The 55808-nt window shown below is 73.1% G+C and carries 53 protein-coding genes (2 of these 53 cut by a window edge); 32 read left to right on the top strand and 21 right to left on the bottom strand.

The genetic code is table 11. From position 1 onward, the window contains the following. From ABZS77_RS23150 to ABZS77_RS23140, 3 genes are all read right to left on the bottom strand, one after another. Nucleotides 1-633 carry the 5' portion of an ABC transporter permease gene (locus ABZS77_RS23150; protein ID WP_354826287.1) on the bottom strand. Its footprint begins 192 nt before the window's first position, so only the first 633 of its 825 coding nucleotides appear in the window; its start codon is at nt 631-633; its stop codon lies beyond the left edge, outside the window. Continuing rightward, nucleotides 630-1565: an ATP-binding cassette domain-containing protein gene (locus tag ABZS77_RS23145; protein ID WP_354826284.1), complete on the bottom strand. Its 936-nt coding sequence runs from the start codon at nt 1563-1565 to the stop codon at nt 630-632. Before ABZS77_RS23145 ends, ABZS77_RS23150 begins: the two co-directional genes overlap by 4 nt. 141 nt (nt 1566-1706) lie before the next feature. Further along, nucleotides 1707-2354 (bottom strand): hypothetical protein, encoded by a 648-nt coding sequence (locus ABZS77_RS23140; RefSeq protein WP_354826282.1) that lies wholly within the window; start codon nt 2352-2354, stop codon nt 1707-1709. Nucleotides 2355-2504: 150 nt separating this feature from the next. On the opposite strand from ABZS77_RS23140, the gene ABZS77_RS23135 reads away from it, so the two are divergent. From ABZS77_RS23135 to ABZS77_RS23095, 9 genes are all read left to right on the top strand, one after another. Continuing rightward, entirely contained in the window at nt 2505-3266 is a 762-nt protein-coding gene (locus ABZS77_RS23135) for a GNAT family N-acyltransferase (protein WP_354826279.1), read from the top strand. Continuing rightward, complete coding sequence (locus ABZS77_RS23130; RefSeq protein WP_354826276.1) at nt 3263-4201, top strand: lysophospholipid acyltransferase family protein; 939 nt, start codon at nt 3263-3265, stop codon at nt 4199-4201. Before ABZS77_RS23135 ends, ABZS77_RS23130 begins: the two co-directional genes overlap by 4 nt. A 374-nt stretch (nt 4202-4575) precedes the next feature. After that, nucleotides 4576-5400: a DUF4097 family beta strand repeat-containing protein gene (locus tag ABZS77_RS23125; protein ID WP_354826273.1), complete on the top strand. Its 825-nt coding sequence runs from the start codon at nt 4576-4578 to the stop codon at nt 5398-5400. Beyond that, nucleotides 5397-6008, top strand: a complete 612-nt coding sequence (locus tag ABZS77_RS23120) for a PadR family transcriptional regulator (protein WP_354826270.1) — start codon at nt 5397-5399, stop codon at nt 6006-6008. Before ABZS77_RS23125 ends, ABZS77_RS23120 begins: the two co-directional genes overlap by 4 nt. An 80-nt stretch (nt 6009-6088) precedes the next feature. Next, nucleotides 6089-6790, top strand: coding sequence for a response regulator transcription factor (locus tag ABZS77_RS23115; RefSeq protein WP_030336721.1), 702 nt, complete (start codon nt 6089-6091; stop codon nt 6788-6790). Next, nucleotides 6787-8349, top strand: coding sequence for a HAMP domain-containing sensor histidine kinase (locus ABZS77_RS23110; RefSeq protein WP_354826268.1), 1563 nt, complete (start codon nt 6787-6789; stop codon nt 8347-8349). The genes ABZS77_RS23115 and ABZS77_RS23110 overlap by 4 nt, the downstream gene beginning before the upstream one ends. A 62-nt stretch (nt 8350-8411) precedes the next feature. Further along, nucleotides 8412-9965 carry a trypsin-like peptidase domain-containing protein gene (locus tag ABZS77_RS23105; protein ID WP_354826265.1) on the top strand — a complete coding sequence of 518 codons (1554 nt, stop codon included), beginning with the start codon at nt 8412-8414 and terminating at the stop codon, nt 9963-9965. Between the two features lie 170 nt (nt 9966-10135). After that, complete coding sequence (locus ABZS77_RS23100) at nt 10136-10795, top strand: BON domain-containing protein (protein ID WP_354826263.1); 660 nt, start codon at nt 10136-10138, stop codon at nt 10793-10795. A gap of 158 nt (nt 10796-10953) precedes the next feature. Further along, the gene (locus ABZS77_RS23095) at nt 10954-12009 is read left to right on the top strand and encodes a glycosyltransferase family 4 protein (RefSeq protein ID WP_354826350.1); all 1056 of its coding nucleotides are present in this window, start codon (nt 10954-10956) and stop codon (nt 12007-12009) included. Nucleotides 12010-12015: 6 nt separating this feature from the next. Here the strand turns inward: ABZS77_RS23095 and ABZS77_RS23090 are convergent, their stop codons facing one another. Beyond that, nucleotides 12016-13452: a serine/threonine-protein kinase gene (locus ABZS77_RS23090; RefSeq protein WP_354826261.1), complete on the bottom strand. Its 1437-nt coding sequence runs from the start codon at nt 13450-13452 to the stop codon at nt 12016-12018. Nucleotides 13453-13596: 144 nt separating this feature from the next. Between ABZS77_RS23090 and ABZS77_RS23085 the strand changes: the two genes are divergently transcribed. The 7 genes from ABZS77_RS23085 (at nt 13597) to ABZS77_RS23055 (ending at nt 22295) form a co-directional block, all read left to right on the top strand. Further along, nucleotides 13597-14430 (top strand): patatin-like phospholipase family protein, encoded by an 834-nt coding sequence (locus ABZS77_RS23085; protein WP_354826258.1) that lies wholly within the window; start codon nt 13597-13599, stop codon nt 14428-14430. Then, a complete protein-coding gene (locus ABZS77_RS23080) occupies nt 14430-15434 on the top strand; it encodes a 1-acyl-sn-glycerol-3-phosphate acyltransferase (RefSeq protein WP_354826256.1) in 1005 nt (334 codons plus the stop codon). The genes ABZS77_RS23085 and ABZS77_RS23080 overlap by 1 nt, the downstream gene beginning before the upstream one ends. A 142-nt stretch (nt 15435-15576) precedes the next feature. Continuing rightward, entirely contained in the window at nt 15577-15897 is a 321-nt protein-coding gene (gene cutA / locus ABZS77_RS23075; protein WP_139587248.1) for a divalent-cation tolerance protein CutA, read from the top strand. 48 nt (nt 15898-15945) lie between these two features. Continuing rightward, nucleotides 15946-19614 carry a hypothetical protein gene (locus ABZS77_RS23070; RefSeq protein ID WP_354826254.1) on the top strand — a complete coding sequence of 1223 codons (3669 nt, stop codon included), beginning with the start codon at nt 15946-15948 and terminating at the stop codon, nt 19612-19614. Between the two features lie 125 nt (nt 19615-19739). Next, on the top strand, nt 19740-20789 hold the full coding sequence (locus ABZS77_RS23065) for an acyl-CoA desaturase (protein WP_354826251.1): 1050 nt from the start codon (nt 19740-19742) through the stop codon (nt 20787-20789). Nucleotides 20790-20850: 61 nt separating this feature from the next. Then, nucleotides 20851-21144 carry a 4a-hydroxytetrahydrobiopterin dehydratase gene (locus tag ABZS77_RS23060; protein ID WP_354826248.1) on the top strand — a complete coding sequence of 98 codons (294 nt, stop codon included), beginning with the start codon at nt 20851-20853 and terminating at the stop codon, nt 21142-21144. Then, nucleotides 21141-22295: an FHA domain-containing protein gene (locus ABZS77_RS23055; RefSeq protein WP_354826245.1), complete on the top strand. Its 1155-nt coding sequence runs from the start codon at nt 21141-21143 to the stop codon at nt 22293-22295. The genes ABZS77_RS23060 and ABZS77_RS23055 overlap by 4 nt, the downstream gene beginning before the upstream one ends. Before the next feature lie 51 nt (nt 22296-22346). On the opposite strand, the gene rocD is transcribed toward ABZS77_RS23055, so the two are convergent. The 4 genes from rocD to ABZS77_RS23035 all read right to left on the bottom strand — a co-directional run bounded on the left by rocD (nt 22347) and on the right by ABZS77_RS23035 (nt 25895). Continuing rightward, complete coding sequence (gene rocD, locus ABZS77_RS23050; protein WP_354826346.1) at nt 22347-23561, bottom strand: ornithine--oxo-acid transaminase; 1215 nt, start codon at nt 23559-23561, stop codon at nt 22347-22349. Further along, entirely contained in the window at nt 23561-24376 is an 816-nt protein-coding gene (ddaH, locus tag ABZS77_RS23045; protein WP_354826343.1) for a dimethylargininase, read from the bottom strand. The genes rocD and ddaH overlap by 1 nt, the downstream gene beginning before the upstream one ends. A 318-nt stretch (nt 24377-24694) precedes the next feature. Beyond that, nucleotides 24695-25525: a thrombospondin gene (locus ABZS77_RS23040; protein WP_354826242.1), complete on the bottom strand. Its 831-nt coding sequence runs from the start codon at nt 25523-25525 to the stop codon at nt 24695-24697. Between the two features lie 139 nt (nt 25526-25664). Then, complete coding sequence (locus ABZS77_RS23035) at nt 25665-25895, bottom strand: hypothetical protein (RefSeq protein ID WP_354826240.1); 231 nt, start codon at nt 25893-25895, stop codon at nt 25665-25667. 79 nt (nt 25896-25974) lie between these two features. Here ABZS77_RS23035 and ABZS77_RS23030 point away from each other — a divergent pair, with 79 nt between their 5' ends. Continuing rightward, complete coding sequence (locus ABZS77_RS23030) at nt 25975-26175, top strand: DUF397 domain-containing protein (protein ID WP_354826237.1); 201 nt, start codon at nt 25975-25977, stop codon at nt 26173-26175. A gap of 71 nt (nt 26176-26246) precedes the next feature. Next, on the top strand, nt 26247-27056 hold the full coding sequence (locus ABZS77_RS23025) for a DNA-formamidopyrimidine glycosylase family protein (RefSeq protein WP_354826234.1): 810 nt from the start codon (nt 26247-26249) through the stop codon (nt 27054-27056). Between the two features lie 4 nt (nt 27057-27060). Here ABZS77_RS23025 and ABZS77_RS23020 read toward each other — a convergent pair whose 3' ends face one another. After that, nucleotides 27061-29082 (bottom strand): aminoglycoside phosphotransferase family protein, encoded by a 2022-nt coding sequence (locus ABZS77_RS23020; RefSeq protein ID WP_354826231.1) that lies wholly within the window; start codon nt 29080-29082, stop codon nt 27061-27063. Nucleotides 29083-29234: 152 nt separating this feature from the next. On the opposite strand from ABZS77_RS23020, the gene ABZS77_RS23015 reads away from it, so the two are divergent. The 3 genes from ABZS77_RS23015 (at nt 29235) to ABZS77_RS23005 (ending at nt 32257) form a co-directional block, all read left to right on the top strand. Beyond that, on the top strand, nt 29235-29837 hold the full coding sequence (locus ABZS77_RS23015) for a helix-turn-helix domain-containing protein (protein ID WP_354826228.1): 603 nt from the start codon (nt 29235-29237) through the stop codon (nt 29835-29837). Nucleotides 29838-30041: 204 nt separating this feature from the next. Next, entirely contained in the window at nt 30042-31307 is a 1266-nt protein-coding gene (locus ABZS77_RS23010) for an AGE family epimerase/isomerase (protein WP_354826225.1), read from the top strand. Further along, a complete protein-coding gene (locus ABZS77_RS23005; RefSeq protein WP_354826222.1) occupies nt 31304-32257 on the top strand; it encodes a carbohydrate kinase in 954 nt (317 codons plus the stop codon). The genes ABZS77_RS23010 and ABZS77_RS23005 overlap by 4 nt, the downstream gene beginning before the upstream one ends. A 159-nt stretch (nt 32258-32416) precedes the next feature. On the opposite strand, the gene ABZS77_RS23000 is transcribed toward ABZS77_RS23005, so the two are convergent. The 3 genes from ABZS77_RS23000 to ABZS77_RS22990 all read right to left on the bottom strand — a co-directional run bounded on the left by ABZS77_RS23000 (nt 32417) and on the right by ABZS77_RS22990 (nt 36000). After that, nucleotides 32417-33388, bottom strand: coding sequence for a LacI family DNA-binding transcriptional regulator (locus tag ABZS77_RS23000; protein WP_354826339.1), 972 nt, complete (start codon nt 33386-33388; stop codon nt 32417-32419). Nucleotides 33389-33460: 72 nt separating this feature from the next. Continuing rightward, complete coding sequence (locus tag ABZS77_RS22995) at nt 33461-34840, bottom strand: FAD-dependent oxidoreductase (protein WP_354826219.1); 1380 nt, start codon at nt 34838-34840, stop codon at nt 33461-33463. 23 nt (nt 34841-34863) lie between these two features. Further along, entirely contained in the window at nt 34864-36000 is a 1137-nt protein-coding gene (locus tag ABZS77_RS22990; RefSeq protein ID WP_354826216.1) for a glutamate--cysteine ligase, read from the bottom strand. A gap of 203 nt (nt 36001-36203) precedes the next feature. Between ABZS77_RS22990 and ABZS77_RS22985 the strand changes: the two genes are divergently transcribed. From ABZS77_RS22985 to ABZS77_RS22965, 5 genes are all read left to right on the top strand, one after another. Continuing rightward, on the top strand, nt 36204-36497 hold the full coding sequence (locus ABZS77_RS22985; protein WP_354826213.1) for a DUF6412 domain-containing protein: 294 nt from the start codon (nt 36204-36206) through the stop codon (nt 36495-36497). 98 nt (nt 36498-36595) lie between these two features. Continuing rightward, nucleotides 36596-37351: a membrane protein insertase YidC gene (locus ABZS77_RS22980; RefSeq protein WP_354826210.1), complete on the top strand. Its 756-nt coding sequence runs from the start codon at nt 36596-36598 to the stop codon at nt 37349-37351. 74 nt (nt 37352-37425) lie between these two features. After that, on the top strand, nt 37426-38832 hold the full coding sequence (locus tag ABZS77_RS22975) for a carbohydrate-binding protein (protein ID WP_354826208.1): 1407 nt from the start codon (nt 37426-37428) through the stop codon (nt 38830-38832). A gap of 148 nt (nt 38833-38980) precedes the next feature. Further along, nucleotides 38981-40402, top strand: coding sequence for a cellulose binding domain-containing protein (locus tag ABZS77_RS22970; protein ID WP_354826206.1), 1422 nt, complete (start codon nt 38981-38983; stop codon nt 40400-40402). Nucleotides 40403-40508: 106 nt separating this feature from the next. Next, nucleotides 40509-42071 carry a cellulose binding domain-containing protein gene (locus ABZS77_RS22965; protein ID WP_354826203.1) on the top strand — a complete coding sequence of 521 codons (1563 nt, stop codon included), beginning with the start codon at nt 40509-40511 and terminating at the stop codon, nt 42069-42071. An 11-nt stretch (nt 42072-42082) separates the two neighbouring features. Here the strand turns inward: ABZS77_RS22965 and ABZS77_RS22960 are convergent, their stop codons facing one another. Both ABZS77_RS22960 and ABZS77_RS22955 read right to left on the bottom strand, forming a co-directional pair. Further along, on the bottom strand, nt 42083-42754 hold the full coding sequence (locus ABZS77_RS22960; RefSeq protein WP_354826200.1) for a DedA family protein: 672 nt from the start codon (nt 42752-42754) through the stop codon (nt 42083-42085). A 71-nt stretch (nt 42755-42825) separates the two neighbouring features. Continuing rightward, a complete protein-coding gene (locus tag ABZS77_RS22955; RefSeq protein ID WP_354826197.1) occupies nt 42826-43440 on the bottom strand; it encodes a DUF1349 domain-containing protein in 615 nt (204 codons plus the stop codon). A gap of 63 nt (nt 43441-43503) precedes the next feature. Here ABZS77_RS22955 and ABZS77_RS22950 point away from each other — a divergent pair, with 63 nt between their 5' ends. Together ABZS77_RS22950 and fabG are read left to right on the top strand one after the other, a co-directional pair. Next, on the top strand, nt 43504-45156 hold the full coding sequence (locus ABZS77_RS22950) for an alpha-amylase family protein (protein WP_354826195.1): 1653 nt from the start codon (nt 43504-43506) through the stop codon (nt 45154-45156). A 43-nt stretch (nt 45157-45199) separates the two neighbouring features. Next, nucleotides 45200-45958 (top strand): 3-oxoacyl-ACP reductase FabG, encoded by a 759-nt coding sequence (gene fabG, locus ABZS77_RS22945; RefSeq protein ID WP_354826192.1) that lies wholly within the window; start codon nt 45200-45202, stop codon nt 45956-45958. Nucleotides 45959-45964: 6 nt separating this feature from the next. Here fabG and ABZS77_RS22940 read toward each other — a convergent pair whose 3' ends face one another. The 3 genes from ABZS77_RS22940 to ABZS77_RS22930 form a co-directional block, all read right to left on the bottom strand. After that, nucleotides 45965-46381 carry a hypothetical protein gene (locus ABZS77_RS22940; RefSeq protein ID WP_354826190.1) on the bottom strand — a complete coding sequence of 139 codons (417 nt, stop codon included), beginning with the start codon at nt 46379-46381 and terminating at the stop codon, nt 45965-45967. Further along, nucleotides 46374-46766, bottom strand: a complete 393-nt coding sequence (locus ABZS77_RS22935; RefSeq protein WP_354826187.1) for a hypothetical protein — start codon at nt 46764-46766, stop codon at nt 46374-46376. The genes ABZS77_RS22940 and ABZS77_RS22935 overlap by 8 nt, the downstream gene beginning before the upstream one ends. 139 nt (nt 46767-46905) lie before the next feature. Then, complete coding sequence (locus ABZS77_RS22930; RefSeq protein ID WP_354826184.1) at nt 46906-47268, bottom strand: cupin domain-containing protein; 363 nt, start codon at nt 47266-47268, stop codon at nt 46906-46908. Nucleotides 47269-47450: 182 nt separating this feature from the next. Here ABZS77_RS22930 and ABZS77_RS22925 point away from each other — a divergent pair, with 182 nt between their 5' ends. Continuing rightward, nucleotides 47451-48353 (top strand): Gfo/Idh/MocA family oxidoreductase, encoded by a 903-nt coding sequence (locus tag ABZS77_RS22925; protein ID WP_354826337.1) that lies wholly within the window; start codon nt 47451-47453, stop codon nt 48351-48353. A gap of 403 nt (nt 48354-48756) precedes the next feature. Then, a complete protein-coding gene (gene erm, locus ABZS77_RS22920; RefSeq protein ID WP_354826182.1) occupies nt 48757-49554 on the top strand; it encodes an ErmE/ErmH/ErmO/ErmR family 23S rRNA (adenine(2058)-N(6))-methyltransferase in 798 nt (265 codons plus the stop codon). Between the two features lie 23 nt (nt 49555-49577). Here the strand turns inward: erm and ABZS77_RS22915 are convergent, their stop codons facing one another. Then, nucleotides 49578-49769 (bottom strand): DUF2795 domain-containing protein, encoded by a 192-nt coding sequence (locus ABZS77_RS22915; RefSeq protein WP_234585931.1) that lies wholly within the window; start codon nt 49767-49769, stop codon nt 49578-49580. Between the two features lie 100 nt (nt 49770-49869). Between ABZS77_RS22915 and ABZS77_RS22910 the strand changes: the two genes are divergently transcribed. Then, nucleotides 49870-51126: an erythromycin esterase family protein gene (locus tag ABZS77_RS22910; RefSeq protein WP_354826179.1), complete on the top strand. Its 1257-nt coding sequence runs from the start codon at nt 49870-49872 to the stop codon at nt 51124-51126. Nucleotides 51127-51180: 54 nt separating this feature from the next. On the opposite strand, the gene ABZS77_RS22905 is transcribed toward ABZS77_RS22910, so the two are convergent. The 3 genes from ABZS77_RS22905 to ABZS77_RS22895 all read right to left on the bottom strand — a co-directional run bounded on the left by ABZS77_RS22905 (nt 51181) and on the right by ABZS77_RS22895 (nt 54504). After that, on the bottom strand, nt 51181-53382 hold the full coding sequence (locus tag ABZS77_RS22905) for an MMPL family transporter (protein WP_354826176.1): 2202 nt from the start codon (nt 53380-53382) through the stop codon (nt 51181-51183). After that, nucleotides 53382-53969 carry a helix-turn-helix domain-containing protein gene (locus ABZS77_RS22900; RefSeq protein WP_354826173.1) on the bottom strand — a complete coding sequence of 196 codons (588 nt, stop codon included), beginning with the start codon at nt 53967-53969 and terminating at the stop codon, nt 53382-53384. The genes ABZS77_RS22905 and ABZS77_RS22900 overlap by 1 nt, the downstream gene beginning before the upstream one ends. A 100-nt stretch (nt 53970-54069) precedes the next feature. Next, the gene (locus tag ABZS77_RS22895) at nt 54070-54504 is read right to left on the bottom strand and encodes a helix-turn-helix domain-containing protein (protein ID WP_354826171.1); all 435 of its coding nucleotides are present in this window, start codon (nt 54502-54504) and stop codon (nt 54070-54072) included. 76 nt (nt 54505-54580) lie between these two features. Here ABZS77_RS22895 and ABZS77_RS22890 point away from each other — a divergent pair, with 76 nt between their 5' ends. Continuing rightward, nucleotides 54581-55808, top strand: the 5' portion of a protein-coding gene (locus ABZS77_RS22890) for an MFS transporter (RefSeq protein WP_354826168.1). 290 nt of this gene lie beyond the right edge of the window; 1228 of the gene's 1518 nt are visible here — the first part of the coding sequence; its start codon is at nt 54581-54583; its stop codon lies beyond the right edge, outside the window.

Here is a 55808-nt window from a genome sequence, read left to right as displayed (position 1 = left end):
CAGGATCGCGATGACGAAGATGGCGCCGATCGAGCCACCCAGGTAGAGCAGGATGCCGGTCACGGTCGCGCCGATCTGGCTGCGGATCAGCACGCCGATGCCGACGCCGAACACCGCCCAGAGCAGGTACGCGAGCAGGTTCAACCCGATCGCCCGCCAGGCTGCGTCGTTGCCCAGTTGCGACTCCACCCCGACCGCGTTCAGCACCGCCGATCCGGCGACCAGGTTGAGCGCGGTGGTGACCAGCCAGAACAGCAGCGCCAGCACACCCGCCGCGACCAGCTTGGCGACCATCACCGCGGTGCGGTGCGGGCTGGTGAGGAACGTCGTGGTGACCGTCTGGTGGAAGAACTCGCTGGTCACCACGATGATGCCGAGCAGCATCACGATCAGCAGGCCGAAGAACTGCCCGGTGGTGAACAGGTTGGACGACAACGCGTCCGGGCTGGCCGCCGCCTCGAACTGGGCGGCCTGCTCGGCCGTCACGTCGCCGATGTTGTTGCTGGTGAGAGCGTCGGCCTGCAACCAGTTGATGAGCAGGGTGAGCGCCCACAGCGGCAGCGTGATGAGCGCGAAGATCCACCAGGTGTTCGTCGTACGGATCTTGAGCAGCTCGGATCGGACGAGGTTCATCGGATGCCCGCCTTTCCGGCCGTCAGCTCCAGGAAGACCCGTTCCAGGTCGGGCCGTTCGGTGGTCAGTTCGTGCAGCTCCACACCGGCGGCCAGGGCGGCCCGGCCGATCGCCGGGGCGTCCACCCCGCTGACCAGCAGGACGCCGTGCTCGTCGGTGTCGACGGTCGCCGACTGCGCCTTCAGCGCCGCGGTCAGCGCCTCGGCCTGCGGGGTACGGACCCGCACTCGGGCGCCCTGCGCCATCGACCCGAGCACCTGCTCGACCGGACCCTGCCGGACCAGCTGCCCCGCCGCGATGATCACCACGTCGTCGGCGAGCAACTGCATCTCCGACAGCAGGTGGCTGGAGACCAGCACCGTGCGGCCCTCGTGCGCGAGGTTCTTGAGGAACCCACGCATCCACCGGATGCCCTCCGGGTCCAACCCGTTGGCCGGCTCGTCGAGGATCAGCACGCGGGGGTCACCGAGCATCGCGGCGGCGATACCGAGCCGCTGCTTCATGCCCAGCGAGTAGCCCTTGAACTTGCGCTTCGCCGCCGGGGTCAACCCCACCAGCTCCAGCGCCGCGTCGGCCCGCTCCCGGGGCAGACCGGCCGCCGCGCAGATCACCCGCAGGTGGTTGATGCCGGTCCGGCCCTTGTGCGCGCTGGACGCCTCAAGGATCGCGCCGACGTGCCGCAACGGGTCGGCGAGGTCGGCGTACCGGTGGCCGCTGATGGTGGCCGTGCCGGCGGTGGGCGTGACCAGGTTCAGCAGCATCCGCAGCGTGGTGGTCTTGCCGGCGCCGTTCGGGCCGAGGAAGCCGGTCACCCGCCCCGGTGCCACGGTGAAGGACAGGTTGTTCACCGCCCGGACGTTCTTGTACTGCTTCGTCAGACCGGACACCACGATCTGACCATCGCTGGTGGGGCTTCGCTGCCCGTCAGTCATCGTTCTCCTCCCGTGAGCGGCGTCGAGGTACGCCGTGGCACAGCGTGACGGCACCGAGCAACAAGGTCAATCAGGCTCGGTCCGTACGGCGTGGTCCCCCTCCGGGGGGAGGCGCCTCATCCGCGCGGACGACGTCGGGGGTCAGCGGGCGATCCAGGTGGCCCGGGCGGCGCCGAGCAGCGAGCCGTCCGGCCCGTACAGGCTGGTGTGCACCGACGCCTTGCGACCGTCGACGCCGATCAACCTCCCGGTCACCACGCACTCGTCGCCGGGCGCGGGCCGCGCCGTGACCACTGCGGCGATCCGGCCGAGCAGGTACGGGCGGCCCGGCGCGAGCACCGTCCAGCCGCCGGGGCAGTCCAGCGCCGCCCAGACCGCGGCGTCGCCGACCTCGTCGGGCGCCCGGAACGGGGCGGCGGTCCGGCCGTCCGGAAGCCGGCCCGGGAAGATCCGGAGCCCGTCGGCCCGGTCCGGTCCGCAGACGTAGCAGCCGGGAAACGGATGCTCGACCAGGCCGGGGTAGCCGGTCGCGGCGGCGCGCGCGGTCTCCAGGTCGACCGGGGGTACGACGGCGTCGACGGTCGCCACCTGTCGCACCTCCGCCACCAGCTCCCCGTCCGGGTCGCGGACCTCGCCGTCGGTGAGCCGCAGCTCCGTGTCGAGCGGCGGTGGCCGCCGCAACGTCACCTCGACCGGCCCGGTGCCGCCGGCCGCCGCGGCGAAGACACCCGCGCTCCAGCCGCCGTTGCCGGAGCCGGGAGGCCCGTTGTAGCGGGATCCGATGAGCATCGTCGACCTCCGGTGGGGCGTTCCGGCGCCGTCGCCGGTTCGTCCCGCAGCCTTCCACGCCGCCGGTGGGACGCATCTGCCGGCCGGCGTTCATCCCGCCGACACCAGCGGTGCCCGTGGATGGCAACCCGGGGCACCTACACAGAACCCATGGCCGTTCTGCATGCCGCTGGCGCACCACTGACGACCAGCGGATACACCCTGCTGATCGCCGACGACCCCACCCAGGTCGCGGCCGCGCAACGCCTGCGCCACGAGGTGTTCGCCACCGAACTCGGCGCCACCCTCCGACCCGCCGCCGGGCTGGACGTGGACCCCTTCGACGCCCACTGCGACCACCTCGTCGTGCGCGAGGACAGCACCGGTGCGGTGGTCGGCACGTACCGGCTGCTGCCGCCGGGGCGCACCGACCGCCGGTACGCCGAGGACGAGTTCGACCTCGGCGCGCTCGACCCGCTCCGCGACGACCTGGTCGAGGCGGGACGGTCCTGCGTACACCCCGAGCACCGCTCCGGCGCGGTCATCAACCTGATGTGGGCCGGCATCACCCGGTACCTGCACCTGCGCGGCTCCCGCTGGCTCGGCGGCTGCGCCTCCGTACCGGTGGCCGACGGCGGTCGGACGGTCGCCGAGGTGTGGGCGCAGGCGCAGGCCCGACACCTGTCGCCACCGCGGCTGCGGGTCCGCCCGCTGCGCCCCTGGTTCGCCGAGCCGGGCGCCGTCGCCGCCGACCCCGCCGAACGTGTCGTGGTGCCGCCGCTGCTGCGCGGCTACCTGCGGCTCGGCGCCTGGATCTGCGGCGAACCGTCGTACGACCCGAACTTCGGCTGCGCCGACTTCTACGTCCTCTTCTCGCTGGACCGGATGAACCCGCGCTACCTGCGGCACTTCCTCGGCGAGGTGCAGCGGTGACCGCCGCGCCGCGCAACCTGTGGCGGCCCACCTCCGGGTGCGACGACACGTGCCTGCCCGCCGCCGGCGAGGTGCCCGACGTGCCGGTGGCCCGCCGGACACTCCGGCTGATCGCCGCGACCGGCATGCTGCTGGGCGGAGTGGGCCTGGCGGTGCTGCTGCCCGTACTCCCGTCGCGGGAGCGGCAGGCGGCGGTGCGAGGCTGGGCCCGGGGCACCGCGCGGGCGCTCGGCGTCCGCCTGGAGATCCGGGGACGGCTGCCCCGGCGGCGCGCGCTGCTGGTCGCCAACCACGTGTCGTGGCTGGACATCCTCGCGGTGCTGGCGGTCGCGCCGACCCGGATGGTGGCCAAGCGGGAGGTCCGCACCTGGCCGGTGCTCGGCCTCCTGGCCGCCGCGGCGGGCACCGTCTTCGTGGACCGGTCCCGGCCGCGGGAACTGCCGGCCACCGTGCGCCGGCTCGCCGACACCCTGCGGGCCGGCCGGTCGGTGGCGGTCTTCCCGGAGGGTACGACCTGGTGCGCGGGCCAGGACGCGGCCGGCTGCCGCCCCGGCGGCGGGTTCCGACCCGCGATGTTCCAGGCGGCGATCGACTCGGGCAGCCCCGTGGTGCCACTGCGGCTGAGCTACCGGTGCGCGGCCACCGGCTCGCCGACCACGGCGGCGGCCTTCCTGGGCGCCGACGCCCTGCTGCGCTCGGTGGCCCGCGTGGCCGCCGCCCGGGACCTGGTGGTCTCGGTGACGATTGCCGCAGCCCTGCACCCGGCCCGCGACGCCGACCGGCGGTTGCTGGCCCGGGCCGCCGAGTCGGCCGTACACCTGGTGCCGGCGCCGGCCGACGCCACGCGGACCCGGCTGCGCCCGCTACCCACCGTGACCCCGGCCCCTCGCGCCCCGACGCCAGCCCCAGGCAACGAGCTCGACCTGGCGGCCTGAGCAAGTCGCCCGCCCGCACCGCCCGCGCGCCGCGCCGGGTCGCCCGCGCGCCGGGTCGCCCGCGCGCCGCGTCGCCCGCGCGCCGCGCCGCCCGCGTGCCCGCGCCCCGCGCCGCGCCAGCCCCGGCAAGATCGCGCTCGATCCAGGAAGTAGTGGCTTCGGTGGGGTGGGGATGCCACTGCATCCATGATCGAGTGCGATCTTGAGGCGCGGGCCGGGCCGCCGGGCACGATCCGCCGCATCGGGGACCTTGCGCGGAGCCTCGCGCAGAGCCGGTGGCGCGGCGAACTCGCGACAGTCTTGTGGTGTCGCGATGTATCGCGTTAGTGTCTTCTCGTCGGGCGCGCGTCGGCGCGCCGTCGAGGGAGGACGCCATGGCCGGATGGACGGTCGAGAGGCCGCAGCGGCTCACCGTGGACGGGCGGGTCACGCGACTGGACGTCCGTCTGCTGAGCGGGCGGCTCAACGTGGTGGCCGCCGACGGTCCGACCCGGGTCGACATCACCCAGGTCGCCCGCCGGCCGGTGCTGGTCGACCACTCCGACGGCCGGCTCAGCATCCGCCAGGAACGTGGCCGGAGCTGGTCGGACGCCCTGCGCTGGCTCCGGTCGCTGCACCGCTACCCGCGGGTGGACGTCTCCGTGGCCGTGCCTGCCGATGTCCTCGCCGACCTGGGGCTGGGCGCGGGTTCGGTGGTCGTCTCCGGCCTGCGCAGGCAGACAAGCGTCCACGTCGCCGCCGGTCAGATCACCCTCATGGGGCTGCGGGGCACCACCTCCGCGAAGATCACCTCCGGCCCGGTGGAGGCGCTCGGTGTGCGTGGCGACCTCACCCTGGAGACCGTCTCCGGGGAGGTGATCCTCGCCGACAGCGCCGCCGGGCGGGTGCGGGCGCAGACCGTCTCCGGCGCCATCACCTGCGACCTGGACAATCCCCGACGCAGCGAGATCCGGCTCACCACCATCTCCGGCAGCATCACCGTCCGGGTCCGCGAGGACAGCGACCTCGCCGTCCGGCTGAACACCGCCTCCGGTCGGATCACCAGCGGGTTTCCGCAGGTGCGCGGGTCGACGTTCCCGATGCCGACCAGCGAGGGGGTGCTCGGCGACGGCGAAGGTAAGCTCTGGGCCTCCGCGACCTCCGGCAGCATCGCCCTGCTCGCCCGAGCTGTCGACGCCGATTCCGAGGAGCTGCCGTGACCGCCGTGTTCAGCCACGGACGGCTCCGGCTGTACCTGCTCAAGCTCCTCGACGACGGCCCCAAGCACGGGTACGAGCTGATCCGTCTGCTGGAGGACCGCTTCCTCGGGCTCTACGCGCCAAGCGCCGGCACCATCTACCCCCGCCTGCAACGGTTGGAGGCCGAGGGGCTGGTGAGCCACACCGCGGCCGGCGGCCGCAAGACGTACGACATCACCGACGCCGGCCGTGCCGAGCTGCGCCAGCGGGCCGACGAGCTGATCGCGTTGGAGGCCGACATCGCCGCCTCGGTGGCGGACCTCTCCACCCTGGCCGGCGAGATCCGCAGTGAGGTACGCGGCTCGGTACGCGACCTCAAGCGGGAGCTGAGCGAGGCGACCCGGCAGACCCGGCGTGCCCGGTGGGACGCGCCCCCGCCACCGCCCCGGCCGTCGTCGACCGACGGGCCACGCACCGCGCTGCTGGACGAGCTCGACCAGCGGCTGGCGGCGTTCACCTCCGAGGTCGGCCGGCTGGCGCGGGCCCGGCAGTTCAGCGACACCCAGCTGCGGACGGCGATCCGTCTGCTCGACGGCGCGCTCGACGGGTTGCGCCGCCTGCTGCGCTGAGCGACACGCCGACGGCGACTCACAGGGTTTTTGCAGGAAGCGTCCAGCGCCGCCGCAGTGAGGTCACCGATGATGGGGCCATGCCCGCTACCCAGACCGAGGCGCGACTTCTCGTCGTCGAGGACGACCCCAACATCCTCGAACTCCTCTCCGCGAGCCTGCGGTTCGCGGGCTTCGACGTGGCCACCGCGACAAGCGGCAGCGCCGCCCTGAACGCCGCCAAGGACCACCGGCCCGACCTCGTCGTGCTCGACGTGATGCTGCCGGACCTGGACGGCTTCGAGGTCATCCGGATGCTCCGCGAGGGCGGTACGCGTACCCCGGTGGTCTTCCTGACCGCGCGGGACGCCACCGACGACAAGATCCGTGGGTTGACCCTGGGTGGCGACGACTACGTCACCAAGCCGTTCAGCCTGGAGGAGCTGACCGCCCGGATCCGGGCGGTGCTGCGCCGCACCACGACGGGCGAGCAGGCCCCGTCCCGGCTCACCTTCGCCGACCTGGAGTTGGACGAGGAGACCCACGAGGTGCACCGGGCCGGGCAGCGGGTGCAGCTCTCGCCGACCGAGTTCAAGCTGCTGCGGTACCTGATGCTCAACGCGAACCGGGTGCTGTCCAAGGCGCAGATCCTCGACCACGTCTGGAACTACGACTTCCGGGGCGACGACAACATCGTCGAGTCCTACATCTCGTACCTGCGGCGCAAGGTCGACACCACTCAACCCCGGCTGATCCACACCCTCCGCGGTGTGGGATACGTGCTGCGCAAGCCGGCGGCGTGAACCCGGTCCAGCAGGCCAAGGGGCGGGTCCGCAGCGTTCCGCTGCGGGTGAAGCTGGTCACCTCGGTGCTCGCCCTGGTCTCCGGCGCCCTGCTGGTGATCAGCGTCTCGACCGCGTACTTCCTGCACAACTACCTGGTCGGCCAGATCGACCTTGAGCTGCGCGACTCGGCGGGCCGGATCCAGTCGATCATGCCCTCGTCGGACGTCGTCTCGCTGCCCAGCGACTACGTGGTCGTGCTGACCAGCCCCACCAGCGGCAAGGTGACGAACTTCGCGTACGACAAGTCCCGTTTCCGGGCGGTCGATCTGCCGCCGTGGCCGGACGACGCGGCCGGCTTCGCGGCGCAGGAGCGGGAGCAGGACGGCAAGCCGCGCACCGTTCACGCACGGGACAGTTCGGTGCGCTGGCGGATGCTCTACACCGAGCTGCCCAACGGCCAGATGGCGGCCATCGGCGAGCACCTCGCCGACGTTGACTCCGCCGTCAAGCGGCTGGCCTGGATCGACCTGCTGGTCGGCGGTGCGGTGCTGATCATGTTGGCGTCGGTCGGCGCGGCGATCGTCCGGACCAGCCTCAAACCGCTCGTGGAGATCGAGCGGACCGCCGCCGCCATCGCCGGCGGTGACCTGACCCGACGCGTACCCGACCCGGAGCAGGGCCAGGAACATCCCACCTCGGAGCTGGGCCGGCTCTCCCGTGCGTTGAACGCGATGCTCACCCAGATCGAGGCGGCGTTCACCGCCCGAGCGGCCTCGGAGACGGCGGCGCGGTGGGCGGAGAGCGCCGCCCGGGACGCCGCCGCGGCGGCGCAGGCGTCCGAGGCGCGGGCCCGGCGCTCCGAGGAGCGGATGCGGCAGTTCGTCGCGGACGCGTCGCACGAGCTGCGGACCCCGCTGACCACCATCCGGGGCTTCGCGGAGCTGTACCGGCAGGGTGCCGCGCGGGCGCCGGAGGAGACCGCCGGTCTGCTCCGCCGTATCGAGGACGAGGCGGCCCGGATGGGCCTGCTGGTGGAGGATCTGCTGCTGCTGGCCCGGCTGGACCGGGAACGGCCACTGTCCCTGGCGCCCGTGGAACTGCCGGTGCTCGCCTCCGACGCGGTGGACGCCGCCCGGGCGATGGCCCCGGATCGGCAGATCGACCTGGAGATCGAACCCGGGTCGGGGCCGCTCGTGGTGCTGGCCGACGACGCGCGGCTGCGTCAGGTCATCGGCAACCTGGTGACCAACGCGCTCACCCACACCCCGGCGGACGCCAGGGTCAGCCTGCGGCTGCGCGCCGAGGTGGGGAACCTCGCCGTGGTGGAGGTGGCCGACACCGGTCAGGGGCTCACCCCGGAGCAGGCGGAACGGGTCTTCGAGCGGTTCTACCGGGCCGACGCGGCACGGACCCGCCGGGCCGACGGCAACACCGGCACCGGGCTCGGCCTGGCCATCGTGGCTGCTCTGGTGGCCGCCCACCACGGCTCCGTCGAGGTGGCCGAGACACCGGGCGGTGGGGCCACCTTCCGGGTCCGGCTGCCCCTGCTGCCGTCCACCGATGACGCCGGCGAGTGACTTTCAGCCAACTTCCAGGACGGTTCCAGCTTGATCGCAGTGCCCGGGGAGAAGGTAGTGGCATGACCGAGTTCGAGTCCGACCCGCAGCGCCGGCCGGCCCCCACCGACGCCGAGCCGTCGCACCCCACCGCCGAGCTGCCGCGCGACGCGCGCGCGCAGTCCGACTCCCCGACCACTCCCGCGCCGACCGCCGGTGACGCGGCGCCGACCAGCGCGCCCGCCGGCACCACCGGGTACGACGCGCCGACCACCGCGTACGCCGGGCAGCCGGCCGCCGGGCAGCAGCCGACGGGGTACGAGCCGCCGACCGCCGCCACCCCCTCCGCGCCGCCCTACCCGGTCTCCGGTCACCCGACGTCCGGCCAGTACGGCTACCCGCAGCCGACGGCTCCCGGTGCCCCCTGGTACGCGGGCCAGCAGCAGCAGTCCGGCTGGGTCGGCGGGGGCCAGCCGGGTGTTGCCTACCCGCACCAGCAGCACCAGCAGCACGCGCACCAGCCGGGTCAGCCGGTCCCGCCGTGGGGTCCGCCTGTCGCGCCGCCCGGCAGTGGCCCCCGGCCGAGCCGCATCGCGAAGTTCGCAGGTGCGGGTGTCGCCGTGTTCGCCCTGATGCTCGGGTCCGGTGTCGCCGGCGGGGCGCTCGCGCTCGCGCTCGACGGTGACGGCGGCGGTGTCACCCGTACCTACTCGGCGGCCCCCGTGCTCAACAGCGCGGACCTGCCGAAGATCGCCGCGTCCGTGCAGGACAGCGTCGTCTCGATCACCACCGACAGCGGTGAGGGCTCCGGGGTGGTGCTCAGCACCGACGGGTACGTGCTCACCAACAACCACGTGGTCGCGTCCGCCGCCGGGGACACCGTGCGGGTGGTCTTCGCCGACGGCAAGAGCGCCGAGGCGAAGATCGTCGGCACCGACCCGAAGACCGACCTGGCCGTGGTGAAGGCCAACGGGGTGAGCGACCTCAAGCCGGCCAGGTTCGGCGACAGTGACGCCATGCAGGTCGGTGACCAGGTGCTCGCCCTGGGCAGCCCGCTGGGTCTGCAGGGCTCGGTGACCGCGGGCATCCTCAGCGCCCGGGACCGCACCATCCGGGCCGGTGAGGGTCAGCCGCAGGACCCGAGCCAGCAGAGCCAGGCCGTCAGCTCCATCTCGGGCCTGCTCCAGACCGACGCGCCGATCAACCCCGGTAACTCCGGTGGCGCGCTGGTCAACACCCGGGGCGAGGTGATCGGCGTCAACACCGCCATCGCCACCTCCGGGCAGAGCACCGGCAACATCGGCGTCGGGTTCGCCATCCCCAGCAACAAGGCCAAGGACGTCGCGGGCAAGCTCCAGCGCGGCGAGAAGGTCAGCCACCCGTCGCTCGGGGTGGGCGTCAACCAGGCCGAGGGCGGCGGTGCTCTCGTCGCCTCGGTCACCGCGGGCAGCCCAGCCGAGAAGGCCGGCCTCCAGCGGGGCGACGTCGTCACCCGCTTCGGCGACAAGGCGATCAACGACTCGGACGACCTGGTCGGTGCGGTGCAGGCTGGCAAGGTCGGCGACCGTGTCGAGGTGAAGTACAAGCGCAACGGTGTCGAGAAGTCGGCAACCGTGACGCTCTCCGAGACGTCGTAACACCAGAACCTGCCTCCTCCCTTCGGCGGCGGGTGGCGGGGCCAAGGGGGTTGGCTCCGTCACCCGCCGCTTCTTCTCGCACCGACGGCGGTTCACCCGGATCGGGTGAACCGCCGTCACCCGTACGCCCGGCAGGTTCGCCTGGACGAGGCGAGACGGAGGTGGGGCCGGTGGATGCCGACGACGACCAGCGGGTCCAGCGGGACGTCCTGGCCGAGCTGGCGTGGGACGCGCGGGTGCAGCCGAACGAGGTCGGGGTGACTGTCGACCAGGGGGTGGTCACCCTGCACGGGTTTGTGGACAGCATGTCCCGGCGGTGGGCGGCGGCCCGCTGCGCGCAGCGGGTGCGCGGGGTGCGGGCGGTGGCCGACGAGATCGAGGTACGGCTGGCGGACACACCGGGGCGTACCGACGCGGACGTCGCGCTCGCGGCCTCCCGTGCCCTGGAGTGGGACAGTTTCGTGCCCGCCGAGCGGCTGACCGTGACGGTGGCCAACGGCTGGCTGATGCTGCGCGGCGAGGTCGAGTTCGGCTGGCAGCGGCGCGCCGCCGAGGGGGAGTTGCGCCGGCTGGACGGGGTGCGGGGGCTCACCAACCTGGTCGAGGTGTGCCCGCCGGCGCCGCCGGCCGGCGACCGGCTGCCGCACGACGTGGAGCGTGCGCTGCTGCGCACGATCGGCGCGGACCGGGTGACCGTCGAGGTGGACGGCGACACGCTGGTCCTCGCGGGGGTCGTGCGCTCGTGGTGGGAACGCGACCAGGTCCAGCGGGTGGCGTGGTCCGCGCCGGGAGTCCGGGTCGTCCACGACCAGCTCCTGGTCGGCGGGTGAGCGTCCGTCTTGTCCGGTTTACCGGCGACGCCACGGGGAAACCGCCGCGGACCACGCCGACCGGCGGTGACACCGGAACCGTGGACAATCGGGGAGGACTCGTGGCCGTGAACCACCCGCCCGCCGACCGCTCCGGAGAGCGGTCGTTGCGCATCGCGATGGTGGTCCCGCCCTGGCTGTCCGTGCCGCCGCCCGGCTACGGCGGGCTGGAGCAGGTGGTCGCCGCCCTGGTGGACGCGCTGACCACGCACGGGCACGCGGTGACCCTGTTCGGTGCCGGCGCCCAGCACGGCACCGCCGCCGGTGGTTTCGTCTCCACCGTCGCCGACGTCCAGTACGAGCGGCTCGGCGAGTCGCTGCCGGAGCTGGCCCACCTGGCCCGGGTGAACCGACTGATCACCGCGGCCGACTTCGACGTGATCCACGACCACACCACGATCGGTCCGCTGGTCGCCGGACGCCGGGCCGTTCCGACGGTCGCGACCGTGCACGGCAACCCGGTGGGGGAGTACGGCGACGTGCTCGGCGACGCCGACGAGGACGTCGGCCTGGTGGCCATCTCGCACACGCAGCGTGGCCTGAACCCCGCCCTGCCCTGGGCCGGCACGGTGCACAACGCGCTGGACATCCGCGGCTTCCCCCGCAAGACCGAACCCGGCCCCGGGCCGGTGTTGTGGCTCGCGCGGTTCAGCCCGGACAAGGGCCCGGACGTCGCCATCCGGGCGTGCCGGGAGGCCGGGCTGCCGCTGCTGCTGGCCGGCAAGTGCAACGAGCCCGCCGAGCGCCGCTACTACGAGCAGGTCGTCGCCCCGCTGATCGACGACGACGTGACCGTCGTGCTCAACGCCGACCGCGCGCAGACCCTGCGGATGCTCGTCGGCGCCCGCTGCCTGATCATGCCGATCCAGTGGGAGGAGCCGTTCGGCATGGTGATGGTGGAGGCGATGGCGACCGGGACCCCGGTGGTCGCCCTCAACCGGGGTGCGGTGCCGGAGCTGGTCCGGCCCGGCCTGACCGGGCTGGTGTGCGAGACGTCGGACGAGCTTCCGGCCGCGTTGCGGGCGGCGGAGCGGATCGACCCGGAGGACTGTGTGGCGCACGTCGCGGAGAACTTCTCGGTGGAACGGATGGCGTACGGCTACGAGGAGATCTACCGCCGCTTCGCCGCGAGCCGGTACGACATCCGTGAACCGGCCCGGGTGTCGGCCCGCTGACCGGGGTCAGACCTGGGCCGCACCCAGCTCGACGATGGCGACGTCGAGCCGCTGCGCGTACGCCGGACTGATCCCGCCCTCGCCGAGGCGGACGGCGACCTTCTCCCGTAGCCGGGCCACCGGCGGTGCCAGCTCGTCCCTGCCGGATCCGACGGCGACGGTCAGGTTGCGCAGCTCGTTGCGCAGGTCCAGGGCGATGTCGGAGCGGATCTCGCCGGCGTTCAGCCCGTCGCCGATCAGCCGGTCGACGCGGTTCGCGGCCTCGATCAGGGTGCCGGGGTCCGCGGTGGCCGCACGGGTGCTCGGCGGTGTGGGTGATGCCGGGGTCGGGGGTGCGGACGACTCGACGACCGGCGGGTCGGACGGCGAGGGTGCGACCGGGCCGGTCGACGGCTGCGCCCGGGGCGTCGACCGTTCGTCGGGTAGCAGGGCCACCCCGGCCAGCGCCAGGCCGACGGCGAGGACCGCCGGGACCAGCAGCAGCGCCAGCCGTCGACGTCGCCGCCCGGAGGGCTGTGCCGCGTGCTCGGCGGGGACGTCGACCGTCGCCGGCACGGGGACCGGCCCCGGTGGCAGGGGCAGGGTGGGCACCGGGGCGGGCGCCTCGGCGGGCAGCAGTTGGTCGCGCAGGGTGGTGGCCACCTGCCGTGCCGTCGGCCTGCCGGCCGCGTCACGGGACAGGCAGCGCAGGCAGATCCGGGCCACCGCCGGGGGCAGCTCCGGAAGGTCGGCCAGGGTCGGCGGCGGGCCGTCGGCCAGCGCGGCGCTGAGCTGCTCCCAGGTGTCCGCCGGGTACGGGACGCGGCCGGTGAGCGCCTCGTGCAGCAGAACGCCGAGCGAGTACACGTCGCTGGCCGGTTGGGCGGGGGCGCCGTCGAGCCGTTCCGGGGCCACGTAGGCGGGGGTGCCGAAGGTGCCGCCGTCCTCGTCCTCGTCCGGTGCGCCGATCCGGGTGGCGATGCCGAAGTCGAGCACCTTGACGCCCGTCGCGGTCATCATGACGTTGGCCGGGGTGATGTCGCGGTGCACGATGCCGAGCCGGTGCGCGGCGGCCAGCGCGTCGGCGATCTGCGCGCCCACCTCGACCGCCTCGGCCCACGGCAGCGGCCCTTCGGTGAGCCGCAACTCCAGCTCCTCGCCGCTGAGCAGCTCCATCACCACGAACGAGGTGATCGAGCCGTCCGGGTCGACCGTCTCGCCGTAGTCGTGCACCGACGTGACGTGCGGGTGCACCAACTGGGCGGCGGCGCGGGCCTCCTCGCGCACCATGTCGCGGAAGCGGGCGTCGGCCGCCAACGACGGGGCGAGCACCTTTAGCGCCACGACCCGGTCGAGCACCTCGTCACGGGCACGCCAGATGACCGACATTCCACCGGCGCCGATCTGGTCGACAAGCCGGTACCTGCGGGCCAGTAGTCGGCCCGGGTGCAGCGCTGCCTTCACGGATCGCACCTGCCTTGGGGTGGGAGCGGTATCAGGTTGCGCGAATGTGTCCGGCCTGTCAACGGCGTCCCGCCGGCCGTCGACGGGCGGTGCCCGCTCTGCACCGAATGCCGGTGGCGGCGGGCCCGTGCCAGGATGAGAGACATGGCGGGGGGACCTGTGGCGTTCGTGCTCGGCGGCGGGGGAGTCCTCGGCGCGGTCGAGGTGGGCATGCTGCGCGCCCTGTTCCGCGCCGGCATCCAACCCGACCTGGTGCTCGGCACCTCCATCGGCGCGGTCAACGGCGCGTTGGTGGCCGCCGACCCGACGGAGGCGGTGACCGACCGGCTGGTCCGGCTCTGGGCGTCGCCGGAGGCCAGCGAGGTGTACGGCGACTCCGTCGCCCGGCAGTTGCGCCGCTTCGCCGCCCGTACCCATCTGCACTCGCCGCGACCCCTGCGCCGGCTGCTCGAATCCGAGTTGGGTGTGGACACGACGTTCGCCGACCTGCGGGTGCCGTTCCGCTGCTGCGCCGCGCACATCGAGCGGGCGGCCGAGCACTGGTTCGACAGCGGGCCGGTGGTGCCCGCGGTGCTGGCGTCGGCGTCGGTGCCGGGGCTGCTCCCACCCATGGAGATCAACGGCGCGCACTACGTGGACGGCGGCATCGTCAACTCCATCCCCATCGGCGAGGCGGTGACGGCCGGCGCCGGTCGGATCTTCGTCCTCCAGGTGGGCCGGATCGAACGCGAGCTGACGCCGCCCCGGCGGCCGTGGGAGATCGCCCAGGTGGCGTTCGAGATATCCCGCCGGCACCGCTTCTTCCGGGAGATGGCCGCGCTGCCCGAGGGGGTGGAGGTGCACGTCCTGCCGACCGGCGGGCTGAACCCGCGCGACGACACCCCGTGGGCGTACCGGGACATGGCGGCCGTGGGCCGGCGGATCAGCCGGGCGTACACCGCCTCGCGCCGCTACCTCGCGACCCACGTGGAACGCTGATGCCGCTGCCCCCCAGGTGGCTACGCCGGTTGCTGATCGCCCCCGCCGTGGTAGTGCTGGCGTTCCTCGTGGTGACCACGCTGCCGGTCTGGGCGTTGCTCGCGGCGGCCGTCTCGCCGCTGTTCCCGGGCCGGTTCCGGCCGCTGCGGCTGCTCTGGATCGGCTGCGTCTACCTGGTGTGGGACGCTGCCGCGCTGCTCGCGCTGTTCCTGCTCTGGGTGGTCTCCGGCTGTGGCTGGCGGACCCGCTCACCGGCCTTCCAACGCGCGCACTACGTGCTGGCCGGCTGGTTCCTGCGGGTGCTGTTCTGGCAGGCCCGTTGGGCGTTGCGGCTCACCATCGACGTGGTGGGCACCGACCCGGACACCGCGCTGCCCGGCCGGCCGGAGCTGGTGCTGTGCCGGCACGCCGGGCCGGGCGACTCGTTCATCCTGATCCACGGGCTGGTCAACTGGTTCAATCGGGAACCGCGGATCGTGCTCAAGGACAGCCTCCAGTGGGACCCGGCGATCGACGTGCTGCTCAACCGGCTGCCCAACCGTTTCATCGCCCCGACGCCGGAGCGCGGCGAGGAGACGGTACGCCAGGTCGGGCACCTCGCCAACGGCCTGGACGACAACGACGCGTTCGTGATCTTCCCGGAGGGCGGCAACTTCACGCCCACACGGCGGCTGCGCGCCATCGCCCGGCTGCGGTCGCTCGGCCTGGAACGGATGGCGCTGAGTGCCGAACGGATGCGCCACGTGCTGGCTCCGCAGCCTGGTGGGATGCTCGCCGCGCTCGACGCCGCCCCGGACGCCGGGGTCATCTTCGTCGCGCACACCGGCCTGGACCGGATGCTCACCGTCGCCGACGTGTGGCGCGAACTGCCGATGGACAAGCGGATCGTGATGCGGTTCTGGTCGGTGCCCCCGGAGGACGTCCCGGCCGGCCGGCAGGAGCGCATCGACTGGCTCTACGACTGGTGGGCGCAGATCGACACCTGGATCGCCGCCAACAGGTGAGCGCGAGGAGTGCAGCGCAGCGGAGCCCGCAGCCGCGAACGAAAAGCGGGCTCAGGTGAGCGCGAGGAGTGCAGCGCAGCGGAGCCCCGCAGTCGCGAACGAAAAGCGGGCTCTGGCGGACGCCGCCGCGTAGGGTGCGGTCGTGGACCAGATCTGCGTGGTGACGACGGTGGTGGATGCGCGTTCGGTCGCCGACGTGCTGGCGGCCGCGGCCGTCGCCGGACGGCTGGCCGCCTGCGCACAGGTCGGCGGTCAGGTGGACAGCACCTACTGGTGGCGCTCCGGTGTGGAGACCAGCACCGAATGGTCGGTGCAGTTCAAGACCGCACCGGACCGGCTCTCGGCGTTGGTCGACCAGATCCGGGTCAGCCACCCGTACGAGGTGCCGGAGATCCTGGTGTCCAGGGTGGAGAGTGGCGACCCCGGCTACGCGACGTGGGTACACGAGCACACCCGACCATGAGTACGCGCACTCTGGGCCACGACGGGGTGGTGTTTCGATGATGTGCGGGTGGACGACACCCGCTATCCCTGCCCCGCCTGTGGCGCCCCGGCTGATCTGACCGCCGGCTGCGCCGGTTGCCGCCGCCCGCCTGACCCGGTCGCCGCCGAGGTGGTGCGGCTGGCTCGGGAGGTCGTCCAGCTCGAGCCGCAGGTGGAGCAGGCCCGTCGGACGTACACCGAACTGTCCGGGCGACTGGCGGCGGCCTCGCGCCGGCGGGCCGAGTTGGCGGCGGTGGTCCGCGCCGGGGTCGCGGCGTCCGTCGTCGGGCCGGTGCCGCGCAGCGCACCGGCACCCATGGTCGGCACGGCCGCGTCGGTCGGGACGCCCCCGGCGCCGGGGGCGGCGGAGGCCTCGACGAAGACGATCCAGGGTCTGCTGTTCGTCCTCGGTGGACTCCTGCTGGGTACCGCCGCGGTGGTGTTCACGGCCGTCGCCTGGGCGGCAGTCGGGGTCGGTGGGCGGGCGCTGATCCTGGCGGCGTTCACCGCGCTCGCGCTGGCCGTGCCGCTGCTGGCGGTTCGTCGGGGGTTGCGCGGCACGGCGGAGACGTTCGCCGCGGTGGGGCTGCTGCTCGTGGTGCTGGACGGTTACGCGGCCTGGTCGGTGGACCTGGCCGGGGTGGCCGGTTGGCCGGGCAGCCGGTACGCCGCGCTGGTCGGGGGGGTCAGCGCGGCGGTCGCCGTCGCGTACGGGCGGTCCAGTGGGTTGACCGGGCCATGGTTCGCGGGGCTGCTGGGCGTCCAGCCGGTGCTGCCGTTGCTCGCCGCCGAGGCACGGCCCGACGCGGGTGGGTGGGCGTTGGTCCTGCTCGGGGTGGCACTGCTGGATCTGGCCGTGGTGGTGGCCCTGCGTGGCCGGCCGGGGACGGTGCCGTTGGCCGGCCGGGTGGTGGCGGGCGTCGGGCACGTCGTGGCGCTCGGCTGCGCCGCCGCCTGCGCCCTGGTGCCGTTGCTGCTCGGCCGTTCCGCGGGCACCCCGCTGCTGGCGGGGGCGCCGCTGCTGCTCGTCGCGTTGGCCGCGTTCGGCGCGACCCGGCTGGTCGGCGGGCCGGTGCTGCGTGCGCTGGCCGCCGGGTTGCTGGTGCCGGTGCTGGCTGTCGCGGTGCTGCGTCCGGTGGCCGAACTGCGGCCGGCGCTGCTGCTGATCGCGGCGGCGGTGGTGGCCGTCGTCCTGGCGGGTGCGGTGCGACTGCTGCCGGCGTCGATCCGGTCGGAGGGGGCCGGATCGACAAGGGCCGGATCGACAACGGCCGGGTCGGTGGCGGCCGGGTCGGAGACGGCCGGGGCGGCGGCAGTTGGGGGCGGCGGCTCGTGGACCGGCCCGCGCGTGGGGGCGCTGCTGGTCGCGGCGGGAACGGCGCAGGTCGCCGCGCTGGTCACCGTCGCGTTTGCGGTCGCCGCCGTCGGCCGGTCCCTGCCGCCGTGGGGCGGGGCGGGGACCGGACCCGACCTGGACGGGGGTTGGCAGGTGGCGCCTGCCCTCGCGCTGGCGTTCGCGGCGACGGCGCTGCTGGTGCCCCGCCGGGTGTGGGAGCTGCTGGCCACGGTCGGCGCGGTGGCGGTGGTGCTCGCCGTGCCCGGTGGTTGGCCGGCCTCCTGGTCGGCCGTGCTGGCCGTGGACCTGCTCGGTGGGGCCGCGTTGCTGCTCGCCGTGCTGGCCCGTCCGATGGCGCGACCCGGCACGCTGGCCAGCCGCGCCCTTGGCGGCACGGTCCTGCTCGGGCACGGACTGCTGGTGGCCCTGGCCGATCCGGTGGGTGCCCTCGTGGCGCTCGGCGTCCTGGCCGCTGTCGGTCTGGCACTCACGGTGCGGCGGGCGTCCGGGCCGTACCGCCGGGTGGCCGGTGCAGGCCTCCTGGTCGCGCAGCTCGCGCTGCCCGGGATCGCCGCGCTGGCGGCGTTCGTCGCGGGCGCGCAGCCCTGGTGGCAGGTCCGGCTCGCGTTGGCCGCCGCCGGTTTGCCGCTGGTCGCGGTCCTCGCGGTACGTCGCCAGCGGGTGGAGCTGGCCGGGTACGCGGTGACCGGCGCGGTGGTCGCGGTGGCTGTGTCAGGCCTCGCGCCGCTGGTGGCGGCGGGTGACGAACCGATCGCGCTGTACGCGGCCCTGGCGGCGTTGGGCGTGGCGTTCGTGGCACAACGGGACCTGCCGGTGGTTGGGGGGCCGTCGGCGGTCGGGGGGCCGTCGGTGGTTGAGGGGCCGTCGGCGGTCGGGGGGCCGGCGGCGGTCGGCCGGCCGGGCGTGCTGGTGCTGGCGGGCGGTCTGCTGGCGGCGGTGGCGGTGCTGGCGACCCTGCCCGCGGTGCTGAACGCGCTCACGTCGCCGTACGTCAGCGGGGGATCGGTCTGGTCGGGTGCGCCGGCCGCCGTCGCGGACCCGGCGGGGTACCCCGCCGGGCTGGCGCTCGTCGCGTTGGCGGTGGCCGCGGTGCTGGCTGGTCGACGGGGTCGCCCGCCGCTGCTGGCCGCGCTGCCGTTCGCCGCTGCCGCGCTGCCGGTGCTGCTCGTCGCGGCCGGCGCGCCCTGGCCGGTGATGCCGGGTGCCGTGCTGCTCGCAGGTGTGGCCGCGCTGCTGTTCGCCGCGCTCGCCGCGCCGCGTCCGGCTCTCGCGCCGACCGCCGTACCCGTGGGGGTGGTGCTGTTCGCCGCCGGGGTGGTGTGGCTGCTGGCCACGCGGGCCGGCACGCTCGCCGCCGAGGGGGTCCTGCTGGTGGCGGCGGTGGTCGTCGCCGTGGGGGCGCGGGCTGTCGAGACGCGGGTGGCGGGATGCCTCGCCACGGTGGGTGCGGCGTGCGCGCTGGCGGTGACCGCACCGCTCGCTGGCGGGCAGCCGCTGCGCGCGGCGGCGTACCCCCTGCTGGCGGTGGCCGCGCTGGTCCTGGCTGTCGCGGCCGTGATCAGCTCGTCCGGCGCTGTCGCCGCGGTGACCAGCTCGTCCGGCGCGGTCGCGGCCGGCCCGTCGGCGGTCGAGGCCGCCAGCCCGTCGCGGCCGGTCGAGGTGCTGGCGGTGCGGGCACTGCTCGGGCGGGTGCTGGACGCCGCCGCGCAGGCGGTGGCGCTGGTGGCGGCTGTGCTCACCGTCGAGGCGGCGCGGCACCTCGCCACCGTGTGCGTGCTGTGGGGTGTGGCCGTGGCGCTGCGGCTGCTGCGCCGGGGCGAGCCGGCCGGACGCCGGTGGGCGTTCGCCGGCATCGCGGCCGGCAGCGAACTGCTCGGGGCGTGGGTGCTGCTGGCCGCCGGCGGGGTGACGGTGCTGGAGGCGTACACCCTGCCGGCCGCGGCTCTCGCCCTCGGCGCGGGCCTGCTGGCGCTGCGGACCAGGCCAGGGCTGACCAGCTGGCCGGCCCTCGGCCCGGGGCTCGTCGCGGCGCTGCTGCCGAGCCTGATGTCGGTGCTGGCCGGGCCGGACCCACAGCCGTGGCGGCGGCTGCTGCTCGGCGCGGCGGCGCTGGGTGTGGTGCTGGCCGGCGCGGCCCGCCGCTGGCAGGCGCCCGTCGTGCTCGGCGGCGGCGTGCTGGCGCTGCTCGCCCTGCACGAGTTGGCCCGGGGGTGGGACCTGCTGCCCCGGTGGATCTACCTGGCCGTCGGAGGGTTCGCGCTGGTCGGGCTCGCCGCCACCTACGAGCGGCGCCGCCGCGATCTGGCCCGGCTGCGGGCCGCCGTGACCAGGCTCGGCTGAGTCGGGGGTAGGGCTCGCCCTACCCCCGATCCGGGGGTATCCAGGGTTACTCTGCGCAACCGTTGCGGACAGGATTGGTGGTGAGCCCGTCCACCCGGACGGGCCCAAGCGGAACGGGAGCAGCGATGGCGCTCGGAGCGGTGACGGAACCGCCGGTACGACGGCGAGGAAGTGACTACGCACAGTTGTCCCGACGGATCAGCCAGGCGGGCCTGCTGGAGCGGCGCCCCGGCTGGTACGTCACCCGCATCGTGCTCACCCTCGGCGCCTTCGTGGCCGGCTGGGTCGGCGTGTTCCTGCTCGGCGACTCCTGGTGGCAGCTGCCGCTCGCCGCGCTGATGGCGGTGGCCACCACGCAGGTCGCGTTCCTCGGGCACGACGCCGGGCACCGTCAGATGTTCCGCAGGCGTGGCCCCAGCGACCTGGTCGGCCTGTTCGCGGGCAACATGGCGGTCGGGATCAGCTACGGCTGGTGGGTCGACAAGCACAACCGGCACCACGCCAACCCGAACCACGAGGACGAGGACCCGGACGTCGGCGCTGGCGCCCTGGTGTGGACGCCCGAGCAGGCGATCCAGACCCGGGGGTTCGGTCGGTGGATGGCCCGGCGGCAGGCGTACTTCTTCTTCCCGATGCTGCTGCTGGAGGGTCTGAGCCTGCACGTGGCGAGCATCCGGGCGATCGTCGGCCGGGAGAACGGGCGGTACGCGACGTCGATGCGGCACCGGGCGGTCGAGGCGGTGTTGCTCGTCGCGCACACCGTCGGGTACGTGGCGCTGCTCCTGGCGGTCATGTCGCCGGTGAAGGCGCTGCTCTTCGCCGTCGTGCACCAGGCGCTGTGGGGCCTCTACATGGGGTGCTCGTTCGCGCCGAACCACAAGGGCATGCCGATGCCGACCGCAGAGGACGAGCTGGACTTCCTGCGCAAGCAGGTGCTGACCTCCCGCAACGTACGGGGTAGCCGGCTGGTGGACACCGTGTTGGGCGGGCTCAACTACCAGATCGAGCACCACCTGTTCCCGAACATGCCCCGGGCCAACCTGCGCCGGGCGCAGCCCATCGTCCGCGCCTACTGCGCCGAGCAGGGCATCCCGTACGCGGAGACCGGGCTGGTCGAGTCGTACCGGCAGGCGCTCGGTCACCTGCACGAGGTGGGCCGGCCGCTGCGCGGCTGACGCGAGGCGGGTCGGCGGGACGCGTCCGGCTCCCCGGACGCGCCACCGGTAGGGTCTGGTCATGGCAGACCTGCTCACCGCGGACGCGGTGCGAGACGAGCTGGGCGGGTTGTCCGACTGGTCGGGTGACCCGACCGGCATCGGTCGTACCGTCCAGCTCAGCAGTTTCCCGGACGCCATCGCGGTGGTGGACCGGGTGGCGACGGTGGCCGAGGAACTCGACCACCATCCCGACATCGACATCCGATGGCGGACCCTGACCTTCCGCTGTGTCACCCACTCGGCCGGTGGGGTCACCCACCGGGACATCGAGCTGGCCCGGCGGATCGACGACATCGTCCGGAGCGCGGCATGAGATTCGAGATCAGCAAGGTCCTGGACGCCATCGAGGGGCGGGTCTGCACCGACCCGTCGCTGGCGCGGGCGGTCGTCGACCTGGCCGAGGTGATCCGCTACCAGGACATCGACGGTGGTCGGCCGGCCAGCCTGCTGCGCCTCGGCATGGTCATCGACGCGCTCTCCCGCGAGTTGGAGGAGGACAGCGTCCAGGTCTACGCGGTGGTGCACCGGGCGCTGCTCTCCGACGCCGACCTGACCTCCAACGAACGCATGGTGGTCCGCCGTTGGGCCGACGACGGGCTCGTCGAGGTGCTCGACAATCCGGGCGACCGGATGTTGGAGGTGGCCGACCTGCTCGGGTTGCCGGTGCTCAGCCGGGTGCGGTTCGACGGGCTGCGCGGTCGGTTCCCGTGGCTGGTCGAGCAGCCCGGTCGGGTGGTCGCCCCGGTGCCGGGCGCCGGCGGGCCGGTGTTCATCGCGCACGTCGGCGGCGGGCACTCGCCGGTGGCCGGCAAGCGTTCGCCGACCGGGGTGAAGCTGCTGGCCCGCCAGTGGCGCTGCCCGGAGTCGGGTTGCGCGTTGTTCGGCGGCGGTGGTGGGGGTGGCGCGTTCGCCGACCTGGCCGGGGGTGCGGACCGCAGCCCCGCCGCGCAGCCGCCGCCCTCGCTGCGCAACGGCGTACCGACCTGCCCCCGACATGGCGCGCGTCTCGGTGACGGCGGCCCCCGGCCGCGTACGGAGGTGCTCGCAGTGCGCGTCGGCGGGCTGGTCCGGCGGCGGTTCGTGCTGAGCGAGGAGCAGCCGGTGGTGGCCGGTCGGGCACCCGAGCAGGACGGCGGGATCATGCTCGGGCAGTGGCTCAACGACGAGGCCCGCCGGTGGATCAGCCGGGGTCACGTCCGGTTCGAGCTGCGGGTGGGCGAGGTCATCGTGACGGACGTGAGTACCAACGGCTCGGGCATCCGGCCGGCTGGTTCGATGGTCGAGTCGGATCGGATCCCGCTGGCCCCGCAGCAGTCCCGGGTGTTGGGCGAGAACGACATGGTGGAGCTGTACCCGGGTGTGCAGATCGGTCGTGCCGAGGAGTTGCCGACCGGCGCCCCGTTCACGCCCACCTCGGTGATGGCCGAGGCCCCGACGATGGCCATGCGCCTGCCCCGTCCCTGACCGCGAAAGGCGGGCGTCGACGTCGACGCCCGCCTTTCGGTTCGTTCCGGGTCAGCCGGCCAGCACCTCGGCGAGCTGGGCCACCGCGAAGTCGATCTCCTCCTCGGTGATCACCAGCGGAGGGGCGAGGCGGATGGTGGAGCCGTGGGTGTCCTTGGCGAGCACGCCCCGCTCGGCGAGCCGTTCGCACGCCTCCCGGCCGCTCATCAGCGCCGGGTCGATGTCCAGACCGGCCCACAGGCCACGCACGCGTACGGCGACGAGTCCGTCGCCGAGCAGAGCTTCCAGGCCGGCGCGCAGCCGTTCGCCCAGCTCGGCGGAGCGGCGCTGGAACTCGCCGGTGGCCAGCAGCCGGACCACCTCGACGGCCACCGCGCAGGCCAGCGGGTTGCCGCCGAAGGTGGAGCCGTGCTGGCCGGGCTTGAGAACGCCGAGCACGTCGGTGTTCGCGGCCACCGCGGAGACCGGCACGATGCCGCCGCCGAGGGCCTTGCCCAGCAGGTACATGTCGGGCACGACGCCCTCGTGGTCGCAGGCGAAGGTCGTGCCGGTACGCCCCAGACCGGACTGGATCTCGTCGGCGATGAACAGCACGTTCCGGTCGGTGCAGACCTGGCGTACGCCCGGCAGGTAGCCCTCCGGCGGCACCACCACGCCCTGCTCGCCCTGGATGGGCTCCAGCAGCACGGCGACGGTGTTCTCGTCGATCGCGGCGGTCAGCGCGTCGAGGTCGCCGTACGGCACGACGGTGAAGCCCGGGGTGTACGGCCCGAAGTCGGCGCGGGCGTCCTCGTCGGTGGAGAAGCTGACGATGGTCGTGGTCCGGCCGTGGAAGTTGCCCTCGGCGACCACGATGTTGGCCTGTCCGGCGGGCACTCCCTTGACCTGGTAGCCCCACTTGCGGGCCACCTTGATCCCGGTCTCCACGGCCTCGGCGCCGGTGTTCATGGGCAGCACCAGGTCCTTGCCGCACAGCTCGGCCAGCTCCCGGCAGAAGTCGGCGAACTGGTCGTGGATGAACGCGCGGCTGGTCAGCGTGAGCCGGTCCAGTTGGGCGTGCGCGGCGGCGATGAGTTGCGGGTGCCGGTGGCCGAAGTTGAGCGCGGAGTAGCCGGCGAGGCAGTCCAGGTAGCGCTTGCCGTCCACGTCGGTGAGCCAGGCGCCCTCGGCGGACGAGATCACCACCGGCAGGGGGTGGTAGTTGTGCGCCGTCCAGCGCTCGGCGTCCCGGACCGCGCCCGGCGTACGCAGGATGTCATCCACGATCACTTGCTTGCCTTTCCCTGACGGAGTCGCAGCGTGCAGCACTTCGGTCCGCCGCCGGCCCTACGCAGCTCGGACAGGTCGACACCGATGGTTTCGTAGCCCCGGTCGCGCAGCTTGGCGGCGAGGTCGGTGGCCTGCGCGGGCAGTACCACGTGCCGGCCGTCGCTCACCGCGTTGAGGCCCAGCACCTCGGCGTCGGCCATGGTGGCGTGCACGGCGTCGGGGAAGAGCCGACGCAGCACGGCCTGGCTGCCGGGGCTGAACGCCTCCGGCAGGTACGCCACGGTCTGCTCGTCGAGGACGGTCAGCGCGGTGTCCAGGTGGTAGAAGCGCGGGTCGACGAGCTGCATGGTGATCACCGGGTAGCCGAAGACCTCCTGCAACTGGGCGTGCGTGGCGTGCGCGGTGCGGAAGCCGGTGCCGGCCAGCAGGTGGTCGCCGGCGAGCAGGACGTCGCCCTCGCCCTCGTTGACGTGCTTGGGGTCGTACATCTCGAAGCCGGCGGCCTCGAACCAGGCCCGGTAGGCGGGTGCCTCGTCGGCGCGCTGCGGGTCGCGGAACTGCACGGCCAGCGCCTTGCCGTCGATCACGGTGCCGCCGTTCGCGGCGAAGACCATGTCGGGCAGGCCGGGCACCGGAGCGATCTCCTCGACGGTGTGGCCCAGGTCGCGGTACGTCTGGCGCAGCTGCTCCCACTGGCGGACGGCCAGCGCGGCGTCGACCGGCGCGCTCGGGTCCATCCAGGGGTTGATGGCGTAGTCGACGGCGAAGTACGTCGGCCGGCACATCAACAGGCGCTGGCTGGTGGCGTCCATCGTCATTAGTCCTGCTCCCAGGGGTCGGGCGCGCCCGGCCACCGTGGCCCACGGGCTGGCGCCGTTGCTCAACGTTATGCGGCGTCAGCGGCAGGATCCACCACCGACAGTTGCGCAGACCGAACATTCGTTGCGTCTGGAGGGCTGCCGGAGGCGATTTGTTGCGTCAGCGCGTGCCGTACCCCGGAAACACTTCAGGGGCGGCGAACCGCCGCCCCTGAAAGGGTGTCGCCCGGCCGGTGAACCACCGGGTGTTCGGGCTGCCGGCGAACCGCCGGCTTTTCGCCGGTGCGTCACCGGCGAGCGGAACAGTGCCCGCTAGAAACGATCGACAAACTGTGAGTCAAGCCACTCGCGGAAGCGCTGCACCCAGTCGCCGTCGGTGGTCGGCCAGTCGAACTGGCCGGTCATCGCCAGCACGCCGACCACCACCGCGCCCAGGCCGATCAGCACGCCGAACAGGGCGTCGGTCTTGCCGGCGATGTGCCGGCGGCGGGTGGCCATGAGGCCGAACACCGCGAGCACCGCGCCGAACGCGCCGAGCCCGATGCCGTAGCCGGCCAGGGTGCCGGTCAGCACGAACAGCGCGCCGGCGACCGCGACGATCAGGCCGAGGGTGGCGAGCAGGCTGGCCCGCGGCTTCGGGCCGCGCGTCACCTGCGGTTCCGGCTCGGCCCGGTCCGGGGTCGGGTCGACCGGGCGATCGGTGGTGACCCGGTCCGTCGTGTCGGTCGGGCGGGTGGCCCGGTCCGTCGTGTCGGCCGGCCGGGTGACCCGGTCCCGGTCGAGGTCGACGTCCCGGTCGGCGGTGCGGTCACGCGTCGGCGTCGGCGTGGCGACGGCTCGGGCGTCGCCGTCCACCGGCCGGGCGGTGGCGGCGCGGGCCACGGCCGCGCGCTCGGAGGCCCGTCGCTCGGCGTCGCCGGCCTGGTCGCCGGTCACCGTGCTGCTGCGGTACGTCGTCTGGTCGGCGTCCCGGTCGGTCACCACCGGGCGGCCCGAGGTCTCGTCGTCCGTCCGGCCTCCGGTCAGCGCCGTGCCGTCCCGGTCGGTGACCGGGGTGTCGCGGCCGTCCACGCGGCCGTCGAGGTTCTCGTCCCGCGTCGGTGCCGGCTCGGACCGGCGGGACAGCGAAGGAATCCTGACCACTACACACCTCCTGATGAATGCGTGGTGGCCGACGGAGAGGGTGGCATCCACGCGGTACCGCCCCGAAGTACCCCGTTGGGCGTTTCCTGACACCAGCACGGGGTACGCCTGTCGGTGCGGTGGGGTGACGACGGGTCGATCACGGGCCGGTCGCTCTGGTCTCGCCGGATCGGGCGGGGGCACGGCTGGGGGTGCCGAGCACCTCCAACCCGGCCCGCCGCACGTACACCTCCCGCTTGTCGACGGCGAGGCCCTTGTCGTCGAGGACGTAGCCGACCAGCCAGACCCATCCGTGGTACGTCGGGCGCGGGTCCACACTCACCAGTCGCTCTACCTGGACAAGCCGGCCGAGGTGACCGCCTACGAACATGTCTGGTCGGATCTGGAGGCACTCGCGTCGGGTGAGGCAGAATCAGAAAAAATGATCACTTCGATCATCGAGGAGCATCATGACTGACCTTGCCGGTGCCAGTTGGCGCAAGAGCACCCGCAGCGGCGGCAGCGGCGGCAACTGCGTCGAGGTGGCCGACAACCTGCCAGGCGTCGTGGGCGTCCGGGACAGCAAGGACCCGGCCGGTCCCGCGCTGACCTTCGCCCCGCCCGCCTGGGCCGCGTTCGTGGCCGTCGTCAAGGGGCAGCGCCAGGGCTGACGCGACGCGCGGGCACACAGCGGCCCGGCTCACCCGGCCCCTCCGGACGCTGCTGACTATCCTTGGCACCCGTGCCAGAGGGACACACGATCCACCGCCTGGCGGCCCGGCACGCCGAGCTGTTTGCCGGGGACAAGGTGCACGCCAGCAGCCCGCAGGGCCGCTTCGCCGAGGGCGCCGCCCGGCTCTCCGGCAGCGTCTTGGAGGGCACCGAGGCGTACGGCAAGCACCTCCTGCACCACTACGCCGCGGATCTGACCCTGCACGTGCACCTCGGGCTGTACGGCAAGGTCACCGACGGGTCGGGCGAGCCACCGGACCCGGTCGGCCAGATCCGGCTCCGGCTGGCCAGCGACCGCAACTGGCTGGACCTGCGCGGCCCCACGGCCTGCGAACTGCTCACCCCACCCGAGGTGGCAGTGCTGCGGGACCGCCTCGGGCCGGACCCGCTGCGCGCCGACGCCGACCCGCAGCGGGCGTACGCCCGGATCTCCCGCAGCCCGACGCCCCTCGCGGCGCTGCTGCTGGACCAGTCGGTGGTGGCCGGCACCGGTCTGATCTTCGTGACCGAGGCGCTGTTCCGGGCCGGGCTGCCGCCGACGATGCCCGGCCGACAGCTGACCCGCGACGGCTTCGACGCGCTCTGGGCCGACCTCGTCGGGCTGATGCGGCTCGCGGCCGAGCGCGGCCGGATCGACACCGTGCGCGACGCGCACCTGCCCGAGGCGATGGGCCGCCCGGCCCGCGTGGACCGGCACGGCGGCGAGGTGTACGTCTACCGCCGCCCCGGCGCGCCCTGCCACATCTGTGGCACCGAGGTCAGCCGTGGCGAGCTGGCCGGCCGCAACCTCTACTGGTGCCGTACCTGCCAGGCCGGCTGAGCTGTCAGTCCCCGTCGAGCAGCCAGCGGACCACCTCGACCTGGTGCGCGAAGACGACCTCACCGGCGATGCTCCAGGCCAGTGTCTGACCGATCGTCCAACCGCGTACCCGCTCCCGGTCCAACCCCAGGTCGGTGCTCAGCCGGTCGAGCCGGTGCCGGACGGCGGTCGGCGAGTGACCCAGCTCCCGGCCACGCACCATCGGCACGACCGAGAACTCCCGCTCGCCGGTCAGCGGCTTCGGGTCGATCACCAGCCACGGTTCCCGGTCGGCGGCGAGCACGTTGCCGGCGTGCAGGTCCTGGTTGACCAGCACCTGCTCGCCCTGACTCGACGCGAGTCCGGCCAACAGGTCGCTCGCGACGTCGAGCAGCCGCCGTTCGTACGGCCGACCGGCCCGTTCCCAGGCCCGGGGCATCCGGTCGATCCAGCCGGCGGCCTCCTCGGCCAACGGGGTGAACGGCGCGCCGGCCGGTCGCCACAAGCGGGGCAGCAGCCCGGTCACCGCGTCGAGCGCCCGATCCATGGGCAGCTCGTACAGGGCGGTGCCGGGCCGGCAGCGTTCCACGAGCAGGGCACGGCGCTCCGGGTCGTGCGCGAGCAGACGGACCGCCCCGTCGCCGTCCCAGTGGGCCAGCGCGTCGGCCTCGTACCGGCTGTCGTCGTCCGGGTACTGGAGTTTCAGCACCGCCGGCGTGCCGTCGGGTAGGTCGGCGGGGAGCGCCAGCGAGGCGTACGCCTGCTCGAACGGTGGCCCGGGTCGCAGCGACCATCGCTCGGTGCACTCCGCCAGCCACCTCGGAAGTACGTCCAGCCAGTCCCGGCCGGCCGGCGAGCCGCGTACCCAGTCGAGCCCCGTGGGTAGATCCATCCGGTCATCCTGGAGCATCCACCGCCCCCGCGGCCGGTCGGCCGCCCGCGTCCCGAGCAGGACGTGGGGCGTGCCCGCGCCGAAGAGGAGTTCCTGGGTGTGGGCGCCGTCGGTGGCGGCCTCGGTGCTGCGGGGGAACATGGCCCGCTCGTACTCGGTGATCGCGGTTTCCGGGTCGTCCAGGTGGGCGGCGAGGGCCTTGGCGAGCTCGGAGCCGTCGTACATGGCCAGGTTGGCGCCTTCGCCGTTCGGAGCCGCGAGGTGCGCGGCGTCCCCGAGCAGGGTCACCCCCGGCACCCGGTCCCACCGGTGTCCGACCGGCAGCGTGTGGAGCGGGCGCGGGATGGGCGGGGTGTCGCTGTGGGTGATCAGCGCGGTGAGTTCGGGGGCCCACCCGTCGAACTCCCGCGCGATCCGCGCGACCGCCGCGCGGGCATCGGTCGCGTCGATGGCGGCGAACCAGGACAGCGGCTCGGTGAGGAACACGTACGTGTGCAGGGTGCCACCCCGCTCGCGGTGCGCCAGGAGGCCCTTGCCGGGTGCGAGGGCGTACATCGCGCCCGGGCCGACCGCCTTCGCGGTCGCGGGATGCCGGGTCTCGCTGTCGAAGAGGTGCGTCTCGATGGCCGACATGCCGGTATACCGGGGGATGGCGGCGGACAGCAGCGGGCGGACCCGCGACCAGGCGCCGTCCGCGCCGACCAGCAGGCCCGTGACAACCGTGGAGCCGTCGTCGAAGGTGACCTCGTGGCGGCCCGCGCCGAGGGCGGCCACGCCGCTGACCCGGCGGCCCCACCGGACACATCCGGCCGGGAGGGAGTCGAGCAGGATCTGGCGCAGGTCGCCGCGGAGGATCTCGGGGCGTCCACCCGTGTCGTCGTCGGGCAGGTCGGCCAGGACGGTCCCGTCCCGGTCGAGGAACCGGCTCGCCTGGCGGCCCGTGAGCACGCGGCGGCGGAACTCCTCGAGCAGGCCGGCCTCCCGCAGGGCCGACTGGCCGCTGTGGGGGTGGATGTCGAGCAGGCCGCCCTGGGTGCGCGCGGTCGGCGAGGTCTCGCCCTCGTAGACCGTCGCCGGGATGCCGTGCAGGTGCAGGACGCGGGCCAGCGTGAGGCCACCGAGGCCGGCGCCGATGATCGTGACTGGTGGGGGCATGGGTGCTCCTTGAGAAGGGCGGGACAGGGTGGCGTCGGTCGTCAGGGCCGTCCGCCGCACGGCTCAACCCTTAGTCTCGGTACCGGACCGACCCGGTCTGTTTACCGAGTAAACTTACCGGGTAAAGCTAGCACGTGGAGGGGTCGCCGTACATGCCCAACCGAGGAGACCGTGGAGGGTCGAGGACCCGGGCGCACATCGCGGAGGTCGCGACCGGGCTGTTCCTGGAGCGCGGCTTCGACAACGTCACGATCGTCGAGGTCGCCGCCGCGGCGGGCGTGTCGAAGGTGACCGTGTTCTCGCACTTCGACCGGAAAGAGGATCTTCTGCTGGACCGCCTTCCCGACGTGGTCGAGATCGCGCGTACGGCCGTACGCGAGCGGCCGGACGACGTGGGCGTCGTCGAAGCCGTCCGGCGCACTCTGCTCGCCCTCGCCGACGAGCGGCACGGGCTGTCCGTGCTGGAGGAGGGGATCGACGAGTTCCTGCGGATCGTCGGTGAGGCCCCCACGTTGATCGCGCGGCTCCGCGTGTTCGAGCACGAGGTCGAGGCTGCGCTGGCCGAGGAACTCGAGAGCGACACGCGCTTCACCGGGGACGCCGCGCTCCTCGCCGCGCTCCTCGTCGCCGCGTACCGCGTCGTCGCGGTCGCGACCGTCCGGCGGCGGCTCGCCGGCGACGACCTCGCCGCCATCGCGACGGCGCATCAGGAGCGTGTGAACCGAGCGTTCGACGCGATCGAGCACGGCATTTGACAGTCGACCGGCTGCCGGAGCAGGCTGGAGAGCTGACAACGATGTCAACGGACAAAAGGCGTAAACCCTGTTCCGATTTTTCCCCGTCCCATCCGTGCGCGGCCGGCCGGATCGCGGTGTCCCCTGGCGTTTTCCGGCGCGGACCCGGTCCGCCCACCGATCCTGGCCGTATGCCCCTTCCCTACCCGGCGGTGAGCAACTGAGATGACCCACGTGCCCCGATCCGCAGCCGAACCGGCCCCTGCCCCGCCGGGGTCACCCGACCTGCCCGACCTCGACGACTTCCTCGCCGAGCAGACCCGCACGCTGCTCGACACGGCCCGCCTGTCGGTCCGACCCGAGGGCGGCTTCTGGTGGCTGACCGACGACCGCACCCCGGACCGCGGCGAACCGGTCTTCACCTGGATCACCTGCCGGATGACCCACGTGGCCGCCCTCGCCCACCGCGACGGCGACCCGGACGCCGCCGCCCTCGTCGACCACGGGGTCGCCGCGCTCACCACACTGCTGCGCGACGAGCGGTACGGCGGCTGGTTCGGTGCCGTGGACCAGCAGGGCGTACCCGTCGACGACCGCAAGGCCGGCTACGACCACGCGTTCGTCCTGCTCGCCGCGTCCAGTGCCGTACGCGCCGGTCGACCCGGCGCGGACCGGTTGCTCGCCGACGCGCAGGCCGTGGTGCGGGACCGGTTCTGGGACGACGAGACCGGCTCGGTCCGCGAGTCCTGGAACCGGGACTGGACGGTCACCGAGGACTACCGCGGCGCCAACAGCAGCATGCACATGGTCGAGGCGTACCTCGCCGCTGCCGCCGCCACCGGCGACGCGAGCTGGACCGGCCGGGCCCTGCGCATCGCCGACCACCTGGTGCACGGCGAAGCCGCCCGGCACGACTGGCGGCTACCCGAGCACTACACCGCCGACTGGACGCCGCTGCCCGACTACAACCGGGACCAGCCCGCCGACCAGTTCCGGCCGTACGGCTCCACCATCGGCCACTGGCTCGAATGGGCTCGACTGCTCGTCGAACTCGAAGCGGTGCTGCCGCAGCCACCCCGCTGGCTGCTCGACGACGCGCGGGCGCTGTTCGCCGCCTCGGTGCGGCGCGGCTGGTCGGTCGACGGCACGGACGGCTTCGTCTACACGATCGACTGGGACGACCGGCCCGTGGTGCGCGCCCGGATGCACTGGGTGCTCGTCGAGGCCATCGGCGCGGCGATCACCCTGTACCGGCGCACCGGGGACACCGTCTACGCCGACTGGTACCGGGTCTTCTGGGCGTACGCCCGCGAGTACCTGGTCGACGGCACCGGGTGGCGGCACGAGCTGGACCCGGGGAACCGGCCCGCCGACACGGTCTGGCACGGCCGACCGGACGTCTACCACGCGTACCAGGCCGTGCTGCTGTCCCGCTCGGCCCACGGGCTCGGCGGTCCCGGGCCGCTCGCCCCCGGCGAGGTGACCGCGTGATCGTGGTCGCGGGAGAGGCCCTGATCGACCTGGTGGTTACCGCCGACGGGGAGCGGGCCGTGCCGGGTGGCTCCCCGGCGAACGTGGCCGTGACCCTGGCCCGGCTCGACGAACCGGTACGGCTGCTGGCCCGGATCGGCACCGACGCGTACGGCCGCCAGCTCACCGAGTACCTGAGCGCCAACCGGGTGGACCTGGGGTGGGCGGTCCGCGCCGAGGAGCCCACCTCGGTGGCGGTGGCCACCCTGAACGCCGTCGGCCAGGCCAGCTACGAGTTCCGGCTGGCCGGCGCGGCGGACTGGCAGTGGACCCCAAGGGAACTACCCGACCTGACCGGGTCACCGGCGACCGCCCTGCACACCGGGTCGCTCGCGCTCGCGCTGGCACCCGGCGGGCAGGTGCTGGAGGACCTGCTCGCCGCCGAACACCGCCGGGGCGGGCTGACCCTCTCCATCGACCTCAACCTGCGCCCGAGCATCGTCACGGACCGGGCGGCGGAGCAGGAGAGGGTACGGCGGCAGGTACGGCTGGCGCACCTGGTCAAGGCCAGCGACGAGGACCTGGCCTGGCTGCACCCGGACCGGACGCTCGCCGACGTGATGACCGAGTGGCGTGCTGCCGGCGTGTCCTGCGCGGTGGTCACCCGGGGCGGGGACGGTGCCGTGCTGCTCGCCCCGGACGGCTCACTTCACGAGCAGCCGGCCGTACCCACCACGGTTGTCGACACCGTCGGCGCCGGCGACTCGTTCACCGGCGGTCTGCTGGCCGCGCTGGCCGACCTCGACGCGCTCGGTGACCGCCCGGCCGACCGGCTCGCCGCGGTGAGCGCGCAGCAGTGGGCGGCGGTGCTCCGGCAAGCGGCGACGGTGGCGGCGCTGACCTGCGGCCGGCGGGGTGCCGACCCGCCGCGCCGCGCGGAGGTGGAGGCCGTCCTCACACCCGCAGGCTGACCACACTTTGCTCTGCACCCACGGATGCGACGGTTACCGTCCGCGACCGGTGCACATCCGGGTGCAGAGCAAAGGGGGCAGGGGGCAGGTGCCGTACCCGCGGGCGCAGACGCGCTGCTCAACGCTCGCGGTGGTGACGCCGGGCGGGGCGGGGCGCGGTCAGGACAGGCCGCGGGGCAGCAGGTGGGTGGGGAGAACCGTGGTCGACGGAGGGCTGTCGTCGTCGCCGGCTATCCGCTGAAAGAGGCGCTCGGTGGCGACTCTCGCCAGCTCGCGGGTGTTGTAGGCCACGACGGTCAGCGGCCGGGGCATCAGGTGGGCCAGCTCGAAGTCGTCGAAACCCACAAGCGCGGCGTCACTGCCCCGCCGGTGCAACTCCTGGAGCGCGCCGACGGTGAGCCGGTTGTTGGCGCAGAAGAACGCGGTCGGCGGCTCCGGAAGGTCGAGCAGCTCGGCGACCGCCCGGCCGGCCTCCTCCGGCGCGATGAGGCGCTCGCGGACCAGCGACTCGTCCGGCTCCACACCAGCCGCCGCCAGTGCCGCCCGCGCCCCGACCAGCCGTTCACGCATCGTCGACACGCTCGGCGCACCGAGCAGCAACCCCACCCGGCGGTGCCCCTCGGCGAGCAGCGCGCCGACCCCGGCCTGGCTGCCACCCCGGTTGTCCAGCAGCACGGCGTCCGCCTGCAAACCCTGCGGTGGCCGGTCCAGGAACACCACAGGCATGCCCAACTCGACCTCCCGGCGCAGGAACGAGTGGTCGGGGCCGGCCGGCACCACGAGCAGCCCGTCGACCCGGCGCTGGGTGAAGTCCTGGAGCAGGGCGCGTTCGCGCTCCGGGTCCTCCTCGGACGAGGCGGTGATCAGCATCGTGCCGTGCGCGGCGGCGATCTCGGCCGCCACGCTGGCGATCGTCGCGTAGAACGGGTTGGCGATCTCCTCGATGAGTAGCCCCACCGTGGCGTTGAGCTGCCGGGAGCGCAGGTTGCGGGCGATGTCGTTGCGCCGGAAACCCAACTCGGCGATGGCGGCCAGGACCCGACCCACCAACTCCTGCCCGACCGGTTCGTCGTTGACCACCCGGGACACCGTCTTGAGGCTGACCCCGGCGAGCCGGGCCACGTCGACCATCGTCGGACGTCGGCGCGCGGCCGACCGGGTCGGGGTCTGCGTCACGGGGTGGTCCTCCACGGAGGGCGCGGGTCAGCGGTCGAGGGCGGCGAGCGCGTCGACCGCTTTTCGGGCGGCGATGAGCACCGGATCCCACACCGGCGCGTACGGCGGAGCGTAGCCGAGGTCGAGCGCCGTCATGTCGTCCACCGTCATGCCGTTCCACAGAGCCACGGCCAGCGTGTCGATCCGCTTGGCGGCCTCCGACCAGCCGACGATCTGCGCACCGAGCAACCGGCCGCTGGGCCGCTCGGCGATCAGCTTGACCGTCATCGGCCGCGCGCCGGGGTAGTAGCCGGCCCGGTTCGTCGACTCGGCGATCACCGAGACGAAGTCGAAGCCGGACGCCGAAGCCTCGCGCTCACGCAGGCCCGTCCGGCCCACCTCCAGGTCGCAGACCTTGGTCACCGCCGTCCCGATCACACCGGCGAAGGTGGCGTAACCGCCGCCGATGTTGATCCCGGCGACCCGGCCCTGCTTGTTGGCGTGCGTGCCCAGCGGCACGTTCACCGGCAGCCCGCTGACCCGGTGCAGCGTCTCCACACAGTCGCCGGCCGCCCAGACACGCGGCACACCGACCACCCGCATTCGGCGGTCCACCCGGATCGCGCCGGTCGGACCGATCGGCAGCCCGGCCGCCTCGGCGAGCGCGGCGTTGGGGCGTACGCCCAGACCCAGGACCACGACGTCGGTCGGAATCGGCCCCTCGGCCGTGACCACCGCGGACACCCGGCCGTCCCGCTGCTCCAGGCCGGTCACCGGCAGGCCGGTGCGGATCGTGATGCCGAGGCCGCGCATGGCCTCGGCGACCAGCTCACCCATGTCGCTGTCCACTGTCGACATGGGCTGGTCGCCCGCCTCGACCAGGGTCACCGAGAGGCCGCGTTGGATCAGGGCCTCGGCGATCTCGACGCCGATGTAGCCGCCACCCACCACCACGGCCCGGCGCGGCTTCGGTTCGGCGTCCAGCCAGAGGCGCAGGGCCGCCCCGTCGTCGAGGGTCTGCATGCCGAACACGCCGCCCGCGTCGGTGTCGGCCCAGGGTGGCTTCACCGGCACCGCGCCGGTGGCGTACATCAGGTCGTCGAAGCGCTCGCGGACCTCGCCGCCGCCCTCCAGGTCCCGTGCCACCACCTCGCGGCGCTCCAGGTCGATGGCGGTGACCTCGTGGCGCATCCGCACGTCCATCGCGTACGTGGTGCGGAACGTCTCCGGCTCCCGGGCGATCAACGCGTCCGGGCCGGGGACCAGGCCGCTGATCCAGTACGGGATGCCGCACGCCGAGTAGGAGGTGAAGTGGCCGCGTTCGAAGACCATGATCTCCAGGTCGTCACGGCCGCGGCGGCGTCGGGCCTGGGACGCCGCGGACATGCCGGCGGCGTCCCCGCCGATGACGATCAGCCGTTGCGCCACTGGCTCATCCTGTCACGAGGTGCTCAGCCGCGCGTCTGTCGTGCCACGTCCTGCACCACGTCGGTGAGCTTCCCGGTGCGGGCGAACACCGCGCGTTGCCGGGCCGCGCCGGTGCCGTGCCGGCGCAGCCCGCCCAGCAGGTCGGTCACCTCCGCCCAGTCGCCGTGCTGCTCCAACGCCGGCCGCATCCGCTGCACGAACTCGTCGAGCAGCTCCCACGCCGGGCGCAGCTCGCCGGTGGTCACGTCGACGCCCTCGCCCTCCAGCCCGTCGTGGGCGGCCCGCCAGTGCGCGCCGACCAGCAGGTGGTGGTCCGTCCGCAACGCCGGCCGGCCCGCCTCGACGTCGGCCATGGCCGTGGCGACCAGGGCCCGCACCAGCGCGGCGACCAGCACCGCGTCGTCCACCGACGGGCAGACGTCGCCAATCCGCAGCTCCACGGTCGGGTACTTCGCCGACAGCCGGGCGTACCAGTAGAGCATCCCCTCGTCGAGCATCACCCCGCTGGAGATCAACTGGCGGATCAGCCGCAGGTAGTGCTCGTGCGACTCCAGCCACGGCGTCGGCGCCACCGACGGCCAACGCTCCCACTCGACCGACCGCCAACTCGCGTAGCCGGTGTCCTCGCCCCGCGCGAACGGGGAGTTGGTGGTCACCGCGTGCAGCATCGGCAGCCACGGCCGTACGTGGTTGAGCACCTGCACGCCGGTCTCCGGGTCGGGAACGCCGACGTGCACGTGCATGCCGTTGTTGCCGGGGCCGGGCACGAGCAGCCGGAACCGCTCGATCATCCGGTCGAAGCGGGGCTTGTCCACCACCGGCGGCACCGGGCCGTCGACCGGGCCGGTGCCGATGGCAAGCAGTCGTACGCCGGCCCGCTCGGCCGCGTCGGCGAGCGCGCCGCGCAGCACGCCCAGCGAGTGCCGGATGGACGACAGCTCCAGGCCGGGCGGCGAACCGATCTCGATCTGGCTGGTCTGGAACTCGCGTTCGACCTGGCCGCGCAGCTCCGCCGGCACCTGGTCCAGCACGAGGTCGACGGCGGGCACCGCGGCTCCGGTGTGCGGGTCGACGAGCAGGAACTCCTCCTCGACACCCACGGTGAGCCCATCGGTCCCCGCGGTCGTTCCGCTGGGCGCCTCCGCCACCTGGCCGGTCATCGACACCACCGTCCGTTCCTGCCGCCCGCGGCCCGTCCGCGTCGGTTCGGCTGTCGGTTACCCAACGTGGCGATGCCGGGAAACGTGATGGCGGCGCGTCGTGCGTCGCTCCCCGCGCGCCGGCCGGCCGCGCGTCCGCGCCAGGAGACCGGGCTGGCGGTGATCCGGCCCGCCACCGTGACACCGGGTCCTAGGCTGATCCCGTGCCGGTGCCAGTGGGTTTCGTCGGGGTCGCGTGGATGTTCGCGTTCGCCCAGGTGACGCTCCTCGCGGACCGCCCGGCCGATCTGCTCGCCGGTGCCGCCCTGACCACTCTGGCGCTGCTCGCCGCGCTGGTCGCGACGCGGGTGCCGGGCGGTCTGAACGCGCCCGGCGCCGGGCGGCGCTGGATCGGGCTGCGCGCCCGGTCCCGCGGTCGACGGACGCCCCGGCAGGTCGACCCGGACGCCGCGGGTCGACCCCGTCCCCGCGCACCCGGGCACCCCTCGGTCGCGTAGCGCGTCGCGTCGCGCGGCCGATCCCGCCGTCACCGGTCCTCCCGCCGAGCCAACGCCGCGGGGGAGGACCCCACCGGAATCGGACCGAGGGGTTTCCCATGCTCGCCTTCGCACCACTGCACGACACGGTCACCGCCGCCGGCGCGGCGCTGTCCTGGCTCACCGATCTGCTCGAACCGCTGGCCGGCGGCATGGCCACCGCCGCCGCCATCGTGCTCTTCACCATCGCCGTCCGGTTGCTCATCTCGCCGTTGACCGTCGCGCAGGTCCGCGGCGAGCGGCGCCGCGCGGCGCTCGCCCCGCAGGTGCGTGACATCCAGCGGAGGTACGCAGGCGACCCGGCGACGCTCCAGCGTGAGGTGTTCGCGTTGTACCGCGAGGCCGACGCCAACCCGATCACCGGCTGCCTGCCGTTGCTGATCCAGGCGCCGTTCCTGCTGGTCCTCTACCGGTTGTTCACCACCACCGAGGGCGGTACGGGGTTGCTGACCGAGCGGTTGGCCGGGGTGCCGCTGGGCCACCACCTCGGCGACGGTCTGGGCGGTGCGGCCGGTCCGCTCTTCGGCGTCCTGCTCGCCGTCCTGCTGGTGTTGGCCTGGTGGTCGTCGCGGCGGGCGCGCCGGGCGTCGGCGGCGGTCGGCACGGTGGCGGGTACGCCCACCGAGGGGCCGGGTGCCGCCACGCTGGGTCGGTTGCTGCCCCTGCTGCCGTTCACGACGGTGCTTGTGGCGCTGGTGCTGCCGCTCGCCGCGGTGATCTACCTGGTGACCACGACCGCCTGGTCGGCGCTGGAGCAGGTGGTGCTCCGGCGGCCGCAGGTGGCTCCGGCGGGGGCCGAAGCAGATCGACGTTGACAACTGTCACGGTGGGACGTACAACCACTGAGAGAGCGCTCTCTCGACCCCGTCCCCCGCAGAGAGGCACGTCCATGTCACCTCGTCCGGCGGCCACCGCCGCCCCGCCCGCCCGACGCCGCCTGCTGGCGTCCGTCCTGCTCGTCGCCACCACCACCGCCCTGGCCGGCGTCACCATGAGCGCGCAGGCCGCCGTACCGCCCCCCGCCAGCGGCTGGAGCACGGTCTGGAGCGACGACTTCACCGGCGCGGCCGGCACCCTGCCGTCGGCCGCCAACTGGATCATCGACACCGGGCACAACTACCCCGGCGGCCCGGCCAACTGGGGCACCGGCGAGATCCAGAACTACACCGCCAGCACGGCGAACGTCAGCCACGACGGCGGCGGCAACCTGCGGATCACGCCGCTGCGCGACGGTGGGGGCGGCTGGACCTCCGCCCGGATCGAGACCGTGCGCAGCGACTTCAAGGCCCCGGCCGGCGGCGTGCTGGCCATCGAGGGCCGGATCCAGATGCCGAACGTCACAGGCGCGGCCGCGGCCGGCTACTGGCCGGCGTTCTGGGCGCTCGGCGCCCCCTACCGGGGCAACTACCAGAACTGGCCGGGCATCGGCGAGTTCGACGTGATGGAGAACGTCAACGGCATCAACTCGGTGTGGGGGGTGCTGCACTGCGGCGTCGCCCCCGGCGGCCCGTGCGACGAGTTCAACGGCATCGGCGCGTCCCGGGCCTGCCCCGGCGCGAGCTGCCAGTCCGCGTTCCACACCTACCGGTTCGAGTGGGACGCCTCGATCAGCCCGCAACAACTGCGCTGGTACGTCGACGGTCAGCTCTTCCACACCGTCACCCAGAGTCGGGTCGGCGAGCCGGCCTGGTCGCAGATGACGTCGCACGCGGGCTACTTCCTCCTGCTCAACGTGGCGATGGGTGGCGCGTTCCCGAACGGGGTGGCCGGCAGTGGCACGCCCACCGCGGCGACCGTCCCGGGCCGGCCGATGCTCGTCGACTACGTGGCGGTGTACCGCCGGGGTGGCGGCACCACCCCGCCGCCCACCACCCCGCCCCCGGGCGGGACGAGGGACGCGTACGGGCAGATCGAGGCCGAGTCGTTCAACGGCCAGAACGGGGTGTTCGTCGAGGCGTGCGCCGAGGGCGGGCAGAACATCGGCGCGCTGCGCAACGGGGACTGGGCGCGTTACGACAACGTCGACTTCGGCTCCACCCCGGCACGGGACTTCGTGGCGCGGGTGGCCTCCGGCGCGGGGAGCGGGGTCAGTGGCCTCGTCGAGGTGCGGCTGGACAGTCCGACCGCGACGCCCATCGGCAGCTTCGCGATCGGTAACACCGGCGGATGGCAGAGCTGGCGTTCGGTACCGGGCAACGTCGCCGCGGTGACCGGCCGGCATGCCGTCTACCTCACCTTCACCAGCGGTCAGCCGAACGACTTCGTCAACGTCAACTGGTTCACCTTCCGCCGCTGAGGCGGTCCGGTAGGGGTCTCCCGTCGCGTTGCCGCGCGACGGGAGACCCATTCATTCGCGTCGACCTCTGGACAGAAACAGTTAACTGTCTTAATAATTAGCGCCAACGTTGACGCACATGGATGCCCAGCCGGGCGCGGAGGGCCGTATGAAGCCTGCCAGATCCCTTGTCCTGTCCCTGGTCACCGCGTTGGCCGCGACCCTCGGCGCGGCCTGGGTGGCGCTGCCCGCGTTCGCCGCCGGGGGCACCGCCAGTTTCGTCAAGACCTCCGACTGGGGCTCCGGTTGGGAGGGGAAGTACACGATCACCAACGGCGGCGGCTCGACCATCAACGGGTGGAGCCTCGCCTTCGACCTGCCGGCCGGCACCACCCTCGGCAGCTACTGGGACGCCCTGCTCACCTCCGCCGGCCAGCGGCACACCTTCACCAACCGCTCCTGGAACGGCAGCATCGCCCCCGGCGCCTCGGTCTCCTTCGGCTTCCTGGCAACCGGCTCCGGCTCGCCGACCGGCTGCCAGCTCAACGGCGCGGCCTGCGGCGGCGGCACCCCACCCCCGACGACCCCGCCCCCGACCACGCCGCCCCCGACCACCCCGCCGCCGACCACGCCACCGCCGACCACCCCGCCTCCGACGACCCCGCCGCCGACCACGCCACCGCCGACCGGCGGGCTGCCGAAGCACCTGCTCACCGGCTACTGGCACAACTTCGACAACCCCGCCGTGGAACTGCGCCTGCGCGACGTCCCCGCCGACTACGACCTGGTCGCGGTCGCCTTCGCCGAGGCCACCACGACGCCGGGAGCGCTCACCTTCGGCATCGACCCGGGCCTGTCCGCCGCGCTCGGCGGCTACACCGACGCCGACTTCACCGCGGACGTACGCACCCTGCACGAACGGGGCAAGCGGGTCATCCTCTCCGTCGGCGGTGAGACCGGCCGCGTCACAGTCAACGACGCCGCCTCGGCCGCCGTCTTCGCCGACACGGCCGCCGCGCTCATCGCCCGCTACGGCTTCGACGGCATCGACATCGACCTGGAGAACGGGCTCAACCCGACGTACATGGCACAGGGGCTGCGCGCGCTGCGGGCCAAGGTCGGGCCGAATCTGATCATCGCGATGGCCCCGCAGACCATCGACATGCAGAACCCGGCCGGCGGCTACTTCAAGCTGGCCCTGGACATCAAGGACATCCTGACCGTCGTCAACACCCAGTTCTACAACTCCGGCGCGATGCTCGGCTGCGACCAGAACGCCGCGTACGGCCAGGGCACGGTGAACTTCATCGTCGCGCTCGCCTGCATCCAACTGGAGGCCGGGCTACGCCCCGACCAGGTCGGCCTCGGGCTGCCCGCCGGACCGGGCGCGGCGGGTGGCGGCATCGTCGCGCCAAGCGTGGTCAACGCCGCGCTCGACTGCCTGGCCCGGGGCACCAACTGCGGCAGCTTCCGGCCGCCGCGCACCTACCCCGGCATCCGAGGCGCGATGACCTGGTCGGTGAACTGGGACGTCAGCAACGGCAACGGCTTCGCCCGCACGGTCGCCCCGCACCTGGACACCCTGCCCTGAGCGGCCCCGACGCCCGTACCGGCGTCGGCGCACCACCTGCGCGGCCGGCGCACCACCCGGCCGCGCAGGGCACCATCCCCCACCACACCGGTCCCTGGAGGCCACCGTGAAACTCCGATCCCCCCGCGCGGCGACGTTCGCCGTCGCGCTCACCGCCGCCCTGGTCGCGGCCACCGTCGTGGCGCCGCCGGCCGCGTCGGCGGCCACCGCCGCCTTCGTCCGCACCAGCAGCTGGAGCAGCGGGTACGAAGCGAAGTTCACAGTCACCAACAACACGTCCACGGCCATCACCTCGTGGGACGTCCAGTTCGACCTGCCCGCCGGCAGCACGGTCGGCTCCGCCTGGGACGCCCAGGTGAGCAGCTCCGGCCAGCACGTGACGGCCCGCAACCTGTCCTGGAACGGCGCCCTGTCGGCCGGAGCGAGCACCTCGTTCGGCTTCATCGTCGCCGGCACGGGCGACCCAACCAACTGCACCGTCAACGGCGCGTCCTGCACCGGCGGTCCCACCACGCCCGGCGCCCCCGCCACCCCCGGCGGCCTGCGCGTCACCGGCACCACGAGCTCGGCGGTCTCGCTGGCCTGGAACGCGGTCGGCGGCACGGTGACCGGCTACCGGGTGTACGAGGGCTCCACGGTGCGCGCCACAGTCACCGGCACCTCGACCACCGTCTCCGGCCTGGCCGCCTGCTCGGCGCACAGCTACACGGTCGCCGCGTACAACTCGGCGGGGGAGTCGGCGCGGTCGGCGACGGTCGCCGCGAGCACCGCCGGCTGCACCGGTGGCGGCGGTTCGATGGCCGTCGCGCCCTACCTCTACCCGGGCTGGGGTGACCCGCCCGCGCCGGCGACTGTCATGTCGGCGACCGGCGTGAAGTGGTTCACCATCGCGTTCGTGCTCTCCGGTGGCGGCTGCACCCCGGCCTGGGACGGCGGTGGCCCGCTCACCGGCGGAGCGCACGCCAGCACCATCGCGGCCATCCGGGCGGCCGGCGGCGACGTGATCCCGTCCATCGGCGGCTGGAGCGGCAACAAGCTCGGCCCGAACTGCTCCTCGGCGAGCGCCCTGGCCGGCGCGTACCAGCAGGTGATCAACGCGTTCGGGCTGAAGGCGATCGACATCGACATCGAGAACAGCGACGAGTTCGAGAACGAGGTGGTGCAGGACCGGATCCTGGGCGCGCTGAAGATCGTCAAGCAGAACAACCCGGGTCTGAAGACCATCATCACGTTCGGCACCAGCACCACCGGGCCGTCGTACTACGGCACCCGGCTGATCAACCAGGCCGCCGCGCTGGGCGCCAACATCGACACCTTCACCATCATGCCGTTCGACTTCGGCGGCGGAGCCAACATGTACCAGAGCACGATCAACGCCGCTGAAGGGCTGAAGAACACGCTGAAGACGGCCTTCGGCTGGTCCGACGCGACGGCCTACGCGCACATGGGCATCTCCGGGATGAACGGGCTCTCCGACCAGCAGGAGCTGACCTCGCCGGCCACCTGGACCCAGATCCGGGACTGGGCGAAGGCGCGCAACCTGAGCCGCTTCACGTTCTGGTCGGTCAACCGGGACCGGCCGTGCCCGGGTGGGGGAGTTGTCTCCAACTGCTCCGGCATCGCGCAGAACACCTGGGAGTTCACCTCGATCACCGCCCAGTTCGGCTGAGCGGACGCGGATCAGCGACCGGCGGTCACCGACCGCCGGTCGTCGCGTTCCCGGCGGCGGCGGATCTTGCGGATCACCCAGCTCACCAGCATCACGGCGAAGACCGCGACGATCGCGTAGTTGAACCAGTCGCTGTAGCGCTCCACGTCCTGCCAGCGGCTGCCGAGCGCGTAGCCGGCGCCGACGATGAGGGCGTTCCACAGCCCACTGCCGATGGTGGTGAGCAGGACGAACTCGCCAAGCGGCATCCGGTTGGCCCCGGCCGGAACGGACACCAGGCTGCGGACCACCGGCACCACCCGGCCGATCAGCACCGCCCACCGGCCGTGCCGCTCGAACCAGCGGTCCGCCTTCTCCAGGTCGTCGCGGTCCACCAGCGGGATGCGGTCCAGCCAGCGCTTGAGCCTCTCCTCGCCCAGCGCCGCGCCGAGCCAGTAGAGCACCAGCGCGCCGACCAGCGAGCCGACCGTCGCGGCGACCATCACGAGTACGACGTTGAACTGGCCCTCGTGTGCCAGGAAGCCGGCCATCGCCAGCACGATCTCGCTGGGGATCGGGGGGACGATGCTCTCCAGGGCGACGAGCAACGCCACGCCGACCGGGCCCATCGCCTCGATCACCGTGGCCACCCAACCGGTCAACCCGGTGAACTCGGACGGGTCGCCAGCCTGGGCGTACGCCATGGTCGTCCTCTCCGTGTCGGCTGTCGGGGATCGGAGAGTGATACCCGACAGCCGCCGTCCTACACCTGCGCTCAGTGCTCCGGGTGCAGCGCGGTGTCGGCCGGCCCCTGCCGCCAGGCGGTGAACACCACGCTCAGGCCGGCGCGGACCGGAGCGCAGCAGAACGGGCCCGCCACGGCGTCGGCCGCCGGATCCAACGGGGCGAGGCGGACCAGTCGCCACGGCTCGTCGTCGGCCCGCGCCCGTACGGTCAACGCGTCACCGGCCCGGCTGACCCGGACGGTCACCTGCCGACCCGCCCAGCCCGGCACCGGCCCAACCGACCAGTCGGAGAACTCCCGGGTCACCACCGCGCCGAGTTGCAGTTCGCCGTCGCTCATCTCGACGCCGGCCTTGGTCCAGGTTCGTTCGTCCACCCGGACCAGCGCGCCGGCCTGGTCGAACTGCCCGCTCAGGTCCAGCCGGAAGCTCACCTCCATGGCGCTGCCGACCGGCAGCGGCGCCAGGAGGGCGGGGCCGTTGTCGTGCAAGAAGCCGTAGCTGGTCCGCCGCCAGAAGTCGGTCTCCGCCGCGGCCTCGACGACCAGCTCGCCGGCGGGGCCCTGCTCGGCGCGCAGCGGTGGGTGCAGCCACCGGCCCCGGGACCAGTCCAACGGTTCGCCGGGCGGTACGAGGTCGAGGTCCATGACGGCACGGTACTTGCCGCAACCCGGTTTGCCGGGGTGATCGTTCGGAGATGTTCCTCCGGCATGGGTGACCGTTGGTATTCCGAAGCCGTCGTCTACTGCCTCGACATCGACACGTACGCCGACTCGGACGGCGACGGGGTCGGCGACATCCGTGGGCTGATCGGCCGGCTGGACTATCTGGCCCGGCTGGGCGTGACCTGCCTGTGGCTGCACCCGATCCACCCGTCGCCGAACCGCGACGACGGGTACGACGTCACCGACTTCTACAACGTGGACCCGCGCTTCGGCACCCTCGGTGACTTCGCCGAGCTGCTGCACCAGGCGCAGAACCGGGGCATCCGCGTGATCATCGACCTGGTGGTCAACCACACCTCCGACGAGCACCCGTGGTTCCAGTCGGCCCGCTCGTCGCCGGACTCGCCGTACCGCGACTGGTTCGTCTGGTCCGACACCGAGCCGGACGACCGGCACCAGGGCATGGTCTTCCCCGGCGAGCAGAAGGAGACCTGGAGCTACGACCGGACCGCGAAGGCGTGGTTCTACCACCGGTTCTACAAGTTCCAGCCGGACCTCAACTTCGCGAACCCGGAAGTCCGGGCCGAGGTCAAGAAGATCATGTCGTTCTGGCTCCAGCTCGGCGTCTCCGGGTTCCGGATGGACGCGGTGCCGTTCATCATCGAGCTGACCGAGCCGGGCAACCCGAACTCGCCGAAGGACTTCGAGTTCCTCACCGAGATGCGCCAGCACGTGCAGTGGCGTCGCGGTGACGCCGTCCTGCTGGCCGAGGCGAACGTCGAACCGGACCAGCTCCCGACGTTCTTCGGTGACGGCAGCGGCTCCGGCAACCGCATCCACATGCTCTTCGACTTCATGCTCAACGGCCGGCTCATGCTCGCCCTGGCCCGCCAGGACCCGGAGTCGCTGATCGAGGCGCTGCGGGACACCCCGAAGCTGCCGGTCGGCGGGCAGTGGGCCACCTTCCTGCGCAACCACGACGAGATCGACCTGTCCCGGCTGACGACCGAACAACGCAACCAGGTGTACGCGGAGTTCGGCCCCGACGAGAACATGCGCATCTACGACCGGGGTATCCGCCGCCGGCTCGCCCCGATGCTCGGCAACGACAGGCGCCGGATCGAGCTGGCGTACGCGTTGCAGTTCTCGATGCGCGGCACGCCGGTGCTGCGCTACGGCGAGGAGATCGGGATGGGCGAGGACCTGTCGCTGCCCGGTCGGGAGGCGATCCGTACCCCGATGCAGTGGTCGTACCAGCCGAACGCCGGCTTCTCCACGGCGGACCCGGAGAAGCTGGTCCGCCCGGTGATCGACAAGGGTGAGTTCGGCTACCAGACAGTCAACGTGACCGCCCAGCGTGCCGACCCGAGGTCGCTGCTCGGCTGGTTCGAGCGCATGATCCGTACCCTGCGCGAAGCCCCGGAGATCGGGTCCGGCTCGACCACCCACATCGACGTGGCGATGCCGGCCGGTGTGCTCGCCCACCGCGCGGACGGGCCGACCGGGACGATGGTCTTCGTGCACAATCTGGGCACCGACGACGTCGAGGTCGACCTGAGCAGCCTGGAGTCGGAGGCCGACATGCCGATCGACGTGCTCTCCGACCGGGGCTACGGCGAGCTCGGCAAGCTCGGCGCGGTGAAGGTCTCCGGGCACGGATACCGGTGGATTCGCCTATGCCGGGGGCCGGCCTGTTGACGTTAAGCTCCTCCGGTCGACCCCACGTTACCCGGAGGTAATCATGTCGGAGGAGCCCCGCGTCGCCATCGTCACCGGAGCCGCACGCGGTATCGGGGCGGCCACCGCCCGGCGGCTGGCCGCCGACGGTCTGGCCGTCGCCGTGGTCGACATCGAGGAGTCGGCCACCAAGGAGACCGTGGACGCCATCGCGGCCGACGGCGGCCGGGCCCTCGGCGTGGGCGCGGACGTGTCCGACCGGGACCAGGTGGAGGCGGCGGTGGCCCGGATCGCCGCCGAGCTGGGCGCGCCCACAGTGCTTGTCAACAACGCCGGCGTGCTCCGCGACAACCTGCTGTTCAAGATGACCAGCGCCGACTGGGACACCGTCATGGGGGTGCACCTGCGCGGGGCGTTCCTGTTCAGCCAGGCCGCCCAGAAGCACATGGTGGACCGCAAGTGGGGGCGGATCGTCAACCTGTCCAGCACCTCCGCGCTGGGCAACCGGGGTCAGGCGAACTACGCCGCCGCCAAGGCCGGCCTCCAGGGCTTCACCAAGACGCTCGCCATCGAGCTGGGCCCGTTCGGGATCACCGCCAACGCGGTCGCGCCCGGCTTCATCGTCACCGACATGACCGCGGCCACCGCCGCCCGGATGAAGGTCGACTTCGAGGACTTCCAGAAGCACGCCGCCGCCGAGATCCCGGTCCGCCGACCGGGCCGCCCGGAGGACGTCGCGCACACCATCTCGTTCCTGGTGAGCGAGGGCGCCGGCTTCGTGTCCGGGCAGGTCATCTACGTCGCGGGCGGCCCGCGGGACTGACCGGGGTCAGGCGTGGTCGTGGCGGGTGCGCCACAGCCAGAGCAGGCCGAGCACCGGCAGCACCAGCGGAATGTAGCCGTACCCGCTGCCGAACTGCGACCAGACCGTCTCGTCGGGGAAGAGTTCCCTGTCGACCAGGCTCAGGACGCCGACCGCGACCACGCCGACCAGCTCCACCGAACAGCAGGCCAACGCGACCCGGCGGCCGGTGTGCCCGGCGCGGGCCAGGCCCACCGCCGCCACGATGTAGATGAGCGCGGCAAGCGCGGACAGCAGGTACGCCACCGGCGCCTCGTCGAACTTCGTGGCGATCTGCAGGCCCGCCCGGCTCGTCGCCGCGATGGCGAACAGCAGGTAGACCGCGATCAGCAGTCGACCGGGGCCGGAGTTCGTGCGCGGTCTGGCCGTTCCGGTCTCAACCACCGAGCACCTCCCAGGTCTGCTGCAACCGGACCACCACCACCGGGGCCACCAGGCAGACCGCGCACACGATCGCCGAACCCCAACGGGTCGGCTCCATCCGGGCCAGCACCCAGGCCAGCGGCGGCAGGCAGACGAGCGTCACCAGGTAGCCGAAGAAGGCGCCGGGCTCGCCGGGCCGATCCCCGCCGCCGACCGCGACGAGCGCCAGCACGCCCAACACGAGCAACGCCACCTCGAGTACGGCCAGACCGACGAACTGCACCCGGTCCGGTGGCCGGTGGCGTACCGCCGCCACCAGCGCCCACGCCGCGACGAGCAGCGACAGCACGATCGGCACGGTCGCGACGATCCCGTCCACCGGCGAGTCGGCGCCCACGCCGGTCACCGGACCCACCCGGTCGTTGCCTCGGTCACCGGCACAGCCTACTAACCGTCGTAGTAAAGGCGTGCTCTGCCTCTCCGCGTGTAACGCCCGCCCGTCGAGGTGCCGCGTTCCTCGAGCCCTCCCGTTTCCCGGGTCGGCGTCAGTCGCCTGCCTGGAGCCAGTAGACGGACACGGCGAGGAGCGGTTCCGGTCCGTCGTTCCGGATCCGGTGCGGCACCGTGCTGTCGAACGCCACGACGTCGCCGGCCCGCAGGACGTCGGTCCGGTCGGCGAACGTCACGGTTCCGGTACCGGAGACGATGATCCACACCTCCCGGGACCGATGGACGTCGAGGTCGTTCGAGGTGTTCGGGGCCACCGACCAGCGGGCAACCTCGAACGGGGCGGGCGCCGTCGACGGGAACGGCAGCAGCGCGCGGTGCACGGGACCGCCCTCGGTGAAGTCGTACCAGTGTTCGAACGTCGCGACACCGCTGGTGATCGCTGGATCGGTGCTCGGCATGTCGTCGAGACTGCCCCGCCGCACCCGGTGTGTCTGGCGGCAATCGGACCCGAGGCTACCGGGATCAGGCCAGGGCGAGCTGCTTCGATTGGTTGAACCCGCCGCCGTCATGGCAGCCGGTGCGACTAGCGTGGATCACGTCCGTGGCGTTGCCCCGGACGGGGGAGACAGCGGAGGTACACGTGCTGCGGTTCGGGTTGTTCGGCACCGGTCACTGGGCGATCGAGACGCACGGCAAGGCGCTGCACGCGCACCCGGACGCCGAGCTCGTCGGGGTGTGGGGGCGTAACCCGGAGCGGGCCTCCGCGCTTGCCGAACGGTACGGGGTGCCCGCGTACGGCGACGTCGACGCGCTTGTCGAGCAGTGCGAGGCGGTGGCCGTGGCGCTGCCCCCGGACGTCCAGGCCGACATCGCGGTCCGGGCCGCCTCCGCGGGCCGGCACCTGCTGCTGGACAAGCCGCTGGCGCTGAGCGTCGCCGACGCCGACCGGGTGGTCGCCGCCGCCGAGGCGTCCGGGGTCGCCTCGGTCGTCTTCTTCACGCAGCGGTTCCAGCCGAACGTGACGGCGTTCCTCGCCGCCACCGCTGCCGCCGGGGGCTGGCAGCACGGTCGTACCGTCGCCTTCGCGTCGATCTTCCAGGACGGCAGCCCGTACGGCGGCTCGTTGTGGCGACGCGAGCACGGCGCGCTCTGGGACATCGCCCCGCACGCGCTCTCCATCCTCCTGCCGGTGCTGGGTCGAGTGACCCGGGTGACGGCGACGGACGGGCCGAGCGGGATGGTGCACCTGCTGCTCACCCACGAGGGCGGCGCCACCAGCAGCGCCTCGCTCTCCCTGGAGGCGCCGACGGAGTCGATGACCCGCGAGTTCGTGTTCTACGGCGAGAACGGCATCGAGACCGTGCCGCACGGCGAGAACGACGCCGCCACCGCGTTCGGTGTCGCGATCGACCAGCTCGTCGAGCAGGTACGCGCCGGCACCCGCGACCACCGCTGCGACGTCCGCTTCGGCCGCGAGGTGGTCACCATCCTCGCCGCCGCCGAAACCGCCCGCACCGAATCCCGCACCGTCACCCTCCCCTGACCCCGCCCGGTCACCCACCCCACCCGGCTGGCCGGTGGGGGAAATCTGGTGGGGGTGGGCCGACGGGGTCGGTAGGGTGGCGGGCATGTTCACGCATGCCCTGATCGAGGGGGTCGGTACGCCGGCCGCCCGGGGTGCCCTCCTGGCGTCCCGTCCGCGAACCCGGCGTCCGGCCCTGGCCGGCTGGGACGCAACCTGCCGCTGATCGGTCCACCCGCGCGGTGAGTCCGGGGCACCGCCGGGCCACCGCTGATCTTCCGCATCGGCACGAGGCTGTCGCCTCGTCTCGCGTACCCGCGCCATCGTCCAGGGCCGTCCGAGTCCCGATCCACTCGGACAGGCCCGGCAATCCCGGCTGCCTGTCCAGCCCGTCGCCGATCGGCGACAGACAGGACGACGACCCGTGGCGCCCCGCAACCTCCGACCGACCGAACGCGACAGGTCCCGTCGCGTACTCAGCCAGAACTTCCTCACCGACCGGGCCGCCGTCACGCGGCTGGTCGGTGCCGCCGACCCCGACCCCACCGGGCTCCTGCTGGAGGTCGGCGCCGGCCGTGGCCAGCTGACCCGGCCGCTGGCCGCCCGCTGTGGGCGACTGACGGCGTACGAGGTGGACCCGGTCGCCGGCCGTGAACTGGCCGCCGTCTGCGCGGCCCTGCCCAACGTCGAGCACCGGCCGGCCGACTTCCTCGCCGCCGAGCCGCCGCCGGAGCCGTTCGCGGTGGTCGGCAACATCCCGTGGTCGCTGACCTCCGCCGTGGTGCGCTGGTGCCTGGCCGCGCCCCGGTTGCGCTCGGCGACCCTGCTCACCCAACTGGAGTACGCCCGTCGACGCAGCGGCGACTACGGCCGGTGGACCCGGCTCACCGTGCGGACCTGGCCGGAGTACGAATGGCGGCTGGCGGGGCGGGTGCCACGTACCGCGTTCCGGCCGGTGCCGGCCGTCGACGCCGGGATCCTGCGCATCGGTCGGCGTCCGGAGCCACTGCTGCCGGCGGCGGCGCTGCCGGCGTACCGCAGGCTCGTGGAGTTGGGTTTCCAGGGCGTCGGCGGTTCCCTCGCCGCGTCCCTGCGCCGGCACCACCCGCCGGCCCGGGTCGCCGCCGCCCTGCGGGCGACGCGGCTCGCGTCGGACACCCCCGTCGGGTACGTCTGGCCGGAACAGTGGCTGGTGCTGTTCCGGCTGCTGCACGCGCGGTGAGGCGGGCGGGCAGGCGCGGGCTGTCAGGCGAGGGTGGTGAGCGCCTCGCTCAGCTCGGCCGGCGACTCGAACTGCTCGGCCGGCAACGCCTGCAACATCTGCAACATGGCGGTGCTGGCCCCGTTCTCCTGCCCCCAGCGGACGAGGTCCTCGCGGGAGACCGGGTAGTCGAGCCCGGCCAGGTACTCCTGCAACTGCACCCCGGTGACGGTCATGCCGGCCGGCTACCCGCTCGGACCACCCGTACACGCCGACGGCGTGTCGCCGGGCGGCGCGCCGACGGTTTGTCGGTGCGAGCGCCGGGTAGCCGCTGCCATGCTGGTTCAGCGGCTCGGCGCGCCGAGCGACTTCGACCCGTTGCTGGAGCGCGTCCGGGACGCCCGGGTGGTGATGATCGGCGAGTCCACGCACGGCACCTACGACTACTACCGGCTACGCGAACAGCTCACCCGCCGGCTCATCGCGGAGTGCGGCTTCTCGTTCGTGGCGGTGGAGGGCGACTGGCCGGACTGCGACCGGGTGCACCGCTCGGTGACCGCCGCGCCCGGTGGCGCCCACGATCCGCAGGCCGCGCTGGAGGGGTTCGAGCGCTGGCCGACGTGGATGTGGGCCAACGCCGAGGTGGCCCGGTTCTGCCGCTGGCTGCGTGCGTGGAACCAGGAGCAGCCGGAGGGCCGGCGGGCCGGGTTCCACGGTCTCGACGTGTACAGCCTCTGGGAGTCGATGCAGGCGATCTTCGACTACCTGGGGGAGGAGGACCCGACCTCGCTGGAGGCGGCGCAGGACGCGTACCGGTGCTTCGAGCCGTACGGCAAGCGGGTCGAGGACTACGGCGCGGCCAGCCGGTTCGTGTCCGCCCGCTGCGAGGAGGAGGTCGTGCGGCTGTTGGCGCGTACCCGGGAACAGGCCATGTCGGACGGCCCGGACCGCTTCTCGGCCTGGCAGAACGCGGAGGTGGTGGCCGGCGCGGAGCGCTACTACCGGGCGATGGTGGCCGGTGGGCCGGATTCGTGGAACATCCGGGACACGCACATGCAGGGCACGCTGGACCGGCTGCTCGACCGGTACGGCCCGGACGCCCGGGGGATCGTCTGGGCGCACAACACGCACGTCGGGGACGCCCGGGCCACCGACATGGCCGCCGACGGGATGGTCAACATCGGTCAGTTGGCGCGGGAGCGGCACGGCGACGACGCGGTGGCGCTCGTCGGGTTCGGGAGCTACCGGGGCACGGTGATCGCCGCGCCGCGGTGGGGTTCACCGGCCGAGGCGATGGTCGTGCCACCGGCCCGGGAAGGTTCGGTGGAGCGCCGGTTGCACGAGTTGATGCCGGAGCGGGCGGTGCTCGTCTTCGGCGGCGACGACCAGCCGGAGTGGGTCACCGGGACGGCGGACCACCGGGCGATCGGGGTGGTGTACGACCCGTCGTTCGAGTCGTGGGGCAACTACGTGCCCACCCGCCTCGGCGAACGCTACGACGCCCTCATCTGGTGCGACGAGACGACGGCCCTGCACCCGCTCCCGGCCCCGGCCGCCGCCGGCGAGATGGAGACCTACCCGGCCGGCGTCTGAGAACGCGACGGAGGTGCGGCACCCGCGCGGGCGCCGCACCTCCGTCGTCGACTGTCAGACCCGGGTCGGAGCGTGGTCCTCCAGGTGGGTCCGCAGGCCCTCGCCCTCGATGTCGACGTTGGGCAGGGCCCGGTCGAGCCAGCGGGGGAGCCACCAGGCGCGGTCGCCGAGCAGCGACATCACCGCCGGCACGATGGTCATCCGGACCACGAACGCGTCGATGGCCACGCCGATGGCGAGCGCGAAGCCCATCGACTTGATGATCGGGTCGTCGAGGAACACGAAGCCGCCGAACACGGACATCATGATCAGCGCGGCGGCGGTGACCACCCGGGCGCCGTGGCCCATGCCGCTGATCGTGGCCTCACGCGCGGTGTCGCCGTGCACGAAGTCCTCCCGCATCCGGGAGACCAGGAAGACCTCGTAGTCCATGGCCAGCCCGAACAGGATGCCGATCAGCAGGATCGGCAGGAAGCTGACCAGCGGCGCCGGGGTGTCCAGGCCGACCAGGTCGGCCAGGTGGCCCTGCTGGAAGATCGCCACCGTGATGCCGAACGTGGCGGCCACGGTGAGCAGGAAGCCCAGCGCCGCCTTGAGCGGGACCAGCAGCGAGCGGAACACCAGCATCAGCAGCAGCACCGACAGCCCCACGACCAGCAGCAGGTAGATCGGCAGGGCGTCGGACAGCTTCTCGGAGACGTCGATGCCGATGGCGGTGACGCCGGTGAGCAGCACGTCGACGTCCTTGACACCACCGACCGCGTCGCGGACCTCGTGCACCAGGGTCTCGGTGGCCTCGTCGGTCGGGCCGGTCTTCGGCACCACGCCGAGCAGCGCCGTCCGACCGTCCGGGCTGAGCTGCGGCGGCGCGACCGCGAGGACGTTCTCGGTGCGCTGGATCAGCGCGGTGACCTGCGGCAGCGCGGCCGCTGTGGCCTGCGCGTCGTCGCCCGCCACGACCACCGCGAGGCGGCCGGTGAAGCCCGGCCCGAAGCCCTCGGTGGTGAGGTCGCTCGCCACCCGGGCCGGGGAGCCCTCGGTCGCCGTGCTGGCGTCCGGCAGGGCCAGCCGCATGTCCGGCGTGGGCAGCGCGAGTAGCCCCAGGCCGAGCAGCGCGACCAGGATGACAGGTACGCGGAAACGGGTGACGAAGCGCGCCCAGCGGAAGCCGAACCCGGAGCGGTCCTCGACCGGCAGCTTCTCCTCGCCGACCGGGTCGCCCGGGGCGGCGGCGTCGACAGCCGAGCGCAGCCGGCGCGGGAGCACCCGGTTGCCGGCGAAGCCGAGCAGTGCGGGCTGGAGGGTGATCGCCACGAGCACGGCGATGGTGACCGTGGCGGCGGCGGCGAGACCCATCACCGTGAGGAACGGGATGTTGACCACGGCCAGACCGGCGAGCGCGATGACCACGGTGGCACCCGCGAAGACCACTGCGGAACCGGCGGTACCCACGGCCCGGCCGACCGCCTCCTCCGGGGACAGGCCTTCGAGCAGGTTCTGCCGGTGCCGGGACGTGATGAACAGCGAGTAGTCGATGCCGACCGCGAGACCGAGCATCAGCGCCAGGATCGGCGCGGTGGTGGTCAACTCGATGGCGCCGCTCAGCGCGTACAGGCCGGCCATGCCGACGCCCACGCCGATCAGCGCGTTGAGCATGGTCATCCCGGCCGCCACCAGCGAACCGAAGGTGATGATCAGGACGATCGCGGCGACCAGCACGCCGAGCGCCTCGGTGGAGCCGATCTCCGGCTCACCACCCAGCACCTCACCACCCGGGGCGACCTGCCAACCCTTCGCCTCGGCCGCCGAGCCGACCTCCTCGTACGCGGTGCGCTGCTCGTCGGTCACCTCGTCACCACCGGTGGCGAACTGGACCTGGATCAGCGCGTACCGGCCGTTCGGTGAGACCGCGCCGGCCTGGAACGGGTCGACGGCGCCGACCACGCCGGGCAGCGTGGCGGCCTGCTGGACCAGCTCCCGCACCACGGCCTGGCCCTCCGGCGTGGCCAGTTGGCCGTCACCCGGTGCCTTGACCGCGATGGTGCCGGTGGCGCCGCTGGCCGCCGGGAACTGCTCCGCGAGCAGGTCCAGTGCCTGCTGGCTCTCGGTGCCCGGCATGGTGAAGTTGCTCGCCGTCGGGCCGCGCAGGGTCGCTGCGGCGATGCCGGCGCCGACGAGTACGACGAGCCAGAGCGCGACGACGAGCCGTCGCCGGCGCAACGCGCCCCGGCCGAGCCGGTAGAGCAGGGTGGCCATCAGGATTCCTTGTCCTCGGTCGTGGGTGGTTGGGGCTGGGGTGCGTCGACGGGTTCGACGGCCCGCCGGACGAGGGTGAGCAGGGCGGGGCGCAGGTCGTCGTCGGGCACGTCGACGAACTCGGCGCACGCCTCGGAGATGCCGGCCAGCAGCACCAGCGCGGCGATCTGGGCGCTTGGCCGGTCGGAGTACCCGGCGAGCGCGTTCCGCAGCCGGTCGGAGATCTCCTGGATGTGCATGAACGCCGGCTGGCACAGCAGCTCGGGGAACTCGCCGCGCAGGACCGCGATCTCCCGGCGGAACCGGACCGCGAGGTCGACGAAGCCGGTCGCGGCGACCTCCTGGGCGGCGGCTCCGGTCAGGCCGGCGAGCTTGTCGTCGAGGGACTGCAACATCGCGATGGCCGGGGCCATCAGCTCGGCGAGCAGGGCTTCCTTGTTGGCGAAGTGGTAGAGGACGCTGGCCTTGGAGACGCCGACCTCGCGGGCGATGTCCTGCAACGAGGTGCCCCGGTAGCCGGTCACCGCGAACTGTCGCGCCGCGGCGGCGAGGATCTCGCCGTGCGTCTCGGACACCGCTCTTGCCATCACCGGTCCACCTCCGTGGACCAGCATGCCTGACCGATCGGTCAGAGCCTGACCGATCGGTCAGAAAAGGCTCGTGGCGTTCCCCACACCACCGCCTGGTTTAGCCGGTGTGCTCGGCGTCGTACCTGGTCCGCGCCTCGGCGATGGCCCGGCGATGACGCTCGGCCCAGCTGGTCAGGGCGACCAGCGACTCGTACAGCTCCATCGCCATCGGGGTCGCCGTGTACTCCACCTTCGGCGGAACGGTCGGGTAGACCGTGCGGTGCAGGAGACCGTCGCGCTCCAGGTTGCGCAGGGTCAGCGTGAGCATGCGGCGGCTGATGCCCTCGATGTGCCGTTCCAGTTCGGTGAAGCGCACCGGGCCGTTCGACGCGGCCACCAGGATGCCGATGCTCCACTTGCCGCCGACCCGGTCGAGGACCTCGCGGACCGTGCACGCCCGGGCCTGCCCGGGGGTGAACGGCACGCTCCCGGCGGCACAGGTGAACTCCGCCTCGACCTGCACGGACACATCGCTGTTCCTCTGGGACATCACAGTGCCTCCTTCCGCTCAGCCTCATGGTCACAGACGATGGCACCAGTAACAAAGCGTGCACCAAGGAGGAAGTTCGATGACCCGTACCGCCCCGGCCCGCTGGCCGGCCCTGCTCGTGCTGTGCGCCGGCAGCCTGATGATCATCCTGGATGGCAGTGTCGTCTCGGTGGCGCTGCCCGCCGTCCAACGCGACCTGGGTTTCACCGCCGCAGACCTGGCCTGGGTGGTCAACGCCTACCTGGTCGCGTTCGGCGGGCTGCTGCTGCTCGCCGGCCGCCTCGGCGACCTGCTCGGCCGGCGCCACGTCTTCCTCGCCGGCGTCGCCCTGTTCACACTGGCCTCACTGGCCTGCGCGACGGCCACCGGGACGGCGCAGCTCATCGCCGCGCGCTTCGGGCAGGGCGTGGGCGGCGCGTTCGCGATGGCCGTCAGCCTCGGCATGATCGTGCGGCTCTACCCCGAGCCGGCCGAGCGGGCTCGCGCCATCGGCGTCTTCAGCTTCACGGGTGCGGCCGGCGCGTCGGTCGGGATGGTGGCCGGAGGTGTTCTCACCGAACTCGCCGGCTGGCGTTCGATCTTCCTGGTGAACCTCCCGATCGGGTTGGCGATCCTGCTCGCCGCCGTCCGCCAACTCCCCGCCGAACGGGGCATCGGCCTGCGATCGGGCCTCGACGTGCCGGGGGCGCTGCTCGCCACCGCCGGCCTGATGACCGCCGTACTGGCCATCGTGGGCACCGGCGAGCACGGCTGGACCAGCCCGCGGACCCTCGGCGCGGCGGCGCTCGCGGCGCTGCTGCTCGGCGGCTTCGCGGTACGCCAGCGGACGGCGTCCACCCCGCTGCTGCCGGGCCGGGTGCTGCGCGTGCCGGGCCTGGTCGCGGCGAACACCGTGCAGTTCCTCGTGGCGGCCGCGTTCTTCGGCTTCCAGTTCCTGCTCGCCGTCGAACTGCAACTGGTGCTCGGGCTGGACGCCGCGGCGACCGGCTGGGCGTTCCTGCCCACCCCCGTGGTGATCGCGGTGATCTCGCTCGGGCTGGCCGGGCGACTCATCGCCCGCTGGGGCGCCCGCAGCGTCCTGCTGGCCGGGCTCGGCCTCGCGACAGTCGGCTTCCTGCTGCTCGCCCGGCTGCCCGCCGACGGTCGCTACCTGGCAGACGTCCTCCCCGCGATGGTGATCTTCGGGGTCGCCGGCGGCCTGACCCTGCCGGCGGTCACCACGCTGGCCATGACCGGCGCGACCGACGCGGACGCCGGGCTCGCGTCCGGGCTCGTCAACACCACCCAGCAGGTCGGCGGCGCGGTCG

The sequence above is a fragment of the Micromonospora sp. NPDC005298 genome, assembly GCF_040607375.1.
Taxonomy (GTDB): domain Bacteria; phylum Actinomycetota; class Actinomycetes; order Mycobacteriales; family Micromonosporaceae; genus Micromonospora.
This window is presented reverse-complemented; position numbering and strand designations above follow the sequence as displayed.

Bases quoted from the DNA above. Each gene is read 5' to 3' on its own strand.
- ABZS77_RS22990 (WP_354826216.1), bottom strand. From the start codon at position 36,000: ATGACCGGCCAGGTGGCGGAGGCGCCCAGCGGAACGACCGCGGGGACC.
- ABZS77_RS22915 (WP_234585931.1), bottom strand. From the start codon at position 49,769: ATGACCGTCACCGGGGTGCAGTTGCAGGAGTACCTGGCCGGGCTCGAC.
- ABZS77_RS23010 (WP_354826225.1), top strand. From the start codon at position 30,042: ATGACCCACGTGCCCCGATCCGCAGCCGAACCGGCCCCTGCCCCGCCG.
- ABZS77_RS23115 (WP_030336721.1), top strand. From the start codon at position 6,089: ATGCCCGCTACCCAGACCGAGGCGCGACTTCTCGTCGTCGAGGACGAC.
- ABZS77_RS22975 (WP_354826208.1), top strand. From the start codon at position 37,426: ATGTCACCTCGTCCGGCGGCCACCGCCGCCCCGCCCGCCCGACGCCGC.
- ABZS77_RS22955 (WP_354826197.1), bottom strand. From the start codon at position 43,440: ATGGACCTCGACCTCGTACCGCCCGGCGAACCGTTGGACTGGTCCCGG.
- ABZS77_RS23035 (WP_354826240.1), bottom strand. From the start codon at position 25,895: ATGTTCGTAGGCGGTCACCTCGGCCGGCTTGTCCAGGTAGAGCGACTG.
- ABZS77_RS23065 (WP_354826251.1), top strand. From the start codon at position 19,740: ATGGCGCTCGGAGCGGTGACGGAACCGCCGGTACGACGGCGAGGAAGT.
- ABZS77_RS23060 (WP_354826248.1), top strand. From the start codon at position 20,851: ATGGCAGACCTGCTCACCGCGGACGCGGTGCGAGACGAGCTGGGCGGG.
- ABZS77_RS23125 (WP_354826273.1), top strand. From the start codon at position 4,576: ATGGCCGGATGGACGGTCGAGAGGCCGCAGCGGCTCACCGTGGACGGG.
- ABZS77_RS23020 (WP_354826231.1), bottom strand. From the start codon at position 29,082: ATGCCCCCACCAGTCACGATCATCGGCGCCGGCCTCGGTGGCCTCACG.
- ABZS77_RS23145 (WP_354826284.1), bottom strand. From the start codon at position 1,565: ATGACTGACGGGCAGCGAAGCCCCACCAGCGATGGTCAGATCGTGGTG.
- ABZS77_RS23015 (WP_354826228.1), top strand. From the start codon at position 29,235: ATGCCCAACCGAGGAGACCGTGGAGGGTCGAGGACCCGGGCGCACATC.
- ABZS77_RS23080 (WP_354826256.1), top strand. From the start codon at position 14,430: ATGCCGCTGCCCCCCAGGTGGCTACGCCGGTTGCTGATCGCCCCCGCC.
- ABZS77_RS23105 (WP_354826265.1), top strand. From the start codon at position 8,412: ATGACCGAGTTCGAGTCCGACCCGCAGCGCCGGCCGGCCCCCACCGAC.
- ABZS77_RS22905 (WP_354826176.1), bottom strand. From the start codon at position 53,382: ATGGCCACCCTGCTCTACCGGCTCGGCCGGGGCGCGTTGCGCCGGCGA.
- ABZS77_RS23085 (WP_354826258.1), top strand. From the start codon at position 13,597: ATGGCGGGGGGACCTGTGGCGTTCGTGCTCGGCGGCGGGGGAGTCCTC.
- ABZS77_RS23095 (WP_354826350.1), top strand. From the start codon at position 10,954: ATGGTGGTCCCGCCCTGGCTGTCCGTGCCGCCGCCCGGCTACGGCGGG.
- ABZS77_RS22910 (WP_354826179.1), top strand. From the start codon at position 49,870: ATGCTGGTTCAGCGGCTCGGCGCGCCGAGCGACTTCGACCCGTTGCTG.
- ABZS77_RS22980 (WP_354826210.1), top strand. From the start codon at position 36,596: ATGCTCGCCTTCGCACCACTGCACGACACGGTCACCGCCGCCGGCGCG.
- ABZS77_RS23030 (WP_354826237.1), top strand. From the start codon at position 25,975: ATGACTGACCTTGCCGGTGCCAGTTGGCGCAAGAGCACCCGCAGCGGC.
- ABZS77_RS23135 (WP_354826279.1), top strand. From the start codon at position 2,505: ATGGCCGTTCTGCATGCCGCTGGCGCACCACTGACGACCAGCGGATAC.
- ABZS77_RS23055 (WP_354826245.1), top strand. From the start codon at position 21,141: ATGAGATTCGAGATCAGCAAGGTCCTGGACGCCATCGAGGGGCGGGTC.
- ABZS77_RS22970 (WP_354826206.1), top strand. From the start codon at position 38,981: ATGAAGCCTGCCAGATCCCTTGTCCTGTCCCTGGTCACCGCGTTGGCC.
- ABZS77_RS23000 (WP_354826339.1), bottom strand. From the start codon at position 33,388: ATGGTCGACGTGGCCCGGCTCGCCGGGGTCAGCCTCAAGACGGTGTCC.
- ABZS77_RS22900 (WP_354826173.1), bottom strand. From the start codon at position 53,969: ATGGCAAGAGCGGTGTCCGAGACGCACGGCGAGATCCTCGCCGCCGCG.
- ABZS77_RS22930 (WP_354826184.1), bottom strand. From the start codon at position 47,268: ATGCCGAGCACCGATCCAGCGATCACCAGCGGTGTCGCGACGTTCGAA.
- ABZS77_RS23140 (WP_354826282.1), bottom strand. From the start codon at position 2,354: ATGCTCATCGGATCCCGCTACAACGGGCCTCCCGGCTCCGGCAACGGC.
- ABZS77_RS22950 (WP_354826195.1), top strand. From the start codon at position 43,504: ATGGGTGACCGTTGGTATTCCGAAGCCGTCGTCTACTGCCTCGACATC.
- ddaH (WP_354826343.1), bottom strand. From the start codon at position 24,376: ATGGACGCCACCAGCCAGCGCCTGTTGATGTGCCGGCCGACGTACTTC.
- ABZS77_RS22960 (WP_354826200.1), bottom strand. From the start codon at position 42,754: ATGGCGTACGCCCAGGCTGGCGACCCGTCCGAGTTCACCGGGTTGACC.
- fabG (WP_354826192.1), top strand. From the start codon at position 45,200: ATGTCGGAGGAGCCCCGCGTCGCCATCGTCACCGGAGCCGCACGCGGT.